This is a genomic window from Nonomuraea sp. NPDC059007, assembly GCF_042740555.1.
Taxonomy (GTDB): domain Bacteria; phylum Actinomycetota; class Actinomycetes; order Streptosporangiales; family Streptosporangiaceae; genus Nonomuraea.
The window spans coordinates 56,410-110,815 of sequence record NZ_JBHYJD010000023.1; the positions used below are offsets into that span (position 1 = coordinate 56,410).

At 69.9% G+C, this 54,406-nt stretch carries 59 protein-coding genes (1 of these 59 cut by a window edge); 35 read left to right on the forward strand and 24 right to left on the reverse strand.

What is annotated here, in order from left to right; all coding sequences use genetic code 11:
* The 3 genes from ACFWY5_RS32690 to ACFWY5_RS32700 form a co-directional block, all read right to left on the reverse strand.
* Window positions 1-364, reverse strand: the 5' portion of a protein-coding gene (locus ACFWY5_RS32690) for a hypothetical protein (protein WP_379636509.1). It extends 641 nt beyond the left edge of the window; only the first 364 of its 1,005 coding nucleotides appear in the window; its start codon is at window positions 362-364; its stop codon lies off the left edge, out of view.
* Window positions 365-440: 76 nt separating this feature from the next.
* Entirely contained in the window at window positions 441-1,217 is a 777-nt protein-coding gene (locus ACFWY5_RS32695; protein WP_379636511.1) for an enoyl-CoA hydratase-related protein, read from the reverse strand.
* Window positions 1,214-1,996 carry a PaaX family transcriptional regulator C-terminal domain-containing protein gene (locus tag ACFWY5_RS32700; protein WP_379610574.1) on the reverse strand — a complete coding sequence of 261 codons (783 nt, stop codon included), beginning with the start codon at window positions 1,994-1,996 and terminating at the stop codon, window positions 1,214-1,216. The genes ACFWY5_RS32695 and ACFWY5_RS32700 overlap by 4 nt, the downstream gene beginning before the upstream one ends.
* Before the next feature lie 180 nt (window positions 1,997-2,176).
* Between ACFWY5_RS32700 and ACFWY5_RS32705 the strand changes: the two genes are divergently transcribed.
* Together ACFWY5_RS32705 and ACFWY5_RS32710 are read left to right on the forward strand one after the other, a co-directional pair.
* Window positions 2,177-2,344, forward strand: coding sequence for a DUF3117 domain-containing protein (locus ACFWY5_RS32705; RefSeq protein ID WP_181019706.1), 168 nt, complete (start codon window positions 2,177-2,179; stop codon window positions 2,342-2,344).
* Window positions 2,345-2,424: 80 nt separating this feature from the next.
* On the forward strand, window positions 2,425-3,837 hold the full coding sequence (locus tag ACFWY5_RS32710) for a leucyl aminopeptidase (RefSeq protein ID WP_379610572.1): 1,413 nt from the start codon (window positions 2,425-2,427) through the stop codon (window positions 3,835-3,837).
* A 6-nt stretch (window positions 3,838-3,843) separates the two neighbouring features.
* Here the strand turns inward: ACFWY5_RS32710 and ACFWY5_RS32715 are convergent, their stop codons facing one another.
* Entirely contained in the window at window positions 3,844-4,482 is a 639-nt protein-coding gene (locus ACFWY5_RS32715; protein ID WP_379610571.1) for an O-methyltransferase, read from the reverse strand.
* 161 nt (window positions 4,483-4,643) lie between these two features.
* On the opposite strand from ACFWY5_RS32715, the gene sigE reads away from it, so the two are divergent.
* The 4 genes from sigE to ACFWY5_RS32735 all read left to right on the forward strand — a co-directional run bounded on the left by sigE (window position 4,644) and on the right by ACFWY5_RS32735 (window position 8,682).
* On the forward strand, window positions 4,644-5,261 hold the full coding sequence (sigE, locus tag ACFWY5_RS32720) for an RNA polymerase sigma factor SigE (RefSeq protein WP_184967914.1): 618 nt from the start codon (window positions 4,644-4,646) through the stop codon (window positions 5,259-5,261).
* A gap of 2 nt (window positions 5,262-5,263) precedes the next feature.
* Entirely contained in the window at window positions 5,264-5,767 is a 504-nt protein-coding gene (locus ACFWY5_RS32725) for an anti-sigma factor family protein (RefSeq protein ID WP_379610570.1), read from the forward strand.
* A gap of 154 nt (window positions 5,768-5,921) precedes the next feature.
* Window positions 5,922-7,553 carry a trypsin-like peptidase domain-containing protein gene (locus ACFWY5_RS32730; protein WP_379610569.1) on the forward strand — a complete coding sequence of 544 codons (1,632 nt, stop codon included), beginning with the start codon at window positions 5,922-5,924 and terminating at the stop codon, window positions 7,551-7,553.
* A 763-nt stretch (window positions 7,554-8,316) separates the two neighbouring features.
* Window positions 8,317-8,682, forward strand: coding sequence for a sec-independent translocase (locus ACFWY5_RS32735; protein ID WP_379610568.1), 366 nt, complete (start codon window positions 8,317-8,319; stop codon window positions 8,680-8,682).
* A gap of 303 nt (window positions 8,683-8,985) precedes the next feature.
* Here ACFWY5_RS32735 and ACFWY5_RS32740 read toward each other — a convergent pair whose 3' ends face one another.
* Window positions 8,986-10,125 carry an Mrp/NBP35 family ATP-binding protein gene (locus ACFWY5_RS32740; protein WP_379610567.1) on the reverse strand — a complete coding sequence of 380 codons (1,140 nt, stop codon included), beginning with the start codon at window positions 10,123-10,125 and terminating at the stop codon, window positions 8,986-8,988.
* Between the two features lie 107 nt (window positions 10,126-10,232).
* Here ACFWY5_RS32740 and ACFWY5_RS32745 point away from each other — a divergent pair, with 107 nt between their 5' ends.
* Complete coding sequence (locus tag ACFWY5_RS32745) at window positions 10,233-10,694, forward strand: MarR family winged helix-turn-helix transcriptional regulator (protein WP_379610566.1); 462 nt, start codon at window positions 10,233-10,235, stop codon at window positions 10,692-10,694.
* Here ACFWY5_RS32745 and ACFWY5_RS32750 read toward each other — a convergent pair.
* Together ACFWY5_RS32750 and ACFWY5_RS32755 are read right to left on the reverse strand one after the other, a co-directional pair.
* Entirely contained in the window at window positions 10,678-11,142 is a 465-nt protein-coding gene (locus ACFWY5_RS32750) for a DUF1003 domain-containing protein (RefSeq protein WP_379636513.1), read from the reverse strand. The genes ACFWY5_RS32745 and ACFWY5_RS32750 overlap by 17 nt on opposite strands.
* Window positions 11,132-12,346 carry a magnesium transporter MgtE N-terminal domain-containing protein gene (locus ACFWY5_RS32755; RefSeq protein ID WP_379636515.1) on the reverse strand — a complete coding sequence of 405 codons (1,215 nt, stop codon included), beginning with the start codon at window positions 12,344-12,346 and terminating at the stop codon, window positions 11,132-11,134. Before ACFWY5_RS32755 ends, ACFWY5_RS32750 begins: the two co-directional genes overlap by 11 nt.
* Before the next feature lie 96 nt (window positions 12,347-12,442).
* Here ACFWY5_RS32755 and ACFWY5_RS32760 point away from each other — a divergent pair, with 96 nt between their 5' ends.
* A complete protein-coding gene (locus tag ACFWY5_RS32760; RefSeq protein WP_379636517.1) occupies window positions 12,443-13,384 on the forward strand; it encodes a DMT family transporter in 942 nt (313 codons plus the stop codon).
* Window positions 13,385-13,452: 68 nt separating this feature from the next.
* Window positions 13,453-14,076, forward strand: coding sequence for a class I SAM-dependent methyltransferase (locus ACFWY5_RS32765; protein WP_379610560.1), 624 nt, complete (start codon window positions 13,453-13,455; stop codon window positions 14,074-14,076).
* Window positions 14,077-14,080: 4 nt separating this feature from the next.
* On the opposite strand, the gene ACFWY5_RS32770 is transcribed toward ACFWY5_RS32765, so the two are convergent.
* Complete coding sequence (locus ACFWY5_RS32770; RefSeq protein ID WP_379610559.1) at window positions 14,081-14,440, reverse strand: hypothetical protein; 360 nt, start codon at window positions 14,438-14,440, stop codon at window positions 14,081-14,083.
* A 21-nt stretch (window positions 14,441-14,461) separates the two neighbouring features.
* On the reverse strand, window positions 14,462-15,052 hold the full coding sequence (locus ACFWY5_RS32775; protein ID WP_379636519.1) for a biotin transporter BioY: 591 nt from the start codon (window positions 15,050-15,052) through the stop codon (window positions 14,462-14,464).
* A gap of 150 nt (window positions 15,053-15,202) precedes the next feature.
* Between ACFWY5_RS32775 and ACFWY5_RS32780 the strand changes: the two genes are divergently transcribed.
* Window positions 15,203-16,135 (forward strand): HpcH/HpaI aldolase/citrate lyase family protein, encoded by a 933-nt coding sequence (locus tag ACFWY5_RS32780; protein ID WP_379610557.1) that lies wholly within the window; start codon window positions 15,203-15,205, stop codon window positions 16,133-16,135.
* Here the strand turns inward: ACFWY5_RS32780 and ACFWY5_RS32785 are convergent.
* Both ACFWY5_RS32785 and ACFWY5_RS32790 read right to left on the reverse strand, forming a co-directional pair.
* Window positions 16,125-16,667 carry a DUF6529 family protein gene (locus ACFWY5_RS32785; protein ID WP_379610556.1) on the reverse strand — a complete coding sequence of 181 codons (543 nt, stop codon included), beginning with the start codon at window positions 16,665-16,667 and terminating at the stop codon, window positions 16,125-16,127. The genes ACFWY5_RS32780 and ACFWY5_RS32785 overlap by 11 nt on opposite strands.
* Window positions 16,664-17,329 carry a hypothetical protein gene (locus tag ACFWY5_RS32790; RefSeq protein ID WP_379636521.1) on the reverse strand — a complete coding sequence of 222 codons (666 nt, stop codon included), beginning with the start codon at window positions 17,327-17,329 and terminating at the stop codon, window positions 16,664-16,666. Before ACFWY5_RS32790 ends, ACFWY5_RS32785 begins: the two co-directional genes overlap by 4 nt.
* 101 nt (window positions 17,330-17,430) lie before the next feature.
* Between ACFWY5_RS32790 and ACFWY5_RS32795 the strand changes: the two genes are divergently transcribed.
* On the forward strand, window positions 17,431-18,411 hold the full coding sequence (locus ACFWY5_RS32795; RefSeq protein ID WP_379636523.1) for a CPBP family intramembrane glutamic endopeptidase: 981 nt from the start codon (window positions 17,431-17,433) through the stop codon (window positions 18,409-18,411).
* Between the two features lie 224 nt (window positions 18,412-18,635).
* Entirely contained in the window at window positions 18,636-21,785 is a 3,150-nt protein-coding gene (locus ACFWY5_RS32800) for a hypothetical protein (protein WP_379636525.1), read from the forward strand.
* 1 nt (window position 21,786) lies between these two features.
* Here the strand turns inward: ACFWY5_RS32800 and ACFWY5_RS32805 are convergent, their stop codons facing one another.
* Entirely contained in the window at window positions 21,787-22,182 is a 396-nt protein-coding gene (locus ACFWY5_RS32805) for an NUDIX hydrolase (RefSeq protein WP_379610550.1), read from the reverse strand.
* Window positions 22,183-22,256: 74 nt separating this feature from the next.
* Here ACFWY5_RS32805 and ACFWY5_RS32810 point away from each other — a divergent pair, with 74 nt between their 5' ends.
* The 9 genes from ACFWY5_RS32810 (at window position 22,257) to pqqE (ending at window position 28,548) form a co-directional block, all read left to right on the forward strand.
* On the forward strand, window positions 22,257-22,883 hold the full coding sequence (locus ACFWY5_RS32810; RefSeq protein WP_379636527.1) for a DUF6758 family protein: 627 nt from the start codon (window positions 22,257-22,259) through the stop codon (window positions 22,881-22,883).
* A 39-nt stretch (window positions 22,884-22,922) separates the two neighbouring features.
* Window positions 22,923-23,531: a MarC family protein gene (locus tag ACFWY5_RS32815; RefSeq protein ID WP_379610548.1), complete on the forward strand. Its 609-nt coding sequence runs from the start codon at window positions 22,923-22,925 to the stop codon at window positions 23,529-23,531.
* Between the two features lie 60 nt (window positions 23,532-23,591).
* Window positions 23,592-24,308 carry an MBL fold metallo-hydrolase gene (locus tag ACFWY5_RS32820; RefSeq protein WP_379610547.1) on the forward strand — a complete coding sequence of 239 codons (717 nt, stop codon included), beginning with the start codon at window positions 23,592-23,594 and terminating at the stop codon, window positions 24,306-24,308.
* Window positions 24,305-25,282, forward strand: a complete 978-nt coding sequence (locus tag ACFWY5_RS32825) for a RecB family exonuclease (RefSeq protein ID WP_379636529.1) — start codon at window positions 24,305-24,307, stop codon at window positions 25,280-25,282. The genes ACFWY5_RS32820 and ACFWY5_RS32825 overlap by 4 nt, the downstream gene beginning before the upstream one ends.
* Before the next feature lie 212 nt (window positions 25,283-25,494).
* Window positions 25,495-25,650, forward strand: a complete 156-nt coding sequence (locus ACFWY5_RS32830) for a pyrroloquinoline quinone precursor peptide PqqA (RefSeq protein WP_184967953.1) — start codon at window positions 25,495-25,497, stop codon at window positions 25,648-25,650.
* 9 nt (window positions 25,651-25,659) lie between these two features.
* The gene (gene pqqB, locus ACFWY5_RS32835; protein ID WP_379636531.1) at window positions 25,660-26,481 is read left to right on the forward strand and encodes a pyrroloquinoline quinone biosynthesis protein PqqB; all 822 of its coding nucleotides are present in this window, start codon (window positions 25,660-25,662) and stop codon (window positions 26,479-26,481) included.
* A complete protein-coding gene (pqqC, locus tag ACFWY5_RS32840) occupies window positions 26,478-27,149 on the forward strand; it encodes a pyrroloquinoline-quinone synthase PqqC (protein ID WP_379610544.1) in 672 nt (223 codons plus the stop codon). The genes pqqB and pqqC overlap by 4 nt, the downstream gene beginning before the upstream one ends.
* Window positions 27,146-27,388, forward strand: coding sequence for a pyrroloquinoline quinone biosynthesis peptide chaperone PqqD (pqqD, locus tag ACFWY5_RS32845; RefSeq protein WP_184967959.1), 243 nt, complete (start codon window positions 27,146-27,148; stop codon window positions 27,386-27,388). The genes pqqC and pqqD overlap by 4 nt, the downstream gene beginning before the upstream one ends.
* Before the next feature lie 77 nt (window positions 27,389-27,465).
* Entirely contained in the window at window positions 27,466-28,548 is a 1,083-nt protein-coding gene (gene pqqE, locus ACFWY5_RS32850) for a pyrroloquinoline quinone biosynthesis protein PqqE (RefSeq protein ID WP_379636533.1), read from the forward strand.
* Here pqqE and ACFWY5_RS32855 read toward each other — a convergent pair.
* A complete protein-coding gene (locus ACFWY5_RS32855) occupies window positions 28,508-29,404 on the reverse strand; it encodes an oxygenase MpaB family protein (RefSeq protein ID WP_379610541.1) in 897 nt (298 codons plus the stop codon). The two genes, pqqE and ACFWY5_RS32855, sit on opposite strands and share 41 nt — an antisense overlap.
* A gap of 30 nt (window positions 29,405-29,434) precedes the next feature.
* Window positions 29,435-30,307 (reverse strand): alpha/beta fold hydrolase, encoded by an 873-nt coding sequence (locus tag ACFWY5_RS32860; protein ID WP_379610540.1) that lies wholly within the window; start codon window positions 30,305-30,307, stop codon window positions 29,435-29,437.
* Between the two features lie 82 nt (window positions 30,308-30,389).
* On the opposite strand from ACFWY5_RS32860, the gene ACFWY5_RS32865 reads away from it, so the two are divergent.
* The gene (locus ACFWY5_RS32865) at window positions 30,390-30,560 is read left to right on the forward strand and encodes a hypothetical protein (RefSeq protein WP_379636535.1); all 171 of its coding nucleotides are present in this window, start codon (window positions 30,390-30,392) and stop codon (window positions 30,558-30,560) included.
* Window positions 30,561-30,562: 2 nt separating this feature from the next.
* On the opposite strand, the gene ACFWY5_RS32870 is transcribed toward ACFWY5_RS32865, so the two are convergent.
* The 3 genes from ACFWY5_RS32870 to ACFWY5_RS32880 all read right to left on the reverse strand — a co-directional run bounded on the left by ACFWY5_RS32870 (window position 30,563) and on the right by ACFWY5_RS32880 (window position 34,036).
* The gene (locus ACFWY5_RS32870) at window positions 30,563-31,600 is read right to left on the reverse strand and encodes a hypothetical protein (RefSeq protein ID WP_379636537.1); all 1,038 of its coding nucleotides are present in this window, start codon (window positions 31,598-31,600) and stop codon (window positions 30,563-30,565) included.
* Window positions 31,585-32,121 (reverse strand): RNA polymerase sigma factor, encoded by a 537-nt coding sequence (locus ACFWY5_RS32875; RefSeq protein ID WP_379610538.1) that lies wholly within the window; start codon window positions 32,119-32,121, stop codon window positions 31,585-31,587. The genes ACFWY5_RS32870 and ACFWY5_RS32875 overlap by 16 nt, the downstream gene beginning before the upstream one ends.
* A 106-nt stretch (window positions 32,122-32,227) precedes the next feature.
* Entirely contained in the window at window positions 32,228-34,036 is a 1,809-nt protein-coding gene (locus tag ACFWY5_RS32880) for a DEAD/DEAH box helicase (RefSeq protein ID WP_379636539.1), read from the reverse strand.
* A 328-nt stretch (window positions 34,037-34,364) separates the two neighbouring features.
* On the opposite strand from ACFWY5_RS32880, the gene ACFWY5_RS32885 reads away from it, so the two are divergent.
* Window positions 34,365-35,009 (forward strand): ferritin-like fold-containing protein, encoded by a 645-nt coding sequence (locus ACFWY5_RS32885; RefSeq protein WP_379610536.1) that lies wholly within the window; start codon window positions 34,365-34,367, stop codon window positions 35,007-35,009.
* 267 nt (window positions 35,010-35,276) lie between these two features.
* On the opposite strand, the gene ACFWY5_RS32890 is transcribed toward ACFWY5_RS32885, so the two are convergent.
* The 5 genes from ACFWY5_RS32890 to ligD (ACFWY5_RS32910) all read right to left on the reverse strand — a co-directional run bounded on the left by ACFWY5_RS32890 (window position 35,277) and on the right by ligD (ACFWY5_RS32910) (window position 38,349).
* A complete protein-coding gene (locus ACFWY5_RS32890) occupies window positions 35,277-35,507 on the reverse strand; it encodes a DUF3107 domain-containing protein (protein WP_379610535.1) in 231 nt (76 codons plus the stop codon).
* Between the two features lie 135 nt (window positions 35,508-35,642).
* Complete coding sequence (locus ACFWY5_RS32895) at window positions 35,643-36,263, reverse strand: TetR/AcrR family transcriptional regulator (RefSeq protein ID WP_184967972.1); 621 nt, start codon at window positions 36,261-36,263, stop codon at window positions 35,643-35,645.
* A gap of 75 nt (window positions 36,264-36,338) precedes the next feature.
* A complete protein-coding gene (locus ACFWY5_RS32900) occupies window positions 36,339-36,548 on the reverse strand; it encodes a hypothetical protein (RefSeq protein ID WP_379610534.1) in 210 nt (69 codons plus the stop codon).
* Window positions 36,549-36,598: 50 nt separating this feature from the next.
* Window positions 36,599-37,471, reverse strand: coding sequence for a non-homologous end-joining DNA ligase (gene ligD / locus ACFWY5_RS32905; protein ID WP_379636541.1), 873 nt, complete (start codon window positions 37,469-37,471; stop codon window positions 36,599-36,601).
* A complete protein-coding gene (gene ligD, locus ACFWY5_RS32910; protein WP_379610532.1) occupies window positions 37,468-38,349 on the reverse strand; it encodes a non-homologous end-joining DNA ligase in 882 nt (293 codons plus the stop codon). Before ligD (ACFWY5_RS32910) ends, ligD (ACFWY5_RS32905) begins: the two co-directional genes overlap by 4 nt.
* Window positions 38,350-38,431: 82 nt before the next feature.
* Between ligD (ACFWY5_RS32910) and ACFWY5_RS32915 the strand changes: the two genes are divergently transcribed.
* Window positions 38,432-39,316, forward strand: a complete 885-nt coding sequence (locus ACFWY5_RS32915) for a Ku protein (RefSeq protein ID WP_379610531.1) — start codon at window positions 38,432-38,434, stop codon at window positions 39,314-39,316.
* A gap of 114 nt (window positions 39,317-39,430) precedes the next feature.
* On the opposite strand, the gene ACFWY5_RS32920 is transcribed toward ACFWY5_RS32915, so the two are convergent.
* Together ACFWY5_RS32920 and ACFWY5_RS32925 are read right to left on the reverse strand one after the other, a co-directional pair.
* Window positions 39,431-39,889, reverse strand: a complete 459-nt coding sequence (locus ACFWY5_RS32920) for a hypothetical protein (protein ID WP_379610530.1) — start codon at window positions 39,887-39,889, stop codon at window positions 39,431-39,433.
* Window positions 39,890-40,062: 173 nt separating this feature from the next.
* Window positions 40,063-40,404 (reverse strand): hypothetical protein, encoded by a 342-nt coding sequence (locus ACFWY5_RS32925; protein WP_379610529.1) that lies wholly within the window; start codon window positions 40,402-40,404, stop codon window positions 40,063-40,065.
* Window positions 40,405-40,655: 251 nt separating this feature from the next.
* Between ACFWY5_RS32925 and ACFWY5_RS32930 the strand changes: the two genes are divergently transcribed.
* From ACFWY5_RS32930 to ACFWY5_RS32980, 11 genes are all read left to right on the forward strand, one after another.
* Window positions 40,656-41,555, forward strand: coding sequence for an alpha/beta fold hydrolase (locus ACFWY5_RS32930; RefSeq protein ID WP_379636543.1), 900 nt, complete (start codon window positions 40,656-40,658; stop codon window positions 41,553-41,555).
* Window positions 41,556-41,597: 42 nt separating this feature from the next.
* Window positions 41,598-42,779 carry an adenylyltransferase/sulfurtransferase MoeZ gene (gene moeZ, locus ACFWY5_RS32935; RefSeq protein ID WP_379610527.1) on the forward strand — a complete coding sequence of 394 codons (1,182 nt, stop codon included), beginning with the start codon at window positions 41,598-41,600 and terminating at the stop codon, window positions 42,777-42,779.
* Window positions 42,780-42,828: 49 nt separating this feature from the next.
* Window positions 42,829-43,548, forward strand: coding sequence for a hypothetical protein (locus ACFWY5_RS32940; protein WP_379610526.1), 720 nt, complete (start codon window positions 42,829-42,831; stop codon window positions 43,546-43,548).
* Between the two features lie 116 nt (window positions 43,549-43,664).
* Window positions 43,665-44,900, forward strand: coding sequence for a S8 family serine peptidase (locus ACFWY5_RS32945; protein ID WP_379610525.1), 1,236 nt, complete (start codon window positions 43,665-43,667; stop codon window positions 44,898-44,900).
* A 163-nt stretch (window positions 44,901-45,063) separates the two neighbouring features.
* Window positions 45,064-45,864, forward strand: a complete 801-nt coding sequence (locus tag ACFWY5_RS32950) for a hypothetical protein (protein WP_379610524.1) — start codon at window positions 45,064-45,066, stop codon at window positions 45,862-45,864.
* Window positions 45,858-47,012 (forward strand): S8 family serine peptidase, encoded by a 1,155-nt coding sequence (locus ACFWY5_RS32955; protein WP_379636545.1) that lies wholly within the window; start codon window positions 45,858-45,860, stop codon window positions 47,010-47,012. The genes ACFWY5_RS32950 and ACFWY5_RS32955 overlap by 7 nt, the downstream gene beginning before the upstream one ends.
* A 22-nt stretch (window positions 47,013-47,034) precedes the next feature.
* The gene (locus tag ACFWY5_RS32960) at window positions 47,035-47,388 is read left to right on the forward strand and encodes a hypothetical protein (protein ID WP_379610522.1); all 354 of its coding nucleotides are present in this window, start codon (window positions 47,035-47,037) and stop codon (window positions 47,386-47,388) included.
* On the forward strand, window positions 47,382-47,696 hold the full coding sequence (locus ACFWY5_RS32965) for an MGMT family protein (RefSeq protein ID WP_379610521.1): 315 nt from the start codon (window positions 47,382-47,384) through the stop codon (window positions 47,694-47,696). The genes ACFWY5_RS32960 and ACFWY5_RS32965 overlap by 7 nt, the downstream gene beginning before the upstream one ends.
* A gap of 95 nt (window positions 47,697-47,791) precedes the next feature.
* On the forward strand, window positions 47,792-50,614 hold the full coding sequence (locus tag ACFWY5_RS32970; RefSeq protein ID WP_379636547.1) for a CDP-glycerol glycerophosphotransferase family protein: 2,823 nt from the start codon (window positions 47,792-47,794) through the stop codon (window positions 50,612-50,614).
* Between the two features lie 708 nt (window positions 50,615-51,322).
* Entirely contained in the window at window positions 51,323-53,062 is a 1,740-nt protein-coding gene (locus tag ACFWY5_RS32975; protein ID WP_379636549.1) for a DUF262 domain-containing protein, read from the forward strand.
* A complete protein-coding gene (locus ACFWY5_RS32980) occupies window positions 53,049-54,284 on the forward strand; it encodes a type II toxin-antitoxin system HipA family toxin (RefSeq protein WP_379636551.1) in 1,236 nt (411 codons plus the stop codon). The genes ACFWY5_RS32975 and ACFWY5_RS32980 overlap by 14 nt, the downstream gene beginning before the upstream one ends.
* The last annotated feature ends 122 nt before the right edge of the window (window positions 54,285-54,406 follow it).

Genomic DNA, 54,406 nt, shown 5'->3' on the forward strand with positions numbered 1-54,406 from the left:
CCACCCAGTGCAGCGACAGGTACGCCCCGATGCCGAGCTGCGGGATGTAGGTGGGCTCCAGCATCGGCGCCAGGAACGAGATGTCGCGGTAGGACGGGTTGAACATCGCCTGGTCGATCAGGCCGGGCTGGAGCACGCCGAAGGCCGCCGCCAGCAGGAACATCGCGGGCCAGCCCCGGCCGGCCCTGCGGGCGCCCTCGCGGATGAGGAGGGCGGCGGCGCCGTACAGGGGGACGAAGACGATCAGGCCGCCGAGCAGCTCGGTGACATTGCCCGTGGAGGTGTCGTAGCCGCTGAGGTACTCGGCGCAGGCCGGGGCCAGGAGCAGCAACCCCAGCGCCGGTGGCAGGCCTTTGAGGGACATGCCCACGACGCTAGGGACGGCGGTGGCCGACGCGGATCGGTCCTCGGGCTATGGGGGACCGACCAAAGTCGATGGGTCAGCGACCGTAGAAGGTGGGGCGCTCCTTGACCAGGAAGGACCGGGTGGCGTCGAAGTGGTCGTCCGTGACGGCGCACTCGTCCTGGAGAACCGCCTCCAGTTCCAGGGACTCGGTCAGGGTGTGGGTGGCGGCGTAGGCGAGCGCCCGCTTGGTGGCCGCGTACGCCTTGGTGGGGCCGTGCGCCAGCCGTACCGCCAGCTCCTGGGCGGTCTTCAGCACCTCCTCCGGCACGACCACCCTCGTCACCACGCCCAGCTCCAGCGCCCGCCGGGCGTCAAGCGGCTCGCCCAGCAGCAGGAGCTCGGCCGCGCGGCCGGGTCCGACGAGGCGCTGCAGCGTCCAGGAGGCGCCCGAGTCGGGGGCCAGGCCGATTCCGCTGAAGGCCATGGCGAACTTCGCCTTCTCCGAGGCCACCCGCAGGTCGCAGGCGAAGGCCAGCGAGGCGCCCGCCCCCGCGGCCACGCCGTTGACCGCCGCCACCACCGGCTTGGGCATCGTGGTGATCAGCTCGACGATCGGGTTGTAGTGCTCACGCACCGTGCCCGCCAGGCCGCGGCCCGCCTCCATGTTGTCCGAGTGCTCGCGCAGGTCCTGTCCGGCGCAGAACGCCCGGCCGGAGCCGGTCAGCAGCACCGCGCGCACCATCGGGTCATCGGCCGCCCGGCGCAACGCGGCGAGCAGGGCCGTCTTCAGCTCGGCCGTCAGCGAGTTCATGGCGTCGGGGCGGTCGAGTGTGATGGTGGACACGCTCTCGGACACGTCGTAGCGGATCACAGGGTCTCCAGGTTGTGGTCGACGAATGCGGCGGCTCTGGGCAGCAGGCGCGCGGCCTCCTGCTCGAAATATGCCCGCGCCTTCTCGCCCGGCCACCCCGGCGGCAGCAGTTCCGCGGGCAGGCCGGGATCGCGGAACAGGAAGTTACGCCAGCCGTGGACCAGCACGCTCCTGGTGGCGAAGACCCGGTCGTCGGGCGCGTGCGCGGGCAGCGAGTCCACCAGCGACCCGGCCTCGGCCAGCCAGCGCTCGTACGCCGCGGCGATGCCGTCCAGGTCCCAGGCGCGGGCCACGAGCTCGCACGGGTCGCCGTCCAGCGCGGCGTCGAAACGGTCGGCCACCACGCCCTCGCCGTCGAGCAGGTTGTCCAGCTCGATCGAGGACCGTGGACCGATCCAGGTCGTCTCGGACAACGCCGCGTAGCCGAGGAAGGTGAGATCGGCGCGCAGCCGTTCCCGCCTGGGGCGTTCCCGCACCGGCCCGAAGACGATCACGTGCCAGCGTCCACGCCAGCCGAGCGTCCCCGGTCGGTAAATTCTCAGTGCTGCCTCGTCCAGACGCCTGACGCACTTCGGAGTCAGGCCGTATCCGGGTCCGTGCGGCAGCCGGACCGGCGACAGCCAGCCCTGTCTGACCATGCGCGAAACGGCCGTGCGTACGGCGGGAGCGGCGATTTCCAGGGGTTTCATCAGCCGCACCAGGGCGGCAACGGAGGCCTGGCCACCGCGTGATCGCAGGTGGTCTCCGTAGAGGTCGAACAGGCCGGCGCGTGCGTGCACGAAGTCCAGTTTGGACGTCTTCGCACCCCTGGACAACGCATTCTGGGAGGAGATCGTTACCCATGAGGGCTCTCGATGCGGGAGAATAGGACATCACAGAAGACGTGAATGCGCCGGCCACCCTCCTGGAGGGCCGGCGGTCGCGGGCCGCGGGAGCCCAAGGCAGGAAGGGATACACGCATGGCGGCGATGAAGCCGCGGACCGGCGATGGTCCGCTGGAGGTCACCAAGGAAGGGCGCGGCATTGTCATGCGCGTCCCCTTGGAGGGTGGCGGCCGGCTCGTCGTGGAGATTTCCGCCGACGAGGCGCAGGCGCTCGGCGAGGCGTTGAAGAACGTCGTCGGCTGAGCGCTTCCCGAGACAGCTTCGATCGACGGCCCTGGCGTGCCTCCGCGCCAGGGCCATTGACGTGTTTGGAGAGATGACCCGTGCCCATTGAGACCACGACGTCGGTGGTTTCCGAGATCCCCGCCGAGGCCGAGCTGCTGGCGGTGCCGTACTCCTCCGACCTGGAACCGGCGCTCTCCCTCGACCTGCTCCTGCCCCCGGCGGCGCTGCTGGCCCACTACGAGGCCAAGGGCGAGGCCGGCGAGATCGTCGAAGTGCCCGTGGCGCGGGGTGAGGAGGTCGGGCGCGTCCTGCTCTACGGAGTCGGGGACGGCTCGCCGAAGGCGCTGCGCAAGGCCGCCGCCGCCCTGACGCGCCGCGCGAAGGGCCGCGACACGCTCACCGTCGTCGTTCCCGACGGCGACGGCGCGGCGTTCGCCGAGGCCGCGCTGCTGGCCGCCTACAGCTTCAAGGTCACCTCCTCGCCGGGCAAGAAGCCCGTCTCCGCGCTCGTGTTCGCCGGCGCCGACGAGCAGGCGGTACGGCGCGGCGAGATCGTCGCCCAGGCCGTCGCGCTCGCCCGCGACCTGGCCAACACGCCCTCGTCGGTGAAGAGCCCGGCCTGGCTGGCCGAGCGCGCCGGCGAGCAGGGCGTCCCCGTGCGCGTGTGGGACGAGGAGGAGCTGCGGGCCGGCGGCTTCGGTGGCATCCTCGCGGTCGGCCAGGGCTCGGCGAACCCGCCGCGGCTCATCCAGCTCTCCTACGACCCGCCGGGCGCCACCAGGCACGTGGTGCTCGTGGGCAAGGGCATCACCTTCGACTCGGGCGGGCTGTCGCTGAAGCCGTCCGACAACATGAAGGTCCAGAAGACCGACATGGCCGGCGGCGCCGTCGTCATCGCGGCCGTGTCCGCGCTGGCCAAGCTGGGCGCGAAGGTTCGGGTCACCGGACTGGTGGCGGCGGCGGAGAACATGCCGTCCGGCAGTGCGCAGCGGCCCAGCGACGTCATCACCCATTACGGCGGCCGCACGGTCGAGGTGCTCAACACCGACGCGGAAGGCCGCCTGGTCCTGGCCGACGCCCTCGCCTACGCCGACGACACGCTCGCCCCCGACGCCCTCGTGGACATCGCGACCCTCACCGGCGCGATCAGCGTCGCCCTCGGCCGCAACGTGGGCGCCGTCTACGCCACCTCGGAAGAACTCGCCGGAGAGCTGCTCGGCGCCGGTCAGGCCAGTGACGACCGGCTGTGGCGGATGCCGCTGATCGATGACTACGCGCCCGCGTTGGAGTCGTCGATCGCGGACCTGGCCAATGTCGAGGTGGGTTCCCGCTTCGGCGCCGGATCGATCACGGCCGCGCTGTTCCTGCGGGAGTTCGCGGGCAAGCGGCCCTGGGCCCACCTGGACGTGGCCGGGGTGGGGCGCAGCACGGTGGACGAGGGCGTGCTGACCAAGGGCGCCACGGGCTTCGGCGTCCGCCTTCTCGTGGAGTGGCTCGGCCGCCCGGCCTGACCGCCTTCAGTCGCTCAGCTTCACAGCGGCCAGCAGCCCGTCGCCCAGCGGCATCATCAGCGGCCGTAGCCGATCGTCACCCTGCACGAGCTTGCCCAGCTCGCGCAGGGCGACCGTGTCCGGGTCGCGCTGCGCCGGGTCGGCCACCCGGTTGTGCCACAGGACGTTGTCGAACGCGACGATCCCGCCCACGCGCAGCAGCCTGACGGCCTCGGCCAGATAGTCGGAGTACTCCTGCTTGGCGCCGTCGGCGAAGACCATGTCGTACCCGCCGTCCGACAGCCGGGGCAGCACGTCGAGTCCACGGCCGACGATCAGCCGCACCCGCCCGCCGGAGAACCCGGCGTCGGCGAAGGCCTGACGGGCCAGCCGCTGGTGCTCAGGCTCGACGTCCACGCTGGTCAGCGTGCCGTCGGGACGCATGCCGCGCAGCAGCCACAGCCCCGACACACCGCAGCCGGTGCCGATCTCGACCACCGACTTGGCGTTGAGCGCCGTGGCGAGGAAGCAGAGCGCCGCCCCGCCTCCGGGAAGGATGGGCACCGCACCCATCTCCTGGCCGCGCTGCCGCGCCGCGAGAAGCACCTCATCTTCCAGATGGAACTGCTCCGCATAGGCCAGAGTGGCCTCTACCGGGCTGGTCATCGGCCCCCTCCCCCCACTTTCGTGCGATTGGTCACCGATCGCAGCCTAGGGGAGACACGCCCGGACGGGAACTCAAGTCGGTCCTAACGCGTTGCAGGTTTAAACGGGCTTTGCCGGTCCGGAAGGCAGGCAGTGCGCATGAAGGGACGAAACCAGGCACTATGGCTGTAGCGGTGGTCCCAAAGAGAGGAGCCTTGGTGGACGGAAGCGACCACCAGGTGTCTGAGTGGACTCCTCCCACCTGGGAGGAGGTCGTGCGGACGCACTCCGCGCGCGTGTATCGGCTGGCGTACCGGCTGACCGGCAATGTCCATGACGCCGAAGACCTCACACAGGAGGTCTTCGTCCGGGTATTCAGGTCATTGTCCAGCTACACCCCCGGCACGTTCGAGGGCTGGCTGCACCGGATCACGACGAACCTGTTCCTTGACATGGCGCGGCGCAAGCAGCGCATCCGATTCGAGGGATTGGCGGACGACGCGGCGGAACGGCTGCGCGGTCGTGAACCGTCTCCGGCGCAGGCGTGGGACGACGCGCACTTCGAGGCCGACGTTCAGGCGGCGCTTGACGCGCTCGCCCCCGAGTTCCGTGCCGCGGTGGTGCTCTGTGACATCGAAGGCCTGTCGTACGAGGAGATCGCGGCCACGCTCGGCGTGAAGCTGGGTACGGTCCGGAGCCGTATTCATCGTGGCCGGGCACAGCTGAGGGAGTCGCTCGAACATCGGGCGCCCCGAGGCGCTGAACTCCCCCCGACCGTGATCCGTGGGGAGGAAGGCTAGGAATGTCTCATCTTGGAGAGAGTGTTTCCGCGCTCGTCGACGGCGAACTGAGCCACGTCGAGCGCGAACGGGCGCTGGCCCATCTCACCTTCTGCGCCGAATGCAGAAGGGAGGTCGAGTCGATGCGGGCGCTGAAGTCGCGCCTGCGCTCGCTCGACGGCCCGGCCATGCCCGCCGACCTGACCATGTCACTGCTGCGGATGTCCGAACCGGGTGGGCCGCTGCCGCCGCGCGAACGCCCTTTCCCTCCCACGTTTGGAGGGGTGCCGCTCCCGGGACCGCACAGCATCTCCCCTTTGGACAACCGGCCGCGAAGGGACGCCTTCGGTGGTACTTCCGGCCCTGGACGGGGGAGTAGGCGCCGCGGCGCCTACGTGGCCGTGGGCGTCATGTCCGCCGCGGTCGCGCTCGGCACCTTCTTCGCCGTCAACAGCACCGCCGAGGTGGGCAGCCCGCCGCCGGTCGAGCTCTTCCAGGTTCAGCAGGCGCCGGGCAACACCCCGTGATGTCCTGGGCCATTGGCCTGGGATACTCGAAGGATGGCGTAGTCGTCGGTGAGAGGGGCATACGATCGGGGTTCGGGCCTTACAGGGGCTTATGACCCACGTATGCCGTTCACGCCAGGATTGCGGTGTCCGAGCGAGGAGTGGTGAGACTTAGATGACCGACGAGACGCGCCCCACCGAAGGACGCATGCCGTCGGACTCCCCCGAGTCGCAGGAGCGGCCGGAGTTTCTGCCCGCGGGCGAGGAGCAAGGCGCCTGGGGAGACCCGTCGGGCCGCTCCGCCAACCCGCCACCGTCGTACGGCGGGCCCGGCGACCAGCCGCCTCCCACGTTCGGCAACCCGCCCTCCGACCCGCCCTACGGGTCGTATGGTTCGTACGGCTCATACGGTGAGGCCGCGCCCACGTTCGGCGGCCCGACCGGCGAGCAGGAGCCCCGGTTCGGGACGCCCGCGCAGCCGTCGTTCGGCCCGCCGCCCTACTCCGGCTCCTACGCGGGCTATGGCGGCGGCACGCCCCGGCAGGGCGACACCGCCGTCTACAGTTCCCCGCAGTACGGTGGCGAGACCCCGCCGCCTCCGCCACCCCAGAACGCCTTGGGCATGGGCTCCGGCTGGGCCCCGCCGCCCGGCCCCGGCGCGGGAGTACCGCAGCGCAAGGTCGCCCTGGGCACCGGCGGGCTGATCGCCGTGGCCGTGGCCATCGCGCTGATCGCCTCCGGTCTCGGCAGCGTCGGCACGTACCTGCTCACCAGGTCGGGCGGCGGCACCGACCCCTCCTACACGCTCGGCCCCGCGCCCAGCGGCGCGATCAACCGGCCTCCGGAGTCGGTGGCGGGCGTCGCCTCGCGTGTCCTGCCCAGCGTCGTGTCCCTGGAGGTCGGCAACGGCGGCGCCGAGGGCGCCAGCGGCTCCGGCTTCCTGATCAAGGACGGCTACGTGGTCACCAACAACCACGTCGTCGCCATGGCGGCCAGCGGCGGCGAGATCCAGATCATGTTCGCCAACCGCAAGACCACCACGGGCCGCATCGTCGGCCGCGACCCGGGCTCCGACCTGGCAGTGGTGAAGCCGGAACAGACGTTCGGCACCCCGGAGATCACGCTCGGCAACTCCGACCAGGTCGTCGTCGGCGACCCGGTCATCGCGATCGGCTCCCCGCTGGGCCTGAGCGGCACCGTCACCACCGGCATCGTCAGCTCCCTGAACCGCCCGGTCATCGCCGGAGACGAGAGCGGCCGGGCGGCCGAGGAGCCCGCGTACATCTCCGCCATCCAGACCGACGCCGCCATCAACCCCGGCAACTCGGGCGGCCCGCTGGTCAACGCCAAGGGCGAGGTCATCGGCGTCAACTCGGCGATCGCGACGCTGAGCCGTTCGTCCTCCAGCCAGGGCGGCAGCATCGGCCTGGGCTTCGCGATCCCGGTCAACCAGACCCGCCGGGTGGCCCAGGAACTGATCACCACCGGCAAGGCCAAGCGCCCCCGGATCGGCATCGTCCTGGACAAGAACTACCGGGGCCAGGGCGTTCGCATCGCCTCCGAGCCGGACCAGGGCCGCCAGCCCGTGGACGCCGGCGGCCCGGCCGAGAAGGCGGGTCTGAAGGCCGGCGACGTCATCCTGGAAATGGACGGCCTGCGCCTCCAGGACGGCAACGAACTGATCGCCCTGATCCGCGCGAAGGCCCCCGGCTCCAAAATCACCGTAAAATACGAACGAGCCGGCCAGGAACGCACCGCCACCCTGACCGTGGTCGCCGACGAAACCCCCTCCCCGTCGCCGTCGTGACCGGCGAGCCTTTCTCCTCTCCGTGAAGCGTCGCTTCGCGCATCGTCTGTAGGCGTGGACTCGGTGCTTGTTCGTGCGGTGCTTGTCCGTGCGGTGCTCGTCCGTGCGGTGCTTGTCTGTGCGGTGCTTGTTCGTGCGGTGCTTGTTCGTGCGGTGCTTGTTCGCGCGGTTTCCGTTACGGCAAGCCGCGCCACCGCCACCCGCCGACGCGGGCGGGCGCCGATCGTGGGGATCGCTTCTCACGTCGCACAAATGACCCACCGCAACGGCCCGACGTAACCGGCTGACACGGGCATTGACCTGCTCGCACGACCACGCTTGCCCGGCTCACACGGCCGGTCCTGGTCAGCCCGGCAGCCCCGCTGTCCGGCAGCCCGGCGGCCCGGGAGCCCTGCGGCCGGGTGGCCCTGCGGTCCGGCGGTCCGGGAGCCCTGCGGCCGGGTGGCCCTGCGGCTCCGCGGCCTGCGGCCCGGCGGCAAGGCGCCCCGCGGTCCGGCGGCCCCGCGGTCCGGCGGCCCGGTTACACGGCTGCACGGTGGGGTGGGGTTGTGGGTTTGTGGTGGGGTTGGGAGCGGTTGCCGGGTGGTTGGGGTGGTTGTGGGTTGTTGTCCTGGGGTGGGGTTGGGGGGTGTCGGCTGGTTGGGGGTTGATCTTGGGAATCGTCTTGGCAGGTGGGTGGGCGTTCTAAGTGGCCTTGCGAACCCTTAGTCTGGGAGTGGCCGGGGTTGTCCCCGGAGCCAGTTGGACTGCGGTAGGAGTTCAGGTGTTCGGACTCGGGTGGGCGGAGATCGGGGCGCTCGTCGTCATCGGGTTGCTGGTGTTCGGGCCCGACAAGCTGCCCCAGGTGGCTTCGCAGGCGGGTCAGACCCTGCGCAACCTCCGCCGCATGGCCACCAACGCCCGCGACGACCTGCGGACCGGGCTGGGCCCGGAGTTCTCCAATTTCGATCCGGCCGACCTCAATCCCAAGAACTTCGTCCGTAAGCACCTGTTGGACGACATCGAGGATTCCTGGAACGACCGGCCTCAGCAGGAGCTTGAGCCGGTCGCCGCCGCTCCGTACGCGCCGGAGCCCCTGGAAGAGCTCGGCTACGGCGAACTCCCGCCCTACGATTCCGAAGCCACCTAACCCCGACCCACCTGCCGCCCGTCCTGTCTGGCGTGCGTGTCGACCCCTTACCGCCCTGCCCAAAAGCCCTGGGCGGGTCCTGGTCAAGTGTGGCCGTTGCGGTGGGTCATTTGTGCGACGTGAGAAGCGATCCCCACGATCGGCGCCCGCCCGTGTCGGCGGGTGGCGTGGGGGCGGCTTGCCGTAACGGATGGGGGCGGTTGAAAGAGAACCCCAGAAAGCGCCCACAGCGCCTCTAAACGGCGCGCGCCGCGTCGGCGGAGGGCCGACGCGGCAGACGCGGCGGAGAGCTGGAGAACGGCGTCAGCGGGCGGTGGGCGAGATGCCGAGTTGCATGCCCTTGAGGCTGTTCGCGCGCTTGCTCAGGGCGTCGGCGATCGAGCGGAGCTCCGTGGCGGCCGGGGAGTCGGGGTCGGTGATGACGAGCGGCTTGCCCTCGTCGCCGCCCTCGCGCAGGCGCATGTCCAGCGGCACCTGGCCCAGCAGCGGCACGCGGGCGCCCAGCGTGCGGGTCAGCGCGTCGGCCACGTTCTGGCCGCCGCCCTCGCCGAAGACCGGGATGCGCTCGTCGCAGTGGGGGCAGGGTAGCCAGGACATGTTCTCGATCACGCCGGCGATCTGCTGGTGGGTGGAGGCGGCGATCGAGCCCGCCCGCTCGGCCACCTCGGCGGCCGCCTGCTGCGGGGTGGTCACGACCAGGATCTCGGCCCCGGGCAGGCGCTGCGCAACCGAGATGGCGATGTCGCCGGTGCCGGGCGGGAGGTCCAGGAGCAGGACGTCGAGGTCGCCCCAGTACACGTCGGCGAGGAACTGGTGGAGGGCGCGGTCGAGCATCGGGCCGCGCCAGACCACCGGCGTGTTGCCCTCGGGCTTGAACATCCCGACCGAGATGACCTTGATGTCATGCGCCACCGGCGGCATGATCATGTCTTCGACCTTGGTGGGCCGTTCGGCGGCGCCGAGCATGCGGGGGATGCTGTGGCCGTAGATGTCAGCGTCGACGATGCCGACCTTGAGGCCGTTGGCGGCCATGGAGGCCGCGAGGTTGACGGTGACGGAGGACTTGCCCACGCCGCCCTTGCCGGAGGCGACCGCGAACACGCGGGTCAGCGAACCGGGCTGGTTGAAGGGGATCTCCTTCTCGGGCCCCTTGTTGCCGCGCAGCTTGGTCTGGAGCTCCTTGCGCTGCTCGGTGCTCATCACGTCGAGTTCGAGCTCCACGCCCGCGACGCCTTCGACCTTGGACACGGCGTTGACGACGTCGCGGCGGATGGTGTCCTTCATCGGACAGCCGGCGACGGTGAGGTAGACGCCGACGCGGACGGCGCCGTCGGGGGCGATGTCTACGCTCTTGACCATGCCCAGATCGGTGATCGGGCGGCGGATCTCCGGGTCGATGACGGTGGCGAGGGCGGCCGTCACCAGTTCCTGCGTCGGTGCCATGGAAATCTCGGCACTCCTTTGTGGTTTATGGATGACGGGTTCCATCGTATGAACCCGAGGCAAGTCGCTGCTGTATAGATGTGCGTGCAACGTTCTAAGGTTACTCCGTGACTGTTCTGCGCGACGAGGGCCTCGACGTCCGGGAGCTCGAGGTCTGGCGGGCGCTGCAGCGTGCGCAGGTGCGGGTGGCCCGCCACCTGGAGGCCGAGCTGCTCGTCGCCCACGACCTCCCGCTGGCGTCCTACGACGTGCTGATGCAGCTCGCCGAGGCCCCGGAGCGGCGGCTGCGGATGAACGACCTGGCCGACCGCGTGCTCCTCTCGCGCAGCGGCCTCACGCGCCTGATCGACCGTCTGCAGCGCGACGGGCTCGTCGCGCGCGAGGCGTGCGCGAGCGACGCGCGCGGCCTGTTCGCCGTGCTCACCCCCGAAGGCGAGGTACGGCTGGCCGACGCCACCCCCACCTACCTGCGCGGCGTCAGGACCCAGTTCCTCGACCCGCTCAGCGAGGAGGACCTGAGCCGCTGCCGGGCGATGCTGGCCAAGCTGGGCCTCACTGAGGAGTCCTGACCTGCTGGGCCTGCTGGAGTTCTGAGCGGATGAAGTCGCGGGTGGCCATCTCGCCGAGCGTGATCCTGAGCCCGGCGATCTCCCGGGTCAGGAACTCCAGCTCGGCCTGGCCGGCCTCCCGCGCCTGACGGTCCTGCTCGCCCTGCACGCGGTCGCGGTCGGCCTGCCGGTTCTGGGCGAGCAGGATGAGCGGCGCCGAGTACGACGCCTGCAGCGACAACATCAGCGTGAGAAAGATGAACGGGTACTCGTCGAACCGGACGGCGGCCGGCGCGAGCACGTTCCACAGCACCCAGCACAGCACGAACACCGTCATGTACACGAGGAACCGCGCGGTGCCGAGGAAGCGGGCGATCCGCTCCGACAGCCGCCCGAAGTCCTCCGGGTCGTAGTGCGGCCGGATCGAGCGCCTCAGCTCGCGCGGCTGGTCGAGTCGCTCACGTGGCATGTCGCTCCCGCCAGTCTTCGGGCAGCAGGTGGTCGAGCACGTCGTCCACGGTCACCGCGCCGACCAGCCTGCCGCCCTCGTCCACGACGGGCGCGGCCACGAGGTTGTACGTGGCGAGGTAGGACGTGACCTCGGGCAGCGTGAACCCGGGCCTGATCGGGTCGATGGTGTGGTCCAGCGTGGCCCCCAGCAGCATCGACGGCCGCTCGCGCAGCAGCCGCTGGAAGTGCGTGACTCCCAGGTACGCGCCGGTGGGCGTCTCGGTGGGCGGCCGGGTCACGTACACCTGGGCGGCCACGGCGGGCGAGAGGTCGCGCTGGCGGATGTGCGCGAGCGCCTCCGCGACGGTGGCGCTGGGCGGCAGCACGACCGGTTCGCTGGTCATCATGCCGCCGGCGGTGTCCTCGTCGTAGTCGAGCAGCCGCCGCACGGGCGCGGCCTCGCCGGGCTCCATCAGCGACAGCAGTTGCGCCGCCTGCTCGACGGGCAGGTCCTGGAGCAGGTCGGCGGCGTCGTCCGGGCCCATCTCGGACAGCACGACGGCGGCGCGGGTGGGGGCGAGGGTGGTGAGGATGCCGATCTGGTCGGTGAAGGGCAGCTCTTCCAGTACGTCGGCGAGGCGTTCGTCACCGAGTTCCGCGGCCACCTCGACCCGGCGCTTGAACGGCAGCTCGTGCAACGCGTTGGCCAGGTCGGCGGCGCGTTCGGTCTCGAAGGCGGCGATCAGGCCGGCGGCGCCCTGGTCGCGCTGCATGGCGTCGAAGCCGCGTACGTCGCCCCAGTCGACGACGCGGGTCTCGCGCCGCTTGCCCTTCTGGTAGATGGCGACCTTGGTGAGCGTCCAGTCGGTCCTGCCCTGTTCCATGGCCAGGTCGTAGACGATCCAGGGGCGGTCGTCGAGGGTGACGGTCTGGTCGAGGAGCTGGCCGATCGTCAGGGTCTCGGTGACGCGTTGTTCGAACCTGCGCATGTTGAGCCGTCCGGAGAAGACCACGGCTCCGGTCTCGATGGCGCGTACCCGGGTGATGGGCAGGAACACGCGACGGCGCGGCTGCACCTCGACGACCAGCCCGTGCGCGCGCGGCGGCAGCGTGCCCTCGGCGGTGGGGCGCAGGGACACCACCACGTCGCGGACCCGGCCGATCTGGTCACCGGACGGGTCGAAGACCGGGGTCCCGGCCAGCCGGGCGACGAAGATCCTCACCTGAGCAGGCTAAACGAGTGAGGGCGGCCGGGCATTGCGCCTCGCCCACAGGGCATGTCAGTATCCATCGGACATAACACTCATTACTCTCAGGATGTGTTGACGTTGCGGTATGCGGGACTGGCGATCGCCTTCGTCTCCTCGTGTTGTTTCGCCTTCTCCGGGCCGATGGCCAAGTACCTGAACGCCGCCGGACTGGTGCCGATCGAGGCGGTCTGGGTGCGGATGGCCGGTGCCGGAGTGCTGCTCGTGGCGGTGCTGGCCGTGGTCAAGCCGCAGGCGCTGCGCATCCCGCGCGACAAATGGGGCTTCTTCGCGGCCTATGCGGTGATGGCGGTGGCGGGGGTGCAGGCGTTGTTCTTCCTGGCCATCACGCGGCTGCCGGTGGGGGTGGCGTTGCTGCTGGAGTACATGGCGCCGGTGATGGTGGTGGTGTGGGTCCGCTTCGTGCGCAAGGTACGGCTGCCGCGGGCCGCGTTCGTCGGCGCGGTGGTGGCCGTCGTGGGCCTGGGCGTGGTGGTCGAGGTGTGGCAGGGGCTGCGCTTGGACGCTCTGGGGTTGTTGCTGGCGTTGGTGGCGGGGGCGTGCTGCGCCGGATATTTCCTGATGAACGACAGTTTTGGGGATGAGATCGACTCGCTGGGTTTGATCGCGTGGGGAATGATCGGCGCCGCAGTCGTCCTGGCCCCGTTCGCCCAGCCGTGGAACATCCGCTGGAGCGCCTTCACCCAGACCGTGGCCCCGAACGGCGGAGTGGCCCTCCCCGTCCTCGGGGCGTACGTGTGGATGGTCCTGGTGGCCACCGTGATGGCGTACATCCTGGGCGTCAACGCCGTCCGCCGCCTGTCGGCCGCGGTGGGCGCGACGGTGGCATCCCTGGAGGTCATAGGAGGCGCCATAGTCGCCTGGGCACTGCTACGCGAGTCCCTGGGCCTGTTCCAGATCATCGGCGGCCTGACGGTCCTGAGCGGCGCCCTGCTCGCCCAGACCGCCACCGCCCAGCCGGCCCCCGTCCGCGAGCCGGTGCACGCGGCCTGACTCCGGCTGGTTTGCCGGTTCGGCAACGAGGTTTGCCTAATTGCGGGTCGGCGGCGAATAGTGCGGGTGTGAGCGAACACGAGGAATTCTGGGATGCCCGCTACAGCGAGAGTCAGCGCATCTGGAGCGGCGAGCCCAACACGATGCTGGTGACCGAGGTCGAGGGGATGACCCCTGGCCGGGCGCTCGACCTGGGGTGTGGTGAGGGCGGAGACGTCGTCTGGCTGGCTCGGCGGGGGTGGCGGGTGACGGGGGTGGACGTCTCCCGGGTGGCGCTGGAGCGGGCCGGGGAACATGCCAAGGAGGCCGGGGTGGCCGATCTGGTCGACCTTCAGTGGCATCAGCTCGGGGAGAGCTTCCCTGAGGGCGAGTTCGACCTGGTCTCGGCGGCGTACCTGCACAGCACGGTCGAGATGTCCAGGGAGGCGATTCTGCGGGCCGCCGCGGCGGCGGTGGCGCCGGGCGGGGTGCTGCTGGTGCTCGGGCACTCGGGGTGGGCCACCTGGCAGCACACGCCGCCACACGACGTGCACTTCCCGACGCCTGAGGAGGTGTACGCGTCGCTCGCGCTTCCCGAGGGCGAGTGGGCGCTGGAGCGCAGCGCGGAGTTCGAGCGCAGCCAGAACAGCCCCGACGGGGAGCCCGGCACCCGCACCGACAACGTGCTTCGGGTACGCAGGCTCCCGGCCTGATCTCCTAGCTCGCGGGCAGGGTGATGCGGACGATCGTGGAGTCGCGCGCCCAGCGCTCCGCCAGATGCTCGGTGTCGGGGGCGTTGAGGCGGTCCTTGGCCAGGGCGGCCACCGCCTCGGGTTCCGTCGACGGGTCGATCACGGTCACCGGCGCGTCGAACTCCACCAGCCGTGCCCCGTTGTCCTTGCTGCGCAGCGTCACATGGACCTCGGAGCGCTCGGCCAGGCCCGGCAACTCCTGCTCGCCGCCCCCGGTCACCAGGTAGACGGCGCCTTCGTGCAGGGTGTGCCAGGCCAGGCGCGGGCGGTCGAGGGTGAGCCAGAGGACGCCGGACTTCTTCGCGCCTTCTTCGATGACGGTCACGCCTTCGACTTTAGCCGTGGATCAACGGCCGGCCAGCTTCCAGGCGGCAGGAAGCAGGCCGGCCGCGAGGGCGATCTTGACGGCGTCGCCCACGAGGAAGGGGACGATGCCCACCGCCACCGCGCGGCCGAGGTCCATGCCGGTGACGGCCATGAGGACGGGCAGGCCGAAGGCGTAGATGGCGAGGTTGCCGAGGATCATGGTGCCGACGGTGCGGAGCGGGGTGCGGTCGCCGCCCCGGGCGGCGAGGTGGCCGACCAGGACGCCGGCCGCGACGAAGCCGATCACGTAGCCGAACGACGGCACCAGGCCGCTGCCCGCCCACGCGGTGTTGCCGTCGGCGAACCAGGGCACGCCGGCCAGCCCGGCCGCGAGGTACAGCAACATGCTGAGCGCGGCCCTGTTCATGCCCAGCGACGCGCCCATGAGCAGCGCGGCGAACGTCTGGCCCGATACCGGCACCGGAGAGCCGGGGATGGGAAAGCTGACCTGGGCGGCCAGGCCGGTCAGTGCCGCGCCGCCGACGATCAGGGCGAGGTCGCGCACGCGCGCGCCCGGCAGCAGGTCGGACAGTACGGCGGGCCGCCCGGCGGCCGAGGGGACAGATGCCATCGGTGATTCACTCCCTTTGCTAGCGTTCGGCCCCCATTGTTGGCAGACCTCGTTAGAGGATCCGTACAGCGGAGACCGACAAAGAAACCATGGCCGCCATAGACAGGACCCCTCCTGTCCACCCCGCACCGCACCCATTACCGTGTGCGCATGCGATCACGTCGTTCGGTACTCGCGGTGCCCGGCAGCAACCCCCGCTTCCTGGAGAAGGCCCAGACGCTCCCCGCCGACGCGGTCTTCCTCGATCTGGAGGACTCGGTCGCGCCCGCGGCCAAGCCGGAGGCGCGCAAGAACATCGTGGCCGCGCTGCGTGAGGGCGACTGGAGCGGCAAGGTGCGTACGGTGCGGGTCAACGACCTGACCACGATGTGGACGTACCGGGACGTGATCGAGGTGGTCGAGGGCGCGGGCGAGTTCCTGGACGCGATCATCCTGCCCAAGGTGCAGGACCCGACCGAGGTCGTCTGGCTGGACACGTTGCTCACCCAGATCGAGAAGACGATGGGGTTCGAGGTCGGGCGCATCGGCGTCGAGGCGCAGATCGAGAACGCGCGTGGCCTGGTGAACGTGGACGCCATCGCCGGATCGTCCGGGCGGCTGGAGACGCTGGTGTTCGGGCCGGCCGACTTCATGGCCTCGATCAACATGCGCACGCTGGTGGTGGGGGAGCAGCCGCCCGGCTACACCGAGGGCGACGCCTATCACTACATCCTCATGCGCATGCTGATGGCCGCGAGGACGCACGATCTGCAGGTCATCGACGGTCCGTACCTGCAGATCAAGGATGTCGAGGGGTACCGGCGCATCGCGCGCCGGGCGGCGGCGCTGGGGTTCGACGGCAAGTGGGTGCTGCACCCGTTGCAGGTCGAGGCGGCCAACGAGGTGTTCTCGCCGGCGCAGGACGACTACGACCACGCCGAGCTGATCCTGGAGGCGTACGAGTACTACACCACCGTGGAACGGCGCGGCGCGGTCATGCTGGGTGACGAGATGATCGACGAGGCGTCGCGGAAGATGGCGCTGGTCGTGGCGGCCAAGGGACGGGCCGCGGGGCTGCGCCGGACCACGACGTTCACACCTTGACGCCGATCGTGGTGAAGAACCAGAACGACGAGGTGAGCCAGAGGCCGACCAGCGCGGTGAAGGCCAGGCCGCCGAGGACCGGGAGGGTCCAGCCGGGCAGACCGCGCTTGGGCAGGGCCAGTAGCTTCGCGGTGAAGACGCCGTAGAAGAAGCAGCCGAGCAGTGAGTGGATCATGACTCGGGGCACGTCGTACTGCAGGCCGAGCGCGTACAGGCAGTGGAAGGCCACGGGGATGGTCAGGACGAACGCGAGCCGGCCGGACCAGCGGTGCACCGCCGGGTGGATCCGGATCTTGATCTTGCCCCACATGGACAGCGCCGAGATCACCTGGACGAAGGCCAGCACGAACGCGCCGGTCGTCAGCCAGGACTTCATCGCCAGCGCGCCGGAGAACCCGGCGGGGCCCACCGCGAAGCCGGTCGGGGTGTGGGCCCTGCCGTACACGCCGAGGGCGACCATGACCAGGCCGCCGAGCAGGAGGGGAACCAGCAGCGGGGTGAGGCCGCCGCGGCGGGGCTCGACGGCGGTCATGAGATCTCCTCGATGTCCTGCGGGTAGAGCGTGGTGTCGCCCAGGCGCACCGGAGCGTTGGGCCGGGTGGTGTCGAGGGTGGGCGCGGGGGTCTTCTTCTCCCCTTCGACGGCCAGGCCCACCTGGTAGAAGCCGTTGCCGTCCGGCCTCCTCAGCATGATCCAGCCGGCCTTGATCTGGGCGCCTCTGACCACGGCGCTCGCGCGGTAGAGGCCGGAGGGCTTCTTCACGAGCGGCGCGGAGAAGTCCCAGGTCTTGCCGCCGAGGGCCAGTTCGCCCGCGGCCTTGCCGCCGCCGAGTGCGGCGGTGACGTTCGCCTCGCCGAAGCCTTCGAGGTCGATCGCGCCGTCGGCGGCCTTGCCCTTGAACCAGGCCTCGGTCCTGCCGTCGCAGAAGTAGGCGATGGCCTTGCCGTTCCGCACGGAGATCGCGAGGAGGCCGCCCTTGACGCGGGTGGCGTAGTCGGCACGCGCCGGAGTGGGCTTCGCGGTCGCGGTTTCCGCCGGGGGTGGCGGCTCGGTGGCCGCGTCGGTGGTCGGCGCAGCGGAGGCGGCCGCGGCGGTCTCTCGGGCCGCCGGGGTCGCGGTGACGCTGGCGACACCGAGCCCGGCGAAGAGCACCGCGCCCGCCGCCAGGGTGATGACAGGTCCCAGCCTTGACATGACATGGCTCCCAGGGTCGAAACGTCTTACGCCCTCAAGAATCCGCGCGTTTCGGGAGCCCGTCTGTGAACTAATGCTCACCCGCCGGACAGAATGATGGAATGCAGGAGAACCAGATTCCGTACGGCCAGCCACATCCGCAGCCGGGTCCCTACCCGCCGCCCGCGCCGCGGCAGCCCTGGTTCCTGCCCACGCCACGCGGCGCCCGCTACGACCACCTGGCCCGCAACGGCGCCGGCGAGCTCTGGCGCCCGATCGTCGGCACACTGATGGTCGGCGTCGCCTTCTTCCTGGTGGGGCTGATCGTCCTGCTGGTGGGCACGGTCCTGTCGGTGGTCCTCGGGATGCCCCAGCCCACGAAGCCGGAGCAGCTTTTCGGCGATCCGCTGTTCGGGCTGGTGTTCCTGCTGCTGTCGATCGCGGCCGTGCTCCCGGTCGTCTACGGTACGGCGGCGCTCATCCAACGCCGCAGGCCCGGCACGCTCTCCTCGGTCGCCGGCCGGTTGCGGTGGTCGTGGATGCTCATGTGCGGCGGCGTGGCGATCCTGGCCCTGATCCTGGGACAGGTGGCCCAGCTCGCGGTGTTCGTGGTGACCGGCGAGGGGACGGACGAGGTCTTCAAGTGGGCCGGGTGGAGCGGGTTCGTCCCCGCGCTGGTGATCATTTTGCTGCTGGTGCCGTTCCAGGCGGCGACCGAGGAGTACATGTTCCGCGGGTGGTTGCTGCAGGCGTTCGGGGCGCGGCTGAACAACCCGTGGTGGGGGATCGTCATCGGGTCGGTGCTGTTCGCCTCTCTGCACGGTTACACATGGGTGGGGCTGATCGACGTGTTCAGCTTCGGGGTGGTGACCGGGTTCCTGGCGGTGCGTACCGGGGGGCTGGAGGCGCCGATCGCGATGCACGTGGTCAACAACGTCCTGGCGTTCGGGGTCAGCGCGGCGGCCGGGGAGCTGGACAAGGCGCTGGAGCAGGGGGCGGTGCCCTGGCAGGCGCTGGCGGGGACGGTGGTGCAGTTGAGCGTGTACACGCTGGGGGTGCTGTTTCTCTCGCGAAAGCGGTCAGTCAACGCTTTTTCGGGATAAATCGCAAAGTGGTGCTATGAATCTCACTAGAGAGGTCTCGCCAATCCGGGCTGGGCGTGTTGCTCTGGAATGCGTGGGTGTTGAGGGATTCCGGAGGTGATCATCTCTGTGGGATGGGGTAGAGGTACCTGCGTGCGCTAGATCGGTTTTTATGCCGACATAGGCAGCCAATGAGGACGGCATAACTGGAACGGTCCGGCCCCCCCGACGAGGAGGTGCTCCGCGTGGCCTCCGGCCCCAGCGAACCGCCCCGGCACCCGCCGGACGACGACGAGCCGCGCCCTCCGGAGGAGCCGAGAATCCGGCACACCCCGCCGGGCCCCACCGACGACCGGGCCCGCGGCGTACCGCTCGCCTCGCCCTGGGGGCTGCCTCCGTTCGCCTCGCCCACTCCCGAGGACGAACCCCCCGAACCCCCGAAGGGTCGCCGGCCCTACAGCTCGCCCACCGCGGAACCGGAGGCCGAGCCCACCCGCCGCCGCCCCCGCCGTATCGTCAGCCACCCGGACAAGCTCGTCGCCTCCGGCCCACCCCGCCCCCTCCCCACCCCGCAGGCCCCACCAGAGGCGGGGACGCCAAGCTCATCGGAGGCAGGGGCGCCGGGCCAGCCAGAGGCAGGGACGCGGGGCCCAGCGGAGGCAGGGGAGCCGGGGCCGCAAGAGGCAGGGGAGCCGGGACCGTCGGAGGTAGGGGCGTGGGAAGAGCAGAGGCCGCCTGAGGTCGCGGCGTCGTCCGAGTGGGACTCGGGCGAGGCGACCCAGCCGGGTGTGCGGGCGCGGGGGGCGCAGCCGTACCAGAACCTGCGGCCGTACCAGAACCCGCGGCCGGCCGAGCCCCAGCGGGAGGGCATGGTCCCGCCCACCTGGAGGGGCGGCGCCGAGGACGAGGTCGCCCGGTGGGGCGGCGAGGACGTGCCCGGCTACCGTGGTGCGGCTTCGGAAGACGAGCCGCTGGCCGAGGACGAGCGGGGGAGGCCGGGCCGGGACGAGCCGGTACGACGGGTGGGACGGCCGCCGGCCGGTCGGCCCACGCGGCCCGATCTGCTCGTGGCCTCCGGCCCCGACCGGCAGGGACGGCACCACCGCGGCCAGGCGCCCGCCGCGTTCCGCAGGGCCGGCCCGCTACGGCGGCGACGGCGGGTGCTCGGGCCGGTGGCGTTCGTGCTCGCCCTGGCCGTCGCCCTGAGCGCGGGCGTACTCGGGTGGCGCTGGTGGAGTTCCGGCGGGCCGGGCACCCAGACGGGCCTGCGGCTGGAGGCGGCGGCGGGACGCTCGGGCGACGAGGTGTTCACGGTGGCCGGCGCGAGCGACGGCTCCAACCAGAAGCTCAACGCCATGGCCTCGGCGGGCAAGACGGTCGTGGCCGTCGGCAGTGACACGACGAGCCCGACGCCGCGCCCGTTGTTCCTGTACTCGCAGGACAGCGGCAAGAGCTGGCGGCTCGGCACCGCGGGCGCGTCAACCAGCGCCACCGCCACCCGGGTCACCGGCGGCGCGGGCCGCTGGCTGGCGGCGGGCGGCGACGAGACCGGCGTCGAGCACGGCCTGTGGACCAGCACCGACGGCGCCGCCTGGACCGCCGTCGAGCCCGCGGCCCTGGACGACGCCTTCAGGAAGGGCGACTACGTCCACGACATCGCGCGGACAGCCTCCGGGTTCGTGGCGGCCGGCCGTACCGCGAGAGAGGACGGCTCGACCGGGCCCGCGGCGTGGCAGTCGCCGGACGGGAGGAGCTGGCAGCGCGTCGACCTGCGCGGGCTTGAGGCGGGTGAGTTCCGCGCGGTCGTGGCGCGCGGCGACACCGTGCTGGCGCTCGCGCAACCGGTGCAGGGTGAGGGCTCGCGCGTGGTGCGCTCGGTGGACGGCGGCCTCACCTGGCAGGCGACCGGCTTCCAGCTTCCCGAGGCGGAACCGAGGGCGGGCTCGCTGGCGGTGCTGGGGAAACAGTTCGTGCTGGTGCCGATCAGGCGCCCGCCGGTCGGCGGCGAGGTGCGGGTCTACTGCTCGCCCAGCGGCGCCGACTGGGGCCAGTGCGGCACGATCAACCTCGGCGGCCGGAGTCCGGGCGTCGAGACCACCATCTCGTACGGCGGCGGCGTCGCGGTGATCAGCCCGGACGGGCCGGACAAGTACACGGTGCTGGCCACCACCAACGCCCGTGCCTGGACCAAGCGCGCCGACCTCGGCAACCTGGCCGGCGCCTCGCTGCGCGGCTTCACCATGACCGACACCGGGCTCCTGTTCGGCGGCGGGGACCAGGCGGCCGCGGACGTGGGCAACCAGCTCGTGCTGATGTCCGCCCCGGCCAAGGGCAGGGCTTCGCGCGTACCGCTGGCCGGGATCGAGGGGTTGTCGCGGATCGCCCGTGAGACGACCCGCCTGGCCGCCGCCAAGGGCCAGTACGTCGCGGTCGGCGCGGCCTCGGGCGACGCCGGCGTCTGGACCAGCAAGGACTGGCAGAACTGGACCTCGACCAGCCTCGGCGGCCCACGCCGTCAGATGCTCAACGACGTCGTGTACGGCCGGCGCGGCTGGCTGGCCGCCGGCGCCACCGAATCGGGCACCTCGGCCACCGACCCGCTGATCGTGACCAGCGCCGACGGCCGTACCTGGAAGCAGGCGCCCGCGCCCGCCAGAGCCGACGGCCACACCTACCTGGACGTGCAGTCGGTCGCCGCCGGCGACAAGGGCTACATCCTGGCCGGCGAGGACCGGGGACCGAGCTCGGCGGGCGCGGCCATCTGGTTCACGCCCGACCTGCGCAAGTTCACCAGAAGCCAGAAGCTGCCCCAGGGCGGCGCCGGGGTGCGCATCTTCGACCTGGCGGCCACCCCGGACGGCTATGCGGCCGTGGGCAGCTCGGGCATGGGCGAGCAGGAGAGCGCGGTCGTCTGGACGTCGAAGGACGGGCTCAACTGGACCCCGCGCAAGCGCCCGACGCCGCCGGACGCGTCCTCGGCGGGGCTGCGGCAGGTGGTGGCCTTCGGCGACATGCTGGTGGCGACCGGTACGGCGCAGCTCGGCGGGACGTCCAGGGCGTTCGCCGCCTCCTCGGAGGACGGCGGCGCGAGCTGGCGGTACGCGTGGCTGCCGGCCGAGCGGGCGGCGGCGGTCCACGACCTGGCGGCCGGTGAGAACGGCCTGGTGGCGGTGGGCTGGCACGGTCAGCCCGGCGGGGCGGACAGCGCCGCGTGGATCTCGGCCGACGGGCTGACCTGGGCCAGGCAGGACCTCAAGGACCCGCGGCTCCTGGGGGACGGCATGCAGTGGCTGGCGGCGGTCACGACCAGCGGCGCTCAGGTGGTGGCTTTGGGCCGTTCGACCACGTACACGGCCGACCACCTGACCCTGTGGACGTTCCGCCTGGCCGGTTAGGTCATCGGGGGAGGACGTTCCACGAGGTCAGGGTGGCCAGGAGGCCGTCGGTCAGCGGGAGGACGGCGAGGTCGGCGGCGGCGCACCAGCGGGCGTCCTTGGCGTCGTCGCCGGGGGTGAGTGCGCCGCCGGTGGGGGTGGCGAGGTAGTCGCGGATCTCGTAGACGGTCCGCCCGGGGCCCGGCCGGTCGACGGCGCCGGTCAGCGGGCCTGGGGTGATGGTGAGGCCGGTTTCCTCGCGGATCTCGCGGATGAGGGCGTCGTGGTCGGTCTCGCCGGGGTGGACGCGGCCGCCGGGCAACGACCACAGGCCTTCGCCCGGTGGGTGGCCGCGCTGGATGAGCAGCAGGCGTCCAAACTCATCGAAAATTATCGCTCCGACACAATTTACGCGCACAACTCCAAGATTACGACGGGATAACGGCCTGTGCTCTTGACTGGACCGTGCCCGACGACGCACCGTGGGTAGCTGTGAGAGCGGCTCCAACGTGTCCACGGTGTTTTGGCCCGCTTCATGCGCCCAGTGTGTGGTCGAGCGCCTGGCGGTGCGCCGCGCACGGGGACGTCCTGCCCTACCAGCCGCCGTGGCAGCCGTCCGCCGGCGCGGCGGACGAACTGCGCAAGTCATCCAGGGTGCCGGTGTGGCTGCCGTGGCCGCTGCCGCCCGGGTGGCTGGTCACGGGGTTCGCCGAGGCGGGTGACGACCGTAGCGGCGGGCGGGCCAGCGTCGTGGCGCTCGGCGGCCCGTCGGTGACGAGCGGCCCCGCCGACCTGCTGGTCATCGCCGAGGAGCCGGGAGTGGGCCTGGGCGCCGCCTTCGCCGGCCTGGACGGCCCCGACCCCGGCGAGGGCTTCGACTCCGGCCCGCCGAACGCCAAGATCGACGTGCTCGGCCATCCGAGCGCCCTGTGGTGCGTGAACGGCGCCGCCGACCGGGCCGTCTACGCCGGTGAGGCCATGGGCAACTGGCTGTGGACCATCGCCTGGCCCGCGGAGGCCGGCTGCCTGATCGCGCTGCTGCAGCTCAGCCTGCGCGACCTGCGCGAGCATGACCTCGACCTGCCCTTCGGTGCTTTCTCCCCGCGCCTGGAAGACTAGGATCGGCAGCACTTCCCCCAACCGGCAGTTGGGGGCGCGGTGTCCGGCACCAGGTTCTTCGTCGAGGCGTTCGTGACGATGTTCGTCATCATGGACCCGCCCGGCGTGATCCCCCTCTTCCTCGCCTACACCAGCGGACGCTCCCCGCTGGAGCGCCGGCGCATCGCCTGGCAGGCCGCGGTGACCGCCTTCTGCCTGATCGTGGTCTTCGCGGTGTTCGGGCAGGCGATCCTGGCGTACCTGCACGTCGAGGTCGCCGCCATGCAGATCGCCGGCGGCCTGCTGCTCCTCCTGGTCGCCCTGGAGCTGCTGCGCGGGGTCTCCCAGCCGTCGAGCGAGAGCATGCGCTCGAACGTCAACGTGGCGCTCGTGCCGCTGGGCACACCCCTGCTGGCCGGGCCGGGCGCGATCGTGGCGACCATCGTCTTCGCCCAGCAGGCGGGGAGCCGGCCGGGCGGCATCCTCGCGCTCGGGCTGGCGATCGCGGCGGTGCATCTGGTGCTGTGGGTGTTCATGCGGTTCTCGGTGAGCATCATCCGCGTCATCAAGGAGAACGGGGTGGAGCTGGTGACCAGGATCGCCGGCCTGCTGCTGTCTGCGCTGGCGGTGCAGCTCATCATCAACGCGATCAGGTCATTGCTGGCTTGACAGGAGATCCGAACAGGCGGGACACGGCGTACTGGAAGAAAACTCAGTATTGTTCGTGGCGTGACAGCGCGTATCGAGCGAGTGGTGACCGAGGGCGTCGTCGACGTCGACGGCGTGGAGTACAAGGTCGAGAACAACACGTGGATCGTGGGTGACGACGACGAGGTGATCGTCGTCGATCCCGCACGGGACGCGGAGAAGATTCTCGAGCAGGTCGGCGAACGGGAGGTGCTGGCCGTCATCTGCACGCACGGCCTGCCCGACCACGTCGGCGCGGCGATCGAGGTGGCCAGCAGAGACGAGGCCGTCGTCGCGCTGCACCCCAAGGACAAGCCGCTGTGGCGGGAGACCTGGTCGGAGACCTGGCCGGACATCGACATGGAGGACGACGGCATCTTCGGTGTCGCCGACGTCCAGCTCGACGTCATGGAGACGCCCGGCGTCACCCCCGGTGGCGTCTCGCTGTACTGCGAGGCGCTCGAAGTGGTCTTCAGCGGCAAGTCGCTGCAGGCCGACGGCCCCGGCAAGCTGGCCGGGGAGTATCCGCGGCTGGCCGACCAGCTGACCGCGATCGGCGGGCGGCTGTTCACGCTGCCGCATGCCACGCGCATCCTGGCCAACCACGGTGACGAGGTCACCGTCGGCGACCTGGAGCCCCACTTCGACGACTGGGTCTCCGGCTCGCTCACGCGGGTCGAGACCGGCGAGGCGCCGGCCGAGGGGCCGCTGACCGACGCGTCCAAGATCGCCGGGATCAAGCTCAACCCGGACAAGTGAGCGTGTACGACCAGCTTCCGCTCGAAGGGATGCCGCGGCGGCTCTACTCGTGCACGCCGTCGCGGCTCAACACGTGGCTCGACTGCCGCCGCCGCTACCGGTTCACCTATCTTGACCGGCCGCAGCCGGCCAAGGGGCCCGCCTGGGCGCACAACTCCGTGGGCGCCAGCGTGCACAACGCGCTGGCGGGGTGGTGGCGGGAGCCGTACGAGCGCAGGACGCCGCTGACGGCGGCGATCCTGCTCACCAACGGGTGGATCACCGAGGGTTTCAGGGACGGCGAGCAGTCGGCGCAGTGGCTCGGCCGGGCCCGCGACCTCGTTTCCGGATATGTCGCCACGCTGGACCCATCGGATGATCCGGTGGGGGTTGAGCGCACCGTCGCCACGCGGACCAAGGTCATCGCGGTCTCCGGCCGGATCGACCGCCTCGACCGGCGCGGTGACGAACTCGTCGTGGTCGACTACAAGACCGGCCGCCGCCCTCTCACCCAGGACGACGCGCGGTCCTCGCTCGCGCTGGCCATCTACGCGATCGCGGCGTCCAGGATGATGCGCACCCCGTGCTACTCGGTCGAACTCCACCACCTGCCGACCGGCGAGATCGTCGAGTGGCGCCACACGGACGACACGCTGCGCCGCCACCTGTCGCGGGCCGAGGAGATGGCCGTCGAGGCCGCCGACGCCGACGAGCGCTACCGTGCGGCCCTTTCCGACGTCCCGGCGCCGCGTTCTGGCTCTGGCTCCGGTGCCGGTACGGCCGGCCGTACCGCACCCAGGGCCCCGCGGCCCGAGTCCGGCGGCCCGCTCCAGCCCGCCACCGGTGGGCAGAAGACAGTGGTGTCGGCGGAACTGGACGACCTGTTCGCGCCGAGCCCGGGGCCGATCTGCGGCTGGTGCGACTTCCGCCGCCACTGCCCCGAGGGTCAGGCGGCGGCACAGGAACGCCGTCCCTGGGACGGCCTCGCCGACTGACCCGCGCGGAGACCAAGGCCGTGTGCTGGGTGACTGGGCGATCGCCTGTCGGTGGGACAGGGTAGACATCCGATGATGACCGCGCGTTGAGGGCCTTTTGGCGGGATCGGGTGAAATTTCGGGCGATAGATCCGATCACAGGGATTGACGGAACGCCTCTGCCGAAGTCAGATCGTGGGTAACCCCCCGTTTCGCACGGAAGGCAGGTGCACATGGCTCAGCCCAAGGACCCCGGCAAGAAGCAGCCGCCGAGGACCCACTCCAAGAAGGTCCGCACCCGCGGCGAGGAGACCACCTGGCACAAGCCCGACTACCAGGTCGTCGAGGCGTCGATGGAGATGTCCGCTTACTTCCTCGCCACCAGGTAACCGGACGCCATGCGCCTGCAGGTGCTCGGCACCGCCGCGGGCGGCGGCGTACCCCAGTGGAACTGCGCGTGTCCCGGTTGCGCCGGGGCACGCGCACACCCCGCCTGGCGCCGCCGTCACGCCAGCCTGGCCGTCCAGCTCCCCGGCCGTGTCGCCGTCGTCAACGCCACCCCGGACATCGCCGCGCAGATCGAGGACTGCCCCTGGTCGGCGCCCGACCGCGACCACGCGCCGCTCGTGGTGCTCACCGACGCCGAACTCGACCACACGCTCGGGCTCCTGCGGCTGCGCGAGGCCGCCTCCCTGGACGTCGCCGCCACTCTCCCGGTACGGCGGGCGCTGCGCCCGTTCGAGGAGATCCTGCGCCCATATGCCCCCATCCGCTGGCACTCCATGGACACCATCGCCGAACCCATCCCGGTCTCCGCCAAACGCCCCCGCTACGCCGCCGCCGAAGAAGCGGACGGCGCGTGGGTCTCGGCACTGAGGTTCACCGACGGCACGTCGAACGTCGTGTACGCGCCCGCCATGGGAGTGTGGACACCGGAGCTGGACACCGCGTTCAGGGACGCCGACTGCGTGATCATCGATGGTACGTTCTGGGACGACGAGGAGCCGCGCCGTACCGGCATATCCAGCAAAACGGCGACCGGCATGGGGCACCTCCCGATCGAGGACACCATGGAACGCCTCGCCGCGCTGCCCGGCCGCTGCCTGTACACCCATCTCAACAACACCAACCCCCTCGTCGACCCGGACGCGCTCCACCACAAGGTGCTGGCCGAGCTGGGCGTCGAGGTGGCCGCCGACGGAATGGTGATCGAGCTGTGAACTCCTTCGAGGCCGAGCTCCGGGCGGTGCCCGAGCAGCGCTACCACCACCTGCACCCGTTCAACCTGCGGATGCACGCGGGCGAGCTGTCCCGGGAGGAGCTGCGCGGCTGGATCCTGAACCGCTTCCACTACCAGCGCCACATCCCCATCAAAGACGCCCACATCCTCGCCAAGCTGCCCACCTCGGACCTGCGCCGCACGTGGCTGCGCCGTATCCAGGACCACGACGGCAAGGCTCCCGGAGAAGGCGGGATCGAACGCTGGCTCCGTCTCGGCGAAGCGGCCGGACTCGACCGCAAGGAGCTGCTGTCGGGCGAAGGCGTCCTTCCCGGGGTACGGCTCGCCGTCGACGGCTACGTCAACCTGTGCCGCCACGGCACCCTGCTGGAGGCGGTCGCCGCATCGCTGACCGAACTGTTCGCCCCCGACCTGATGCGCACCAGGATCGCCGCCTTCGAGAAGCACTACCCGTGGATCGACGCCGACGGCCTGCGCTACTTCCAGATCCGCGTCCAGCAGGGCCGCCAGGACAGCGGAGAAGCCCTGGCGCTGGTGCTCGACTGGGCGCGCAGCCGTACGGACGAGGAGAAGGCGGTCGCGGCGCTGCGCTTCAAGTGCGACGTCCTGTGGGCGCTGCTGGACGCGGTGGACGGAGCCTACCGATGACCGACTGGCGCCCCGCCCTGTCCCGCTCGGCCATGCTGCGTCACTGTCCGGTACGGCAGGCCGAACTGCTCATCGTGCCCGAACGGATCGTGGTCCTGAACGACGAGGCGGCCGAGATCGTCGGCCTGTGCGACGGCAAGCGGACCGTGGCGGAGATCGTCGCGGAGTTTCCTGTGGAGGCGGGGGAGGACGTGACCGAGTTCCTGGACCGGGTCCACGCCGAGGGATGGCTCCAATGACCCGGCCCACCTCCCGCCCGCCTCTCCCCGGTCCGGCTGCCTCTGTCCTACCCGCCTCCGCTTCGGGGCCGAAGGAGGTGGCGCCGCCCTGGGCCATGCTGGCGGAGCTGACCCATGGGTGTCCGTTGCGGTGTCCGTACTGTTCCAACCCCACCGAGCTGGTGGCCAGGGCGGCGGAGCTGGAGACCGGGGAGTGGGCCCGGGTGTTCGAGGAGGCCGCGGCCCTGGGGGTCGTGCACGCGCACCTGTCCGGCGGCGAGCCGCTGCTGCGGCGGGATCTGGTGGAGATCGTCGGGGCGGCGCGCGGGGCCGGGGTGTTCACGCAGCTGGTGACCAGCGGTGTCGGGCTGGCGGGGCGGCGGGTGGCGGAGCTGGCCGAGGCCGGACTGCACAGCGTGCAACTGTCGGTGCAGGCGGCTCAGCCGGACGAGTCCGACCGGATCGCCGGGCGCAGGAGCTTCATGGCCAAGGAGCTGGCGGCGGCGGCCGTGGTGGAGGCGGGGCTGCCGCTGGGTGTCAACGTGGTGCTGCACCGGCACAACCTCGACCGGATCGAGGACCTGATCGAGCTGGGCATCGCCTGGGGCGCGGAGCGGATCGAGCTGGCCAACACGCAGTTCTACGGGTGGGGGCTGCTCAACAGGGAGGCGCTCCTGCCGACAAGGGACCAGCTTTCCCGCGCCGAGTCGATAGTCACGAAATATCGGGAAAAGACGGGCGTGGAGTTGATCTGGGTTGTTCCGGATTACTTCGACGGGGTGCCCAAGCCTTGCATGGGCGGGTGGGGGGCCATCTCGATCACCGTGGCGCCCGACGGGCGGGTTCTGCCCTGTCCCGCCGCCTATGATCTGCCGCTCGACCTGCCCAATGTCCGCGAGCATGCCCTGAGCTGGATCTGGGAGCACTCCGCCGCGTTCAACGCCTACCGCGGCACCGCCTGGATGGCCGAGCCGTGCGCGAGCTGCCCGCGCAAGGAGCTCGACTTCGGCGGCTGCCGCTGCCAGACGTACGCGCTGACCGGCGACGCCGCCAGGACCGACCCGGCCTGCAGCCTCTCGCCCGACCACCACCTGATCACCCGGCTGAGCGCCAAGGAGAAGCCGTTCGTCTACCGGGAGCTCAAGCGGCCGCCCAGCGCCGCGGATCCGTCAGGCCCTTGAGCCCTTTGCGCACGTCGTAGCCGAGTACGCCGAGCCGGTCGCGCGAGGCGTGCAGCATCCGCCGGGTCGACGGCATGAACGCGCGGTCGTGCACCGGCTCCGGCAACGCGTTCATGGCCAGGCTGAACGCCCGCAGCCCCGCGGTCACCGCCGCCTGCGGCGCCTCGGGCAGCGTGCGGTACATGCTCCGTGCCCACGACGGCAGCGTGTAGTAGCACAGGGCGCCGAAGGGGAAGTAGACCGGCTTGCCCGGTGAGAGCATCCGCATCTCCTTGGGCAGCCGGGGCCAGAGCAGGAAGCGTACGGTGGCGGCCGACTCCTCGATCACGCGCAGCTTGGGGCGGATCTCCTTGAAGTAGGCGGCCATCTCCGCCTGCGAGCCGGGCACGTCCTCCGGGTGCAGGCCGACGTAGGCGGCGCTCTTGCGCTGTTCGCGGAGGTACTGGTCGGCTTGGCGGTCGGTGAGGGCGAGGCCACCCCGCCGTACCACCTCAAGGTAGGACGAGACCTCCGCGCAGTGCACCCAGAGCAGCAACTCGGGGTCGTCCACGCGGTGCGTGCGGCCCTCGTCGGTGATGCGCAGCGAGCGGTGGATGTCGCGCACGCGGCGGCCGATCGCGTCGGCCTCGGCCGGGGTGCCGAACGTGGTGCGGCCGACGAAGTCCGCGGTGCGGCGCAGGCGGCCGAAGGGGTCGTCCTGGAAGTTGGAGTTCTGCCAGACGCCGCGCATGGCCAGCGGGTGGAGCGCCTGGAGCATGAGCCCGCGTACGCCGCCCACCCACATGCACCGGTCGAGGTGGACCTGCCAGGTGGCGCTCTGCGGCCGCTGGACGACGGTCTCTTCGATGCTCGCCATAGTAAGTAGATAATTACATGGCATTGGATCCTATGTCCAAGATGCCGACTCGGCGGCGTTCCAGAACCTCACGAGGGCCTGCGCGGTCGTCTCCGGGGCCTCCACGGAGGGGGAGTGGACCGCGCCCGGCACCACCATGCGCTCCGCGCCGAGCCTGGCCGCCATGTGACGCTGGACGTCCGCGGGCCAGCCGTCGTCGTGCTCGCCGAACAGCACGAGGGTCGGCACCTCGATCTGGCGCAGTTCCTCGGTGCGGTCGTGCATGGACAGCACCTCCTCGGCCATCCGTGCCAGGCCCGTCGGCGAGTTGGCCAGCAGCCGCTTGCGCAGGAACGTCACGATCTCGTCGGGAACGCCGTTGGCCAGCGCCTCGGGTTCGATCCTGGTGTGCCAGATGTGTTCGAGACCGTGCTCGGGGAGATCCTTCATGATCTTGCGGCCGTTGTGGGCGCGCTGCCCGGTGATCGCCGAGGGGCCCGAGCTCATGAGCGTGAACGAGGCGAACTTGGTCCGCCCGTCGATCACCGCCTCGCGCGCCACCAGGCCGCCGAAGGAGTGGCCGACCAGGTGGACCGGCTCGCCATGGCCGATCGCCTGCGCGATGGCGTCGACGTCGGCGCCGAGCGCGCCGCAGGTGTAGGCCTCGGGGTCGTCGGGGCCCGGCGTCTCGTACTGCCCGCGAAGGTCGATCGCCAGCACCCGGCGGCCCGACTGCGCCAGCGTCTGCATGACCGCGATGAAGTCTTCCTTGCTCCCGGTCAGCCCTGGCACCAGCAGCGCCGGCCAGCGCTCCACGACGCCGCTCACCGGTAGTGCCTCCAGGGCCGCGAACGCGCCCAGCGGCGTCTCGATGCGCTGCGGGGCGACGCCAGGTGGCAGGTTGAGGAATCGCGGCGTACTCACGTGGGGCAACAATACCCAGAGGTCAAGGCGACAACACCGGCTAACCCGGTACGCCGGTGCGAGTTCTGGGGAGTTGTGAGGTATGAGCAAGGTTGAGATCCGGCCCGCGGACTCGTGGGCGGACGAGGAGAGCGTCTTCGGGCCCAACGGGGCGTACGGCGGGGTGGCGCTGGCGCCCCGCGAGGACTACACCCGGCTGGCCCGCTCACCGGTCACGAAACCCCGACCCGCCCGGTCGTGCGCATCACCCTGACCTCACCCGACACAGTCCGTGTCGCGGTCGGGCACCTTCGGGCACCCCTTGGGCAACGAGGGCAACGTGTCGACCCACGTGGCCCCCTGGAACAGGACGGCGTTGACGACCCGCCCGGACGCCTCGGTCTCCTGCCGGGCGAGCACCTGCCCGTTCTCCTCGGAGACGATGAGCCGCGTGCCGCCCATCGCGAGCGCCGCGCCCGGCCGGCCGCCGGCGTCGGTGACGCGGCCGAGCCCGCGCACGCCCGGCAGGCCCTCCAGCATCTGGTACAGCGCCGCCCGCGTCCCGCCGGAGATCGGCGTCTCCAGCAGATCCAGCGACAGGCTCCACAACCACCCTTCCCTGGTCGGCAGCGAGGCGCCCTTCGGAGCGGGCGGCCAGTCCTTCATCCTCTCCTGGTAGGCGGGCCAGAGGGCGAGCAGCCGCTCCCGCAGCGCCCCCGGCTCCACGGGCAACTCCGCCAGCCGGCTCAGCGGCAGCGTCAGCCCGCTGTCGTCCAGCGGCCACAGGCTCGGCATCGCGGTGTAGCGGTGGCGGCCCTGGGGGGAGGTGTCGTTCTCGCAGTCGGTGTCGTCACCGCACAACCGGGGGGAGCCCACAGCACGCCAGGCAGCGGCGTCCTTCGCGGTCAGCGGCCGGGTGTGCAGGCCGGTCAGGGCCAGCAACTGGAACGCGGCCGGATCCCTGGGCAGGAACCGCTCCGTCCTGGAGCTGACCGTGACCCGGTACCGTCCCGTGCTCTCCTCCGAGGAGATCAGCGTCGTGACCCTCCAGTAGTTCCCCTCGGGGACGGGGGCCTGCCGCCGGGCCGCTTCAGCCGCGACGTCCAGCGTTCCCGCCGGCGTGGCGGTCGTCTCGCGCGCGTCCATCCACAGCCTGGGGACCGCCACCACCGCGGCCACCACGACCGCGACCGCCACCACCGCCGTCCACCTGGCCCCGCGCCTTCTGCCGGGAACCCGTACCCCGCCGCCCGGGACCGGGTCGAGATCGTCCGGCCTGGCCTCGGCCAGCGTCCGCATCACCGTCCGCCGCACGTTTCCTCCTCCTTCGCAACGAGCAGAGCCGCCTCCAAGCGCCGCCTGGCCCGATGCAGCCGGACGAAGAAGGCTGAGACCGAGCACCCCACCACCCGGGCCGCCTGCGCCGACGACAGCCCGTGCCACGAGACGAGCGTGAGCAGTTCCTTGTCCTCGTCGCTCAGCTCGACCAGGGCGGACAGGACCGCGGAGCGCCGCGCCACCTCGTCGGCCACGTCGCCGGTGACCTCCTTGGCCCAGCCGCGCAGCGCGTTCTCCAGCGCGGCCTGGCGCACCTCGTCGCGGTAGAGCTCGCGCGTGACGTTCCGCGCGACCCCCAGCAGCCACGGGAGCACCGCGCGCCGGGGAATGTCGGCGCGGCGCCGCCAGGCCACCGCGAATGTCTCGCTCACCACCTCTTCCGCCAGCTGACGCCCGCACCGGCTCACCGCGTAGGCGAACACTCTGGGATGCGTGGCGTCGTAGAGAGCGGCGAACTCCTTCTCATCCAGCACCTGCGCCCTTTCGACGTCGTTCACCGGGTAATGACGGGAGCGGGGCGGTTCTTACCGGCGGCGGAAGCCGTACAGGAAAGAAAAAAGGCGCGCGTCCCGGAAGGACGCGCGCCTGGGATCGGCGGTGAGGCTAGCCTGCCCGGCGGCGGTTGTTGCCGCCGCCACCACCGCCACCACGCGGGGAGCGGTTGCCGCGGCGCTGGGCCTGGCGCTCCGAGGCCGCGGACGGGGCGATGTCGTCGTCGTCCGTGGCCAGGTCGGGTGACTGGAAGATCACCGTGAACGGGTTGGGCGGGATGATGCGCTCGTGCTCCACACGGACCTCCTGCACGCGCTCGGGCGCGCGCTCCGGTGCCCGCTCGGGCTCCGGCTCGGGCTCTTGCGCCTGCTCCACGACGGGGCGGGCCTGGGTGAGCGCGCTGCCGATGGCCTCGGCCGCACCCCCACGGGCGCGGGTACGGCGAGCGGGCCTGACGGCCTCCTCCACCTCGGCGAGTACGTCACCGGCGACCGGCTCGGCGGCCACGGCGGCGATCTCGTCGTGAGAGATGATGGCCGGAGTCTCCTCGCTCCTGCGCGGCCGGCGGCGCCTGTCCATGCTCTCGCCCTCCACGATCTGCACAGTCTCCACGGTCTCCGCGACCTCGGTGGTCTCCTCGGCCGAACGGCCGGCCCGCGTGCGACGGCGCTGGCGCGGCGCGCGGGGCGGGCGCTCTTCGCGCTCGTCCTTGCGGCCGTCACGCTCGTCCTTGCGACGGCTTCTGAGGCGGGACTTCCCGATCTCGCCCAGGTCTTCGAGCTGCTCGGCCGCGAGGCCGGCCCGGGAGCGGCTGGCGTGGGGCAGCACGCCCTTGGTGCCCTCGGGGATGCTCAGCTCGGTGAAGACGTGGGGTGAGGTGGAGTAGGTCTCCTCGGGCTCGGCGAAGTCGAGTCCGAGCATGTTGTTGATCATCTTCCAGCGGGTCAGCTCCTCCCACTCGACGAACGTGACCGAGATGCCCGTCTTGCCCGCGCGGCCGGTACGGCCGACGCGGTGGACATAGGTCTTGTCGTCGGTGGGGGCGTCGTAGTTGACCACGTGGGTGACGTCGTCGATGTCGATGCCACGCGCGGCCACGTCGGTGGCCACCAGGACGTCGATCTTGCCGTTGCGGAAGGCGCGCAGCGCCTGCTCGCGCTGGCCCTGGCCCAGGTCGCCGTGTACGGCCGCCACCGCGAAACCGCGGGTGTCGAGCTGCTCGGCGACCATGTCGCAGGCGCGCTTGGTCTCACAGAAGACCATGGTCAGACCGCGGCCGTCCGCCTGCAGCAGGCGGGCGACGATCTCGATCTTGTCCATGCGGTGCACGCGCCAGACGAGCTGGCGTACCTGCGGCGTGGTCTCGCCCTCGCCGGAGTCGTGCTCGGCGCGGACGTGGGTGGGCCGGTTGAGGTACTTGCGCGACAAGGCGACGATCTCGCCGGGCATGGTCGCGGAGAACAGCATCGTCTGCCGCTCGTCCGGGATCAGCTTGAAGATGCGCTCGATGTCGGGCAGGAAGCCCAGGTCGAGCATGCGGTCGGCCTCGTCCAGGACCAGCGAGCCGATCTGGCTGAGGTCGAGGTGCTTCTGCTTGACGAGGTCGAGCAGCCGGCCGGGGGTGCCGACGATGACGTCGACGCCGGCCTTCAGGGCCTCGATCTGCGGCTCGTACGCGCGCCCGCCGTACACGGTGAGCACGCGGGAGCCGAGCTTGCCCGCGGCGGTCACGAGGTCCTCGCTGACCTGGATGGCCAGCTCGCGGGTGGGCACGACGACGAGGCCGCGCGGCTTCTTGCGGTTCTTGCGCGGCTTGCCGATGCTCTGCAGCATCGCGATGCCGAACGCGTAGGTCTTGCCGGTGCCCGTACGGGCCTGGCCGATGACGTCCTGGCCGCTCAGTGCGAGCGGAAGCGCCATCTCCTGAATCGGGAACGGTTGGATGATGCCCTCGGTCTCGAGCGCATCAGCGATCTCTGGTGTGACTCCGAGGTCTCGGAAAGTCGTCAGCGTGGCCTGCCTCAGTCTCAAATGAAGGCGGGCCTGCCGGGACCAGCGGGTCGGTAACCAGGGTCCTCGCGGTAGAGCCAGCCCTCTCGCGTCATCGCGACCGCAGGCCCGGGGAGCGGGGAGCATCGGGAGAGAACCCCCCGAATTCACACAGTGCGGTCGCACTTTCACAGAGCAGTGTACTCGATACCACAACGCTGGCCGAGTTTGCGGATGTTCCCGAAGTACGCTGCCTTTCATGAATGAGTCCCTTGGTGTCGCGGATCTCCTTGGTGTACTGGCCTATGCGGAGTTGAGCGCCTTCCTGCAACTCACCGAAGATGCCGGGCAGTTCGCACCGACACTGAGCGACCGGGCCGCGCTGAGCGAGCTCGCCGTGTCCGAGTTCGGACACTTCCAGCTCGTCCGCGACAAGCTCATCGAACTCGGCGCCGACCCCGACCTGGCCATGGCGCCCTTCGTCGAGGCCCTGGACGGCTGGCACACCCAGACCCGGCCGGGCGACTGGCTGGAGGCGCTGGTCAAGGCGTACGTGGGCACCGGTATCGCCCTGGACTTCTACCGCGAGGCCGCCCGCCACCTGGACCCGTCGATCGCCCGGCTGGTCGACGAGGTCGTCGCCGACCAGGAGCGCTCGGAGTTCGCCGTCGAGCGGGTACGCGCCGCCGTCGCCGCCGACCCGTCGGTCGCGGGCAAGCTCGCCCTGTGGGCCCGTCGCCTGGTCGGCGAGGCTCTCAGCCAGGGCCAGCGGGTGGCCGCCGCCCGTCCGGAGCTGGCGCAGCTGCTCGTCGAGGCCGTGGCCGACGACCAGGCGGAGATCTCCCGCCTGTTCGCCCGCCTGACCGAGCAGCACGGCAAGCGGATGGCCGCCCTGGGCATCTGATCCTGCGCTTAGGGCGGCGCGAGGGTATGAAACGGTTGTACCGTGCGGTCATGAGGGCCACGCGCCGCTACGGCAGCTGCTTGACCAGATGCGCGCAGAACCACTGGACCGCACGACCCGTGATGCGCCGTCAGAGTGCCCAGTGCCCCGCTGTGGACCTACGACATGCGCCCCTGCCGCGACGGCGCGGCCGCTGGTGCCGATGGCGCCCGTGACGTGTGGGAGGCGGTGAGCCGCCCCCCACACGGACGGTGGAGGACCAATCGGTTAGAGCGTGCCGCCGAAGCCGACCGGGCGCTGCTCGTCCTCGCCGATCTCGACGAAGCCGAGCGCGGCCACGGGGACTATGACGCGCCTGCCCTTCGCGTCGGTGAGGGCGAAGACGCCACGCTCGGCGGCCAGGGCGTTTCTGATCTCGTCTTCCACCTGTTCGGCGGTGAGGTCGGTTTCGACAACGATCTCACGGTGTACGGAACGTACGCCGATCTTGACTTCCATCGTGGTGCTCCCTTTCGACGGGCCTGGGTCCATCGTCGTCGCTCCGCTCCACGGAAACGCCGGTAATCGCGCCCAGCGAACGGGTTACGCCGTACGCGGAAAACTCCACGCCGTACGGGACACGTCGCCGCGGTCCTACGTCGTGCGGGGGAAACCGCTGATTCCGCGCCAGGCCAGCCGCGCCATCAGCTGCTCGGCGGCGTCCTTGGGGATCGAGCCGTGCGTGGTCACCCAGTAGCGGGCGCTGACCTCGGCCATGCCCACCAGGCCGACGCCCAGCAGGTGCGCCTCCTCGCTGGAGCAGCCCGTGTCCTCCTGGATCACGGCGCTGACCATCTCCGCGCACTCGCGCAGCGAGCGCTCCACCCGCTGGCGGACCGGGGCCACGTTGCGCAGGTCGGACTCGAAGACCAGCCGGAACGCCTCACCCTGGCTGGAGACGAAGTCGAAGAAGGCGCTGAAGGTGGCCTGCACGCGCAGTTTGTTCTCGTGGGTGGAGGCCAGGGCCTCGCGGCAGCGGCCCACCATGTCGTCGACGTGGAGGTCGAGCAGCGCGAGGTACAGCTCCAGCTTGCCGGGGAAGTGCTGGTAGAGCACCGGCTTGCTGACGCCCGCCCGATCGGCGATCTCGTCCATGGCGGCCGCGTGGTAGCCGTTCTCGACGAACACTTCCTGCGCGGCGCTGAGCAGCTGCCGGCGGCGGGCGAGTCGGGGCAGCCGGGTGCCCCGGGGCTTGGCGTCCGGGGTAGCGGTCACGCGCGTCTCCAGTGGTCTTCGAACATCCGGGTTGGGACATCCTACGTGCGGGTAACCGCCCCGCGGGCGCTGGCGTCAGCGATAGTCGTCGTCATCGTCGTAGGTGACGACGCGGTCCTGCTCGGCGGCGTCTCCCGGGTCGACGTCGATCGGGTACTCCCCGCGCCGGTCGTTGCCCGCCTCGTCGCGCAGCCGGCGGCGCTGTTCGGCGGCGTCGGCCTCCGGCGCCTCCGGCGAAAGCTCGTCATCCTCGTCGAAGGGGAGGTCGTCCCCACGTACGTCCATCTCCGACATCTCAGGTCCCCTTTTCCTGTGTGGACGGATCCAGCCTACGCTCAGGTGAAAAGGTCGCCATGTTCCTCCACGCGGGCGAGTACGTCGGCTGAGGTGAACATCAGGTCGTCCGGGCTTTCGCAGGCTTCGACCTCCGGCCACAGCAGCGGTGTCGAGACCGTCGGGCGCTGCCTGGCGCGCAGGGAGTACGGCGCGACGGTGGTCTTGGCCGGGTTGTTCTGGCTCCAGTCGATGAAGACCTTGCCGGGCCTGGCCTTCCTGGTCATCACGCTGACCACGAGCTTGGGCGCCTCCTTCTCCAGGAGCCTGGCCAGGTCCTTGGCGTAGGCCGAGGGCTCCTGCCTGCCGTCCCACGCGGCGTACAGCTGCATGCCCTTGTTCCCGCTGGTCTTGGGACGGGCGGTGAGGCCGTCGGCGGCGAGCACCTCGCGCAGCATGAGCGCCACCCGGCAACACTCGACGATCGTGGCCGGGGGGCCCGGGTCGAGGTCGAAGACGAGGGTGTCGGGGTCGATCGCCGCGCCGTCCTCGGTCACGCGCCACTGGGGTACGTGGAGTTCGAGCGCGGCCAGGTTGGCGTAGTAGACGAGGCTGGGCAGGTCCTCGATGACGGCGAAGTCGATGGTGTCGCGGTTCATGCCGCTGCCGGGGACGGGCAGGGTGACGCGCCTGAGCCAGTCGGGGACGTGGCCGGGCGCGTTCTTCTCGAAGAAGTACTTGCCGTCCACGCCGTTCGGGTAGCGCTTGACGGTGAGCGGGCGGCCCTCCAGGTGCGGGAGCAGGACGGGGGCGATCCGCGAGTAGTAGTCGATGACCTCGGCCTTGGTGAAGCCGACCTCGGGGTAGAGCACCTTGCCGAGGTTGCTCAGGACGAGCTCGCGCCCGTCCACCCGCACGGGCGTCTTGGAGCTCACAGCTGTACCTCCGCGGGTATCTTGTCCGGTCGCAGCCCCCGCCAGACCGGGTGTCGCAGCCGTATCTCATCGGTCACCATCGTGTAGGCGACCTCCCCGACCAGTTCGGGTCTAACCCAGTGATTGCGCCACGGGACCGGATTGACGAACGGGCTGCGCGCGATCTCCAGCGGCCGCAGCATCGCGAGGAGCTCGTCCAGCGTGGCCTCGGTGAACCCGGTCCCGACGTGCCCCACGTAGGTGAGCCCCTCCCCGGTGAACACGCCCATGAGCAACGAGCCGATCCCGCCCGCCCGGCGGCCCTTGCCCGGCTTCCAGCCGCAGACGACGACCTCGCGCGTGCTCAGGTTCTTGACCTTGACCCACCACGGCGTGCGCACGCCCGGCCGGTAGGGCGAGTCGAGCCGCTTGGCGACGACCCCCTCAAGGCCCTGCTCGTGCGTGGCGCCGAGCAGGTCGGAATCTCCGGGGAAGTACGGCGGCGCCCCGATGTCCAGCTCGTCGAGCAGCGCCCGCCGGTCGCGGTAGGGCAGGTCGAACAGCGGCGTGCCGTCCAGGTAGAGCAGGTCGAAGGGCATGTACGTCACCGGGTAGAGCTCCAGCATCCTGGGCTCCGGATCGGTGAGGTGCATGCGCCGCTGGAGGCGTTCGAAGCTGGGCAGCCCCCGGTGGTCGAGGGCGACGACCTCGCCGTCGATGATGACGCCGCGCAGGCCGTAGGAGGAGATCTCGGGGTAGCGGCGGGTGTACTCGGCGCCGTGCCGGCCGGAGACGCGCAGCCCGCCGTCGAGGTGGATGAGCGCCCGGATGCCGTCCCACTTGACCTCGAGCCCGTACAGCTCGCGTTCTGCGGGAAGATCCCCGGCCATGGCGAGCATAGGTTCGACCGGGTATGGCATTGGTTGGCCCATGACGGGTATGTGCCCATACGGTGAGCCCTGCTATCGATGAGGAGTGCCCATGCGCGCCATATGGAAAGGTGCGATCTCGTTTGGGCTGGTCACGATCCCGGTGAAGCTCTACTCCGCGACCGAGCAGAAGGACGTCACCTTCCACCAGGTGCACCGCGAGGACGGCGGCCGGATCCGCTACAAGCGCGTGTGCACGATCGACGGTGAGGAAGTGGCCTACGCCGACATCGCCAAGGGGTACGAGCTGGCGACGGGCGAGATCGTCGTGCTCACCGACGAGGACTTCGAGGACCTGCCGTTGACGACCTCGCGGCGGATCGACGTGCTGCAGTTCGCGCCGGCCGACCAGATCGACCCGATCTACTTCGCCAAGTCCTACTACCTGGAGCCCGACGGGCAGGGTGGCAAGCCGTACGTGCTGCTGCGGACCGCGCTGGAGAGTTCCGGGCAGGTGGCGGTGGTGAAGGTGGCGCTGCGCCAGCGTGAGTCGCTGGCCACGCTGCGGGTGCGCGACGGGGTGTTCGTGCTGGAGACGATGCTCTGGCCCGACGAGATCCGTACGCCCGACTTCGGTTTCCTCGAAGAGGACATCGACGTACGGCCGCAGGAGCTCAAGATGGCCGAGTCGCTCATCACCACGATGGAGGCGGACTTCGACCCGACCGAGTACCACGACACCTACCGCGAAGCGCTGCAGCAGGTGATCGAGGCGAAGGTCGCGGGCAAGGAAGTCATCGCGCCTCCGGGTGGCGAGGAGGAGGCCGGGCCCGCCGTGGACCTCATGGCCGCCCTGCGGGCCAGCGTCGAGGCCGCCAAGCGTGAACGGGGCGAGCCCGCCAAGCCCAAGAAGGCCGCATCCGCTTCTTCCGGTAAAGAAGAAAAGGAGGAGGCGGAGAAAGCCGCGCGCAAACGGAAGTCCCGGAAATCCGCCTGAGCGCAGCTTTCCTCCGCCGCTCCGTCGCCAGGCTGGAAACATTTGTCTCCACACACATGTTGGGAGGGGGCCCCATTTCCTGGGGCCCCCTTTTTCTATTGCGGGTGGCTTTCGTTACCAGACGAAGTGCCGCGTGCGAACGCAGCCGCGCTCGCGGTGGACCCTCCAGCCCCGCCAGTGCTTGAAGTTGAGGTGTGCCTTGTTGACGTAGTGGCCTCGACGAATGGCGCCCGCGGGGCCGGCGAAGAGGCAGCGACCGCGCCACTCCGAGAAGCCGACGCTGGAGGCGCTGGCGCTGATGCCGGCGCTGGAAGCGCTGGCGTTCGCGGCGGTGGTCGATCCGAGGCCCAGGACGCCGCCCGCAAGGGCGGTGCTGAGCGCAGCGGCCGTGAGCATCCTCTTGACTGTGGACATGATGTGCTTCCCCTTGACGGTCTCTTGCAACTTCAGGCACTGTGCCGGATTTATCTGGCTAATGCCCGGGATGGTTCTTACTTCTAGAGCCATCCTGGTTGTCAGAATTTCCGACCATTCATGATCATAAACTGCGGCCGGGATGGTTTTGCCACTCATAAACCCTGAGATTGCATTTATTGATACGTCTTCTCACGCTATGTCCCGATTTGGGGGGGTGTGCAGAAAACGCTCGGGTGGGCCCGTGGGGATATGTCGGCATACGTCGGTGAAGGCAAGAGGCATGACGAGGCCGCGGAACCTGGGGTTCCGCGGCCTGCCTGCTTAAGGCGTCAGCGCTGCTGGAGCCACTTGTTCTTCGGGAAGTGCTTCGTGTGGCCCTTGGCGCACAAACCGGCGCCGCCCTTCTTGAACTTGTTGCCGGGGCAGAACTTCTTGTTCGCCCGCCAGTGGCCGGCGAAGAAGCGGGCGGTCGGCTTGTGGCTCTCCAGCTTGTACGAGCACTTCCTGCCGTTGAGCCAGCAGCGGTGGAACTTGCCCTTGGACTTCGCGGTCGTGAAGCTGGTGGCCGCGCTGGCGGCGCTGGTGGTGGTCGCGGCTCCGAGGGCGAGCGTGCCGCCGGCGAGGGCGGTCGCGAGCGCCGCCGCCGCGAGCGTGGATTTGAACTTGGACATCGTGCTTCCCCCTGTTGGTCTGCACTCGTGTGCCCCGGCCGCAGAGATGGCGCGACCTTGCTGGGCATCCTGCTGCCAGGATTTCCAGCCATTCATGCCCATAAACGGCAATCTATGCCTTTTATTCTCTATTTATGTGACTTCGACTTGTTTTTAACTGTATATACAGGTTTATCCGTAAATGTCATGATTGGTGGCTTGCACTCCGGGCAGGCGGCTAACGTGGAAGGGCCGAGGGAAGGGGCGTTTCCGTGAAGCAGCAGCCGATTCCGCACTGGCCGGGACGCATGGTCGGCCCGGTGTACGTCCGCTCGACCCCCGAAGGGGCGCCGGAGAAGGCCGTGTTCGTCCATGGACTGGCCGGTTCGGCCACCAACTGGACCGACCTCATGGACGAGCTCAAGGACGTCGTCACCGGCTACGCGCTCGACCTGCCCGGCGCCGGCTACTCCCCGGCCCCCGCCGACGGCGACTACTCCGTCGACGCCCACGCCCGCGCCGTCATCGGCCTGCTGGAAGAGCTCGGCCCCGCCCACCTGTTCGGCAACTCGCTCGGCGGCGCCGTCGCCGTGCGCGTCGCCGCCCTCCGTCCCGACCTGGTCCGCTCGCTCACCCTCGTCTCACCCGCACTCCCCGACCTCCTGCCGAGGTACGGCCCCGCCCGCGTGGCCGCCGCCGCCACGCCCCGGATCGGAGAATGGGTGGCGGGCAAGCTCACGCTCGTCCCCGCCGCCCAGCGGGTCAACGCCACGTTCGCCATGGTCTGGGCCGACGCCGGCAGGGTCCACCCCGACCGGCTCAGCGAGGCGATCGAGGAACTGCGCCGCAGAGACGGCCTCTCGCACACCGCCTCCTCGATGATCGGCTCTGCCCGCGGCATCGTCGCCGAGTACTTCCGCCGCGGCGCCGGCAACCTCTGGAACCAGGCCGCCCGCGTCGCCGCTCCCACCCTGGTCATCTACGGCAAACTCGACCGGCTCGTCCGTCCCGCGATGGCCGAGAAGGCGGGCCGTACGTTCAGGCAGGTCAGGTTGGTCCTGCTGCCGCGCGTCGGGCACGTCGCGCAGATGGAACGGCCCGACGTCGTGGCCGCGGAGGCGCGCCGTCTGATCGGTGAGACGCGATTGGGGAATGCCCCACTGGCCAGCTAGGTTTCTACGAGAGATAAGAACCCCGAAACGGGAGCGTAGAACGTGTCGTTGCCACCGCTGGTCGAGCCGGCCGCCGAGCTGACCGTTGACGAAGTGCGCCGCTACTCGCGCCATCTGATCATCCCCGATGTGGGCATGGCCGGGCAGAAGCGGCTGAAGAACGCCAAGGTGCTGTGTGTGGGCGCGGGCGGCCTCGGCTCGCCCGCGCTGATGTACCTCGCCGCCGCGGGCGTCGGCACGCTGGGCATCATCGACTTCGACGTCGTCGACGAGTCCAACCTGCAGCGCCAGATCATCCATGGCCAGTCCGACGTGGGCCGGCTGAAGGCCGAGAGCGCCGCCGCCACGGTCAAGGAGATCAACCCGCTGGTGGACGTCGTGATCCACAACGCGGCGCTGACCACCGAGAACGTGATGGACATCTTCTCCGGCTACGACCTCATCGTCGACGGCACGGACAACTTCGCCACGCGTTACATGGTGAACGACGCCGCGGTGCTGCTCGGCAAGCCGTACGTCTGGGGGTCGATCTACCGCTTCGACGGCCAGGCGAGCGTCTTCTGGGCCGAGCACGGCCCCTGCTACCGCTGCCTCTACCCGGAGCCCCCGCCTCCCGGCATGGTTCCCTCCTGCGCGGAGGGCGGCGTGCTGGGCGTGCTGTGCGCGTCCATCGGCTCCATCCAGGTCAACGAGGCCATCAAGCTCCTCACCGGCATCGGCGACCCGCTGGTCGGGCGGCTGATGATCTACGACGCCCTGGAGATGAAGTACCGCGACGTCAAGGTCCGCAAGGACCCCGAATGCGTCCTGTGCGGCAAGAACCCGACGGTCACCGAACTGCTCGAGGACTACGAGGCGTTCTGCGGCACGATCTCCGACGAGGCCGCGCAGGCCGCCTCCGGCTCCACGATCACCGCGGCGGAGCTCAAGGAGATGCAGGACAAGGGCGAGGACATCTTCCTCATCGACGTCCGCGAGCAGGGCGAGTACGAGATCGTCGCCATCCCCGGCGCCACGCTGATCCCCAAGGGCGAGTTCCTCAACGGCTCCGCCCTGGAGAAGCTGCCGCAGGACAAGCGGATCGTGCTCCACTGCAAGTCCGGCGCGCGCAGCGCCGAGGCGCTGGCGATCGTGAAGAACGCCGGGTTCTCGGACGCCGTGCATGTGGGTGGAGGGGTCCTGAGCTGGGTAAAGACGGTAGACCCCAGCCTGCCGACATACTGAGTCCGGCATCTGGGGATGGCATTAGGTTCCCAGCATTAAGGTCGGTGCCGTGAGCAACGCCCGCCCCTGGCCCGCCCTCGTGGTGGCCTCCGTGCTGACTCTGGTCTGCGCGGTGGCCGCCGGAGTGGCGGCCAGCGCGGCGGGCTCCGAACTGTCCAGGGGGCCGACCGCCGCCGAACTCGCTGCCGCCGCCAAGCGCGAGGTGTCCGAACGCTGGCGTACCTGGCAGGCCGGGAAGATCTTCCCCGCCACCCTCGCGTACTCCGCCGAGCAGGGCGGACAGGAACGTGCCACCAGGATCGGCATCTCCCCGCAGACCGGCTGCCGGCAGGCCGTCGACAAGAAGGCCGTCAAAGCGCTGCGCTCCCACGGCTGCCGGGCCGTGCTGCGGGCCACCTACATCGACGCGCTCCAGGGCGTGGTGGTCACCGTCGGCGTGGTCGCGCTGCCCGACGAACTGCGCGCCTCCCGGGCCAAGGCCGCCTTCCCACAGGGTGGCAAGGCGGTGCCTGGGCTGCGTCCCGTCGCCTTCCAGGGAACGGTGACCGACCGCTTCACCTCGGCCGTGCGGCAGGCGGGCTCGGTGCGGCAGGCGGGGCCGTACCTGGTGCTGACCACCTCGGGCCAGGTGGACGGGCGGCCGGCGCGCGCGGTGGGCGAGCAACGTCCGACGATCTTCGCCTTCGCCGCCGAGCTGTCCGAGCGGATCCTCGCCGACCTCAGCGAGCCGCGGATGCCCGAGTGCGGCGCCAGGGAGTGGCGGTGCTGAGCCCGTCCTCCGGCGGTACGGCCCCGCCCCTACGCGACCCGAACCCCACCACCCCCGCCCGACGCGAGCCGAACCCCCGTGAGACGGTGCGGTGTGAGACGGGTCGTGGGGGGCTGGTGGTTCGGCGGGGGGTCTTGCTGGTGGTGGCCGGGCTGCTGGTGGCGCCGCCCGCACCGGCGCTGGCCGATGACATCCGGGGCAGTCAGCAGCCGGTGATCAAGACCCTGGGGCTGCCCAAGGCGTGGCGGACCAGCAAGGGCGCCGGGGTGACGGTGGCGGTGCTGGACTCGGGGGTCGATCCCGGGCACCGCGACCTGGCCGGGTCGGTGGTGACGGGCAGGGATTTCACCGCGGGCGCCAACCCGCCGGGCGTGCCGCCGCGCAAGCTGCACGGCACCTACATGGCCTCCCTGATCGCCGGTCACGGCCATGGCCCCGGCGGCAGGAGGGGCGTCATCGGGGTGGCCCCGTCGGCCAAGGTGTTGTCGGTCAGGGTGATCCTGGAGGACGAGGAGCCGGGGTTCCGGGAGTTCAACACCGCCGAGCGCTTCGAGGACGTCGTGGCCAAGGGCATCCGCTACGCCGTCGACCAGGGCGCCGATGTGATCAACATGTCGATCTCCAAGGAACTGGCGACCAAGGAGGAGCGGGCGGCGATCCGGTACGCGATCTCCAAGAAGGTCGTGCTGGTGGCGGCGGCGGGCAACGACGGGCAGCGTAAGCCGGACGCCAACGGGTTCGCGCCGTACTCGTATCCGGCGGCCTTTCCCGGCGTGGTCTCGGTGGGGGCGACGGATCGGGGGTTGCGGCGGGCGTCGTTCTCGAACTGGAACCCATCGGTGCTGGTGGCCGCGCCGGGGGTGGACATTCTGGGCGCGGGGCCCGGCGACGAGTACTGGGTGGGCAAGGGGACGTCGCAGGCGACCGCGCTGGTCTCGGGCGTCGCCGCCCTCATTAAGGCCAAATATCCGGATATGTCGCCTGCGCTCGTTGCCCAGGCCCTCACCGCGGGCGCCACCCGGCGGCCTCCGGGCGGTTACGACACCGGCACCGGGTTCGGCGTCGTCAACGCCGCGGGCTCCCTGGACGAGGCGGCCAGGCTGGCCGGCCATACCCAGACCGCGAAAGGCGCGCAGGCCCAGGACCCGGCCCGCCCGATGGCCGGCGGCCACGCCGGGCCGATCCAGGTGATCAACCGCGACCGCCGCAGCGTCACCCTCTACGGCGCGATCGCCGCCGCGGGCACGATCGCCTCCCTCACCTCGCTCGGCATTCTGGTAGCACTGGTAAGAAGGGCACGACGCGTCATACCCCAGCAGGACGCGTCATCCCGCCCCGGCGTGGACGCATGATCTCCCCTCCTCGGGGGACGAAATAGACACAAATGAGAATCGGTTCGGAAACGAGGCGGTGGTGAGGGCACGTAGGTCGAGCTCGGGACTGCCGCGAGCCGGGGGGAGCGACACACCGCGACGGGACAACCCGCTCGGAGCCGCCACCGGCCGCCGCTCCCGCGTGCGCGCATGGCCCCCCGCGACGGGCGCCAAGGCCACAGCGGTGCGCGAGCGGGCCGAGGCCGCCGTGCTCCGGCAGGGCGTGCGCTACCGGAGCATCTTCCGCGCCCTGCTGGCCGGGATCATCGCGCTGTCGGCGGTCATCGTGCTGACCGGCACCGTCGGCCTGTTCTCCGAGACGCGAGCCCGCCCGCTCACCGTGGCCGAGCAGAACCGCTACAAGCAGGAGGAGATCGCCCGCCGCTGGCAGGCCTGGCCCGTCACGGGCGTGTTTCCCGAAGAGGTGAAGTACCTGGGCCTGGAGAAGGCCACCCAGTACGCCAGGCGCGTCGGCATCGCCCCGCAGGCCGGCTGCGACAAGGCCGTCGACCAGGCGGTGGCCGGGGTCCTGGCGGAGTTCGGGTGCGTGGCCGTGCTGCGTGCCACCTACGTCGACCAGACCTCCTCGTTCGTCATCACGGTCGGGGTCGCGGTGCTGAAGGACGAGGAGTCGCGGGCCTCGGTGACCGAGCAGCTCACGCTGGACGACCGGGTGGGGGTGCTGCCCGTGGCCTTCCCCGGCACGGTGACCGAGCGCTTCGGGGTCGAGCAGCGCCAGCGCAACGCCTGGGTGGGGGCCGGGCCGTACATCGTCTTCTCCACCGCCGGTTACGTGGACGGCCGCACGCGCGCCGCCGTACCCCCTGAGGAGATTCTGCACAGCGAGCTCTGGCCCGCCGCCAAGTCGATCGGGAACCAGATCGCCTACTTCCTCGCCGACCCGCCCGCGGTCCCGCCTTGCACGCAGGGGAACGTGTGCTGAGCGCCGTCCGCCTGCTCACGGCCGCCGCGCTCGCATTCTCGGGTATGGCGCCGCCGCCCGTCCGCACCCAGCAGGAGTGGGTCCTGGACGCGCTCAACGTCGAGCAGGCGTGGACCCTCACCAAGGGCGCCGACGTCATGGTCGCGGTCGTCGACAGCGGCGTGGACACGAAGATCAAGGAGCTGAAGGACAAGGTCACCGTCGGCCCCGACATGACCGAGCCCGCGCTCGACCGTCACCTGCCGCCGGGCCGGCACGGGACCGCCATGGCCGCGCTGATCGCCGGTTCCGGCGCCGACGGCGGGCTGGTGGGCGTGGCGCCGGAGGCGAAGATCCTGTCGCTGCCGTTGCCCGAGGAGGAGGACAGCCCGAGCTTCCTGCCGCCCACCCAGGAGCAGTCGGGCAGCCGGGAGAGCCCGCTGGCCAGGGCGATCCGCTATGCGGCCAACCACGGCGCCAAGGTGGTGAGCCTGTCGCTGGGCGCCTACGGGCCGCACAAGTCGGAGCGTGAGGCGGTGTCGTACGCGCTGGGCAAAGGCGTCGTGCTGGTCGCGGCCGTGGGCAACGACGGGCAGAGCAAGTACGCCAAGGACAACAGCACTTCCTACTGGAGTTTCCCCGCCGGGTATCCGGGCGTGATCGGCGTGGGCGCGGTGGACCGGCAGGGCCGGCGCGCGTCGTTCAGCAGCGACAACCTGTCGGTGCTGGTGGCGGCGCCGGGCGTGGAGGTGCCGGTGGTGAAGGGCCAGGGCGACTACGAGCTGTCGTCGGGCACGAGTTCGGCGACGGCGCTGGTGGCGGGGGTCGCCGCCCTGATTAAGTCGAAATATCCGCAGATGTCGCCCGCGCAGGTGTCGCAGGCCATCGCCCTGAGCGCCCGCGGCAGGCCCGCCGCCGGCTACGACGAGAAGGTCGGATTCGGCACCGTGGACGCGGCCGCCGCGCTCAACGCCGCCCAGCAGCTCTCCGTCCAGCGGCGCGAGGTCGACATGCCCTCGGGCCGGCACTTCGGCGAGGGCGAGGAGTCGCCCCAGCCGTCCCCGCCCGGCCCCGACCCGTGGCGCCTCTGGCTGTACGGCGCCGGCGTCATCCTGGCCCTCGTCACCTTCTGCGGCGCGATCATCGTGCTCAATCAGCGCAAGCGGTAAAGATCCGCTATGGTCGCGCGTCATGGGATACGAGCTACGCGTGGTTCGTGAGTCGCCACTGGCGTTCGCGGAGCTCGCGAAGGCGATCGCGCCGGCCGGATTCGAGCTGAGCGCAGCGGAGGAGATCCGCGCCAAACACGGCGGCGACGCCCATACCGTCGGTCGCTGGCGCGGCGAGATCGTCGGCGAGCCCGGCTCCGACTGGCACGTGGCGCAACTCGTCCGGCTGTCGTCCGTGCTCGGCGGCCGACTGGTCGGCGAGGACGGCGAGGTCTACGCGCTGACCGACGGCGTGGTCGAGGTGATCGCCAACGGGAACGCCGCCGAGATCGGCAAGTTCGACGAGATCGTCGCCGCGGGACCCGATTCATGGTGAACCCCTACGCCGAGCGGGTCCTCGACGTCGTCGAGCGGATCCCGCCCGGCATGGTCATGTCCTACGGCGACATCGCCGAGTATCTGGGCGAGGGCGGACCCCGCCAGGTCGGCCGGGTCATGTCCACGTGGGGTGGCGGCGTGCCCTGGTGGCGGGTGGTCCACTCCGACGGCACCGGTGCCCCTGACCACGAGGAACGCTGCCTGACGCACTGGCGAGAGGAGGGCACCCCGCTGCGCGGCGACCGTGTCGACATGCGCGAGGCCCGCTGGCACGGGGATTCAGCGGATTCTCAGGAAACCCGCTGAGCTGCGTATCCCCCCTCCGGGAGAATCCGCGGCATGTGATTCCCATTACCATGGCCTGAACAGCGACTGCGGGTCCGAAAGGCGGTGCCTTCCCAATGGCCACCGGCGTCACAGCCCAGGAGCGGCTGCGGGCTGTTCAGGACCTCTGCGACCGCGGGGAACCATTCGAGGCGATCATGGAGGCGGCACGGGCCGCCGGGCCCGATCATGCCGCCGAGATCCTCAGCGGCCCGTTGGGCGCCAGGATGGACCAGGCGATCAAACGCGGAGCCGCGCGCAGACGCGAGCTCGTCACCCTTCTGCGCCCCTATCTCGCCACCGTCGACCCCAAGGTCAAGCGCGAGCTCCCGGTGGCCCGCAGGCTTCTGTGCCACCTCATCGAACACCGCGACCTCGACGAACTCGCCGACGGCGACGTCCTCACCACCGTGGTCGCCGCGGCGGCGGAGCCGTCCAAGCGCATCCGCAAGGGTCTGCGCTGGTATGCCGACCTGCCGTTGCGCGACGAGCTGCCGCCCGCCCTCTACCGCCTGCGCCGCGCCGACCTGGTGCCGGTGACGCAGATCGACGACATCGTCTGGCGCGACGGCAAGCTGCTCGTGCGCGGCCACGCCTACCTCGCCGGGCTGTCGGTGCGCAGCCGCCGCTTCAACCGGGCCACCGTCGTCCTGCGCGGGCCGCGCTGGCTGCCGCCGGTGCGCATGCGCACTCGCCGCGTCCTCGCGCCCGAGGCCACCCACGGGGCGCGCGAGCCCGGGTGCAACTACGACTGGTCCGGCTTCACCGCCGAGCTGGGCTCCTGGCCGCTGCGCTGGCGTGGCGGGGTGCGCGGGCTCGTGTCCGCGGTACGCCGCCGGATGCGGCACCGGCCCGCCGTACGCGACGCCACGACCTGGCGCGCGGAGATCGTCTTCTGGAGCCGCGGCGCCCGCGCCACCGGCCTGCTGCGCGGCGCCGCCGTGGGCCGCACGGAGCGTCCCGCCGGGCTCCGGGTCAAGCAGGGTCTCTGGGTACGCCCCGTCTGGACCTCCGACCGGGCGCTCCAGGTCGTCCTGCAGCCCAACCGGGCCGAGCTGACCAGCGTCAACGTGGACGGCGACCGGTTGGAGCTGAAGATCTTCCTTCCCGGCCGCAGCGTGACCAAGGGCCACGCCCGGCTCGGTGGGCACCGCATGGCCGCCGACTTCACGCCGGAGGCGGGCGGCACGCTGGTGACGGTCGGGCTGGCCGTACCGGCTCTGCTGCAGGAGAAGGACGGACGGCGGCTGTGGGTCGAGCCCAAGGGCGACCCCGCGGCCTCCGTGATGCTCGGTGACGCGGCCGAGGTGCGCGCGACCGCGGACGACCGCGAGATCACCGTGCTCGCCGACCGCCGCGACCGCGTCGTCGTCTCCGCCCACCGCATCCGCCCGGTGCTCACCTCCGCGGTGTGGGAGGGCGAGCGGCTCGTGCTCCGCGGCAGCTACCCCGACGCGGCGGGCGCCCGCACGCTCACGCTGCGCCACCGTTCCGGCCTGACCTATACCGCCGCGATGGAGCGCTCCGAAGACCAGTTCACGGTACGGCTCGCGCCGGCGACCATGGACCGCTTCGGCGAGTCCGTGCCCCTGTCCTCCGGCACCTGGAACCTGTCCATGCGCCACCCGTCCGGCGAGATCGTCCCGGTGCGCATGGACCACGCCGCCCTCGGCGCCCTCGACGAGGACCCGCGCACGATCGGCGGCCACGCCTTCCGCATGGTCTCCACCCGCTTCGACGTGCCCGTGGTGATCGCCGAGGAGGCGCGCCCGGCCGACGAGAAGGGCGTCGCCGGCACCCACGTGCTGCGCCGCGTCTTCTACCCCGCGCAGCGCACCGAGCCGCTCAACGACGCCACCGTCTACGTCGCCAACGACGGCCGCCTCTACTCCGACAGCGTCCGCGCCGTCTACGAGGAACGGCTGCGGCGCGGCGACGAGCGCGAGCACATCTGGGTCGTCAAGGACGGCGCCTTCGTCCCGCCCGGTCCCGCCACGGTCGTGCGCGCGGGCAGCAGGGAGCACCACGCGGCGCTCGCCCGCTCCCGCCACATCGTGACCAACGCGTTCCTGCCCGTCTGGTTCCGCTCCCGCGAGGACCAGGTCGTGCTGCAGACCTGGCACGGCACCCCGGTCAAGCACATCGGCAACGACCAGCCCCACATGACCCGCGACCCGCGCCCGCCGGTGTGGCACCGGCAGGCGGCCGAGGTACGCGGCTGGGACGTGCTGCTGTCCCAGTCCCCCTGGGCGACGCCGGTGCTGCGCGAGGCGTTCGGCTACAAGGGCGAGGTGCTGGAAAGCGGCCTGCCGCGCAACGACGTGCTGTCCTCGCCGGAACGCGACCGGATGGCCGCGGAGATCCGCGCCCGGCTGGGGCTGGCTGAGGGCAAGCGCGTGGTGCTGTACGCGCCGACGTGGCGTGACTACGACCGCAAGAACGCGATGGTCAAGCTGGACCTGGCGAAGGCCAGGCAGGCGTTGGGGGCCGACCACGAGTTGCTGGTCAGGGGTCACCCGATGCAGGCGATGCCCGCCGTACCCGACATCGCCCACGACGTCTCCACCTATCCCGACATGACCGACCTGTTGCTGGTGGCGGACGTGTTGGTGACGGACTACTCCTCGTCGATGTTCGACTTCCTGGCGACGGGCAAGCCGATCGTGTTCTACGCGTACGACCTGGCGAAGTACGCGACGAAGCGAGGCCTGTACGTGGACCTGGAGGCACAGGCGCCGGGCCCGGTGCTGCCGACGTCGGGCGAGGTGGTCGAGGCCCTGCGCTCGATCGACACGGTGGCCGCCGAATACGCGGACCGCTACGAGACCTTCCGCGCCACCTACGCCCCAAGGGACGACGGCAAGGCGACAGCCCGAGTAGTGGACCACCTCTTCTCCTGACAGACAAGGTGGTCGCTACGCTCCCGCGTGTCTCCAGCCGAGCCGCGGCCTCGGCCCCTGAAGGACCTCGCTCCGCTCGGGCGCCTTCTTGTGCCGCTTTCGCCCGTCCTTGATCAGGGTGCCGGGGGTAGTCAGGGTTGTCCGGCGACCGTGGGTAGTGCCGTACTTCAGGACATGGGCAAGGGCTGGAGACCGGAGGCAAGGCCAGGATCGGAGTTGAGGCACGAGCTGAGATGGGTGCCGCGGGCCGACGCCGGGCCTGCCCAAAACGGCAGGTAAATGACGGTGGTGGGCGTGAGCCGCTCTGGCGGAGGTGCCGGCGTCTGTGACTACGGCCAGGTTCGGCAGGCTTCCTGACACGCGAGCGACTACTTCGACGGATTATGCGGACTGGTCAGATTCCGGTGGAATGCTCCCCATGGGCTGCCACCGAGTCGGCACTCGGAGCCGAGTCCCGGATCGAGATGAGTTCCGTTCAGACCGACCCCGAAACTGCATACGAGCTCGCCTTTCCTCCGGTCAAGTTAGTGGCCATCGTGTACACCCTGCAGGGTGCCATGCGGTAGCCGTCAACTATCCTCAACCGCATGAGGACCAGTACCTCACCAGGACTTCTCGGTGGCTCAGGCGCGCGGAAGGCCTGTCAAGTCGCAGGATGGCCGGAGAGGAGTCGGTAGGCTTGCTTCCGCATGACCGGAGGAACAAACCATGAGCGTTGGGCTCGATACCCGCCCCAGTGCCACGACGTTTCCTGTGGCGCGTCTGGTCGACCTGGCATGGCGAGGACGCATTCGCGTTGCAGAATTTCAGCGCGCCTTTCGTTGGACGCGAAAGGACGTGATTCGACTCTTTGAGAGCATCGTTCGGGGCTATCCCATAGGCTCATTGCTGCTTTGGATCAAAGAGGCGCCCGCCGGCCCTCTCAAACTGGGCGCCTTGGCTATCAATGCACCGGCATCAGATTCCGCGCTATGGGTTGTGGACGGGCAACAGCGAATCATCAGCCTGGCAAATGGGCTACATCCTGACGGGATCGCTGATTCGAGGTTCGCGCTGTCGTATGATCTGTCACGACAGAAGTTTGTTCCTCGTCCTACTGTCGATGATCCGCTGATCGTTCCTCTTCCTGTGCTGTTCGATCTCCAGCTCGTCCTCAAGTGGTTTGCAACATATCCGGAAATTTCGGAGTATTTGGATCACGCTAGCGAGATGACCGCGAGGCTACGCCAATACCAGGTCCCTGCCTATCAGGTCGAGCAGGATGATGTGGATGTCCTGCGCGACATCTTTGATCGAATGAATAGCTACGGCCGGCATCTGACCCGGGCGGAGATCTTTTCTGCGATCCACCCGTCGAAGACGAAGTCGGTCGATGATGCCTTGAGTCTGGAACTGATCGCGACTCAAGTAGACGATGAGTTTCACTTCGGTATTATCGATACCAGCACTGTTCTGCGTGCTGTTCTGGCTCGGCGCGGCGCCCAGGTGTCGCGTGAGATACGAGGCGAATTCGACGAGGACTCGAAGATAACGAGCGACTTCCCGGGCGAGAGTCGAGATGAGGCGTTTCAGCGAGGCGCCGAAGCTCTTAAAAGGGCGGTCGATTTTCTCCAGAAAGAGGCCGGCGTTCCGCATTTTAGTTTCCTGACCTATCGGTATCTTCTCGTTGTCCTCACCCGATTTTTCGCTCACTATCCAGCGCCGGGCGAGCACAACATCCGCCTTCTTCGCCGCTGGTTCTGGCGGGCTGCGATTCTGGGGCCGGGGATTTTCCGGGGAAGTGCCACCGGCGCGATGCAGGCACTTGGGCACCGAATAAAGCCCGGTGACATCGCTGGATCTCTGCAGGGGCTCTTCGGCCTTGTCAATCGCACCGAATTCATTCCGATCAATCTGAAGCGGTTCCGCACCGATGAGTCGGCTACGCGGATTCTTCTTTGCTCCTGGTGGAACCTCCGCCCCCGCTCGCCCGTGACCGGTGACGAGATCGATTCGTCGCAATTGGCGGAGAGTCTGGTCGATCAGGCGACCGCGGCCAGAGCCGTCCGTGCGATCTTTGGAGCTGGATCGGTGTCAAGAATTCTGGCCGCCAATCGTATCCTTCTGCCGACGACCTCTGAGCGCGATAGCGACTCAAGCCTGCCCCTCGATGAAGTCCTGGGTAATCAGATAGACAGTGTTCTGTCCGCTCAGCCGCTAGACTTGGACAGTCCCACTTGGAGCGCGGTGCTCAGGTCGCACTCGATCGGACCGGAAGCGGAACTCGCTCTTACTGCCGGAGATATAGACCAGTTCCTGGCACATCGTGAGCGAACCATGATTGAGGACCTGCAACGGTTCTTGGCGCGGATGTGCGAGTGGGAGCAGGAGGACACTCCTTCGCTGGACGATCTGATCATGAGCGACATCGAGGAGGAAGTGGAGGAGCGGCGGGATGACGCCCTCTGAGGTCTGTCATGGAGTCTGGCTCGGTGCTCAGAAGGTCGGCTTGTTGCGGCAGCGAGGCGACTACACCTGGTTCGAGTTCTGTGCGGACTACCTGGCCGATCCTGGCCGCCCTGTGCTGGGCTTGCATTTTGAACAGAACCTTCAGGCGAGGCGGGCGTCGGCGCTACGCCTTCCGCCCTGGTTCTCGAACCTTCTTCCAGAAGGACGCCTGCGGGAATGGGTGGCAGAAGACAGAGGTGTGTCTGTTGAGCGTGAAATGGAGCTCCTCGCTCAGGTAGGGCACGATCTTCCTGGAGCAGTTCGTGTCCTCCCCGATGAGAGCCAGGATTCTCTCCACTGGGAACTTGTCACCCATGACAACGACGCGCCTGCGCATGATGACGACCATCCGGGATGGCGATTCTCGCTGGCCGGGGTGATGTTGAAATTTTCGATGCTCAGAGAGGGGGATCGGCTGACGCTTCCAGGCTCTGGTGAGGGAGGGGACTGGATTGTCAAGCTGCCGGACAGGGTATATCCCGACGTCCCTCTCAATGAGTTTGCGATGATGAGTCTCGCCAAGGCTGCCGGCATCGAGGTGCCAGAGGTCAGGCTTGTCCATCGGGATCAGATTGAAGGGCTTCCGCCTAACGTGTGGCCTGTGCACGAGGAATGGGCGTACGCAATCCAGAGGTTCGATCGAAGCGACGATGGTGGCCGGATTCACATCGAGGATCTCGCCCAGGTTCGAGGCATCTATTCTGATCGCAAGTACGTCGGGAACTATGAAACGGTCGCCTCGCTGGTCTATCGGCGGCGCGATGTCAAGTCCCTTCAAGAGTTCGCCAGGCGCCTCGCCTTCTCCATTTTGATCTCCAATGGAGATATGCACCTGAAGAATTGGTCGCTCATCTATCGTGATCCTCGAATTCCGGTTTTGGCTCCAGCGTATGATTTTGTGGCGACCGACGTGTACCGGGATGAATTTGATCCGGAAACCTTGGGGCTGAACTTCGGGAAGACGAAGCTCTTCGATCGGATATCTGTGCGGACCTTTGCGCGGCTCCAGGAGAAGTTGTTTGTGCCAGAGGCCCAGCTCCCGGACGTCGTGGCTGAGATGGTGGAGCGCGTCGTCGATGAGTGGCCGCGCGCCGCGGACACGCTCGCGTCGAGCCCGCTGATTCTCGAGAGAGTGGCGAAGAGCATCGAAGTTCGTAGCAAATCCCTCCTGCACTCGCGTTGATCGGGCCTGTTTCGCCTGTCTGGTCTTGGCTTCGATCGACCGCAAGAGCAGCCCGCCTCGGCGTAGCTGTTCCGTGCCACGATCGCCCGGCGGAGCGGAAGCCCCTGAAGGTCGCGGGTCGC

What these genes read in the sequence shown, in the direction of transcription:
- ACFWY5_RS32705 (WP_181019706.1), top strand. Translation starts at nt 2,177, where the DNA reads ATGGCGGCGATGAAGCCGCGGACCGGCGATGGTCCGCTGGAGGTCACC.
- ACFWY5_RS32715 (WP_379610571.1), bottom strand. Translation starts at nt 4,482, where the DNA reads ATGACCAGCCCGGTAGAGGCCACTCTGGCCTATGCGGAGCAGTTCCAT.
- sigE (WP_184967914.1), top strand. Translation starts at nt 4,644, where the DNA reads ATGGCTGTAGCGGTGGTCCCAAAGAGAGGAGCCTTGGTGGACGGAAGC.
- ACFWY5_RS32725 (WP_379610570.1), top strand. Translation starts at nt 5,264, where the DNA reads ATGTCTCATCTTGGAGAGAGTGTTTCCGCGCTCGTCGACGGCGAACTG.
- ACFWY5_RS32730 (WP_379610569.1), top strand. Translation starts at nt 5,922, where the DNA reads ATGACCGACGAGACGCGCCCCACCGAAGGACGCATGCCGTCGGACTCC.
- ACFWY5_RS32740 (WP_379610567.1), bottom strand. Translation starts at nt 10,125, where the DNA reads ATGGCACCGACGCAGGAACTGGTGACGGCCGCCCTCGCCACCGTCATC.
- ACFWY5_RS32750 (WP_379636513.1), bottom strand. Translation starts at nt 11,142, where the DNA reads ATGCCACGTGAGCGACTCGACCAGCCGCGCGAGCTGAGGCGCTCGATC.
- ACFWY5_RS32775 (WP_379636519.1), bottom strand. Translation starts at nt 15,052, where the DNA reads ATGGCATCTGTCCCCTCGGCCGCCGGGCGGCCCGCCGTACTGTCCGAC.
- ACFWY5_RS32780 (WP_379610557.1), top strand. Translation starts at nt 15,203, where the DNA reads ATGCGATCACGTCGTTCGGTACTCGCGGTGCCCGGCAGCAACCCCCGC.
- ACFWY5_RS32785 (WP_379610556.1), bottom strand. Translation starts at nt 16,667, where the DNA reads ATGACCGCCGTCGAGCCCCGCCGCGGCGGCCTCACCCCGCTGCTGGTT.
- ACFWY5_RS32790 (WP_379636521.1), bottom strand. Translation starts at nt 17,329, where the DNA reads ATGTCAAGGCTGGGACCTGTCATCACCCTGGCGGCGGGCGCGGTGCTC.
- ACFWY5_RS32795 (WP_379636523.1), top strand. Translation starts at nt 17,431, where the DNA reads ATGCAGGAGAACCAGATTCCGTACGGCCAGCCACATCCGCAGCCGGGT.
- ACFWY5_RS32830 (WP_184967953.1), top strand. Translation starts at nt 25,495, where the DNA reads ATGGCTCAGCCCAAGGACCCCGGCAAGAAGCAGCCGCCGAGGACCCAC.
- pqqB (WP_379636531.1), top strand. Translation starts at nt 25,660, where the DNA reads ATGCGCCTGCAGGTGCTCGGCACCGCCGCGGGCGGCGGCGTACCCCAG.
- pqqD (WP_184967959.1), top strand. Translation starts at nt 27,146, where the DNA reads ATGACCGACTGGCGCCCCGCCCTGTCCCGCTCGGCCATGCTGCGTCAC.
- ACFWY5_RS32855 (WP_379610541.1), bottom strand. Translation starts at nt 29,404, where the DNA reads ATGGCGAGCATCGAAGAGACCGTCGTCCAGCGGCCGCAGAGCGCCACC.
- ACFWY5_RS32865 (WP_379636535.1), top strand. Translation starts at nt 30,390, where the DNA reads ATGAGCAAGGTTGAGATCCGGCCCGCGGACTCGTGGGCGGACGAGGAG.
- ACFWY5_RS32880 (WP_379636539.1), bottom strand. Translation starts at nt 34,036, where the DNA reads ATGGCGCTTCCGCTCGCACTGAGCGGCCAGGACGTCATCGGCCAGGCC.
- ACFWY5_RS32885 (WP_379610536.1), top strand. Translation starts at nt 34,365, where the DNA reads ATGAATGAGTCCCTTGGTGTCGCGGATCTCCTTGGTGTACTGGCCTAT.
- ACFWY5_RS32890 (WP_379610535.1), bottom strand. Translation starts at nt 35,507, where the DNA reads ATGGAAGTCAAGATCGGCGTACGTTCCGTACACCGTGAGATCGTTGTC.
- ACFWY5_RS32900 (WP_379610534.1), bottom strand. Translation starts at nt 36,548, where the DNA reads ATGGACGTACGTGGGGACGACCTCCCCTTCGACGAGGATGACGAGCTT.
- ligD (WP_379610532.1), bottom strand. Translation starts at nt 38,349, where the DNA reads ATGCTCGCCATGGCCGGGGATCTTCCCGCAGAACGCGAGCTGTACGGG.
- ACFWY5_RS32915 (WP_379610531.1), top strand. Translation starts at nt 38,432, where the DNA reads ATGCGCGCCATATGGAAAGGTGCGATCTCGTTTGGGCTGGTCACGATC.
- ACFWY5_RS32920 (WP_379610530.1), bottom strand. Translation starts at nt 39,889, where the DNA reads ATGAGTGGCAAAACCATCCCGGCCGCAGTTTATGATCATGAATGGTCG.
- ACFWY5_RS32925 (WP_379610529.1), bottom strand. Translation starts at nt 40,404, where the DNA reads ATGTCCAAGTTCAAATCCACGCTCGCGGCGGCGGCGCTCGCGACCGCC.
- ACFWY5_RS32960 (WP_379610522.1), top strand. Translation starts at nt 47,035, where the DNA reads ATGGGATACGAGCTACGCGTGGTTCGTGAGTCGCCACTGGCGTTCGCG.
- ACFWY5_RS32965 (WP_379610521.1), top strand. Translation starts at nt 47,382, where the DNA reads ATGGTGAACCCCTACGCCGAGCGGGTCCTCGACGTCGTCGAGCGGATC.
- ACFWY5_RS32970 (WP_379636547.1), top strand. Translation starts at nt 47,792, where the DNA reads ATGGCCACCGGCGTCACAGCCCAGGAGCGGCTGCGGGCTGTTCAGGAC.
- ACFWY5_RS32975 (WP_379636549.1), top strand. Translation starts at nt 51,323, where the DNA reads ATGAGCGTTGGGCTCGATACCCGCCCCAGTGCCACGACGTTTCCTGTG.
- ACFWY5_RS32980 (WP_379636551.1), top strand. Translation starts at nt 53,049, where the DNA reads ATGACGCCCTCTGAGGTCTGTCATGGAGTCTGGCTCGGTGCTCAGAAG.